The 57,303-nt window shown below is 71.5% G+C and carries 47 protein-coding genes and 5 pseudogenes (1 of these 52 only partly in view); 25 read left to right on the top strand and 27 right to left on the bottom strand.

From position 1 onward, the window contains the following. The 3 genes in view from BMG523DRAFT_RS12505 to BMG523DRAFT_RS12495 are tightly spaced (at most 58 nt apart) and all read left to right on the top strand, a layout consistent with a single transcriptional unit that may run on beyond the window. Window positions 1-1,403, top strand: partial view of a carotenoid oxygenase family protein gene (locus BMG523DRAFT_RS12505; RefSeq protein WP_011436709.1) — the 3' portion only. The gene continues 295 nt to the left of window position 1, outside the view; 1,403 of the gene's 1,698 nt are visible here — the last part of the coding sequence; its start codon lies off the left edge, out of view; its stop codon occupies window positions 1,401-1,403. A gap of 58 nt (window positions 1,404-1,461) precedes the next feature. Beyond that, complete coding sequence (locus BMG523DRAFT_RS12500) at window positions 1,462-2,685, top strand: NAD(P)/FAD-dependent oxidoreductase (RefSeq protein WP_023841339.1); 1,224 nt, start codon at window positions 1,462-1,464, stop codon at window positions 2,683-2,685. Between the two features lie 41 nt (window positions 2,686-2,726). Next, window positions 2,727-3,278 (top strand): hypothetical protein, encoded by a 552-nt coding sequence (locus BMG523DRAFT_RS12495; RefSeq protein ID WP_011436707.1) that lies wholly within the window; start codon window positions 2,727-2,729, stop codon window positions 3,276-3,278. A gap of 157 nt (window positions 3,279-3,435) precedes the next feature. Here BMG523DRAFT_RS12495 and BMG523DRAFT_RS12490 read toward each other — a convergent pair whose 3' ends face one another. Continuing rightward, window positions 3,436-3,708, bottom strand: a complete 273-nt coding sequence (locus BMG523DRAFT_RS12490; RefSeq protein ID WP_035941703.1) for a helix-turn-helix domain-containing protein — start codon at window positions 3,706-3,708, stop codon at window positions 3,436-3,438. 208 nt (window positions 3,709-3,916) lie between these two features. Between BMG523DRAFT_RS12490 and BMG523DRAFT_RS12485 the strand changes: the two genes are divergently transcribed. The 3 genes and pseudogenes from BMG523DRAFT_RS12485 (at window position 3,917) to BMG523DRAFT_RS12475 (ending at window position 6,242) form a co-directional block, all read left to right on the top strand. After that, window positions 3,917-4,411: a MarR family winged helix-turn-helix transcriptional regulator gene (locus BMG523DRAFT_RS12485; RefSeq protein WP_023841338.1), complete on the top strand. Its 495-nt coding sequence runs from the start codon at window positions 3,917-3,919 to the stop codon at window positions 4,409-4,411. A 30-nt stretch (window positions 4,412-4,441) separates the two neighbouring features. Continuing rightward, a pseudogene (locus BMG523DRAFT_RS26485) lies at window positions 4,442-4,635 on the top strand (prolipoprotein diacylglyceryl transferase); the annotation flags it as partial. Between the two features lie 149 nt (window positions 4,636-4,784). Continuing rightward, a complete protein-coding gene (locus BMG523DRAFT_RS12475; protein ID WP_152987851.1) occupies window positions 4,785-6,242 on the top strand; it encodes an MFS transporter in 1,458 nt (485 codons plus the stop codon). 82 nt (window positions 6,243-6,324) lie between these two features. On the opposite strand, the gene BMG523DRAFT_RS12470 is transcribed toward BMG523DRAFT_RS12475, so the two are convergent. Then, on the bottom strand, window positions 6,325-7,842 hold the full coding sequence (locus BMG523DRAFT_RS12470) for a helix-turn-helix domain-containing protein (protein ID WP_235463114.1): 1,518 nt from the start codon (window positions 7,840-7,842) through the stop codon (window positions 6,325-6,327). A 196-nt stretch (window positions 7,843-8,038) separates the two neighbouring features. Between BMG523DRAFT_RS12470 and BMG523DRAFT_RS12465 the strand changes: the two genes are divergently transcribed. Further along, entirely contained in the window at window positions 8,039-9,025 is a 987-nt protein-coding gene (locus BMG523DRAFT_RS12465; RefSeq protein WP_023841335.1) for an amidohydrolase family protein, read from the top strand. A gap of 141 nt (window positions 9,026-9,166) precedes the next feature. On the opposite strand, the pseudogene BMG523DRAFT_RS26480 reads toward BMG523DRAFT_RS12465, so the two are convergent. Next, window positions 9,167-9,328: pseudogene (locus BMG523DRAFT_RS26480) on the bottom strand (oxidoreductase); the annotation flags it as partial. A gap of 586 nt (window positions 9,329-9,914) precedes the next feature. Here BMG523DRAFT_RS26480 and BMG523DRAFT_RS12460 point away from each other — a divergent pair. Then, the gene (locus BMG523DRAFT_RS12460; protein ID WP_011436700.1) at window positions 9,915-10,865 is read left to right on the top strand and encodes a hypothetical protein; all 951 of its coding nucleotides are present in this window, start codon (window positions 9,915-9,917) and stop codon (window positions 10,863-10,865) included. Between the two features lie 20 nt (window positions 10,866-10,885). Here BMG523DRAFT_RS12460 and BMG523DRAFT_RS12455 read toward each other — a convergent pair whose 3' ends face one another. Continuing rightward, entirely contained in the window at window positions 10,886-11,167 is a 282-nt protein-coding gene (locus BMG523DRAFT_RS12455) for a hypothetical protein (protein WP_051623857.1), read from the bottom strand. A 263-nt stretch (window positions 11,168-11,430) separates the two neighbouring features. Here BMG523DRAFT_RS12455 and BMG523DRAFT_RS12450 point away from each other — a divergent pair, with 263 nt between their 5' ends. After that, on the top strand, window positions 11,431-11,877 hold the full coding sequence (locus BMG523DRAFT_RS12450; RefSeq protein ID WP_011436698.1) for a TM2 domain-containing protein: 447 nt from the start codon (window positions 11,431-11,433) through the stop codon (window positions 11,875-11,877). Here the strand turns inward: BMG523DRAFT_RS12450 and BMG523DRAFT_RS12445 are convergent. Then, window positions 11,862-12,440 carry a TetR/AcrR family transcriptional regulator gene (locus tag BMG523DRAFT_RS12445; protein WP_023841334.1) on the bottom strand — a complete coding sequence of 193 codons (579 nt, stop codon included), beginning with the start codon at window positions 12,438-12,440 and terminating at the stop codon, window positions 11,862-11,864. The two genes, BMG523DRAFT_RS12450 and BMG523DRAFT_RS12445, sit on opposite strands and share 16 nt — an antisense overlap. A 103-nt stretch (window positions 12,441-12,543) precedes the next feature. Between BMG523DRAFT_RS12445 and BMG523DRAFT_RS12440 the strand changes: the two genes are divergently transcribed. Then, window positions 12,544-13,893, top strand: coding sequence for an MFS transporter (locus BMG523DRAFT_RS12440; RefSeq protein ID WP_011436696.1), 1,350 nt, complete (start codon window positions 12,544-12,546; stop codon window positions 13,891-13,893). A 256-nt stretch (window positions 13,894-14,149) separates the two neighbouring features. Here BMG523DRAFT_RS12440 and BMG523DRAFT_RS12435 read toward each other — a convergent pair whose 3' ends face one another. The 7 genes from BMG523DRAFT_RS12435 to BMG523DRAFT_RS12405 all read right to left on the bottom strand — a co-directional run bounded on the left by BMG523DRAFT_RS12435 (window position 14,150) and on the right by BMG523DRAFT_RS12405 (window position 22,832). Further along, on the bottom strand, window positions 14,150-14,374 hold the full coding sequence (locus BMG523DRAFT_RS12435) for a helix-turn-helix transcriptional regulator (protein ID WP_011436695.1): 225 nt from the start codon (window positions 14,372-14,374) through the stop codon (window positions 14,150-14,152). Further along, the gene (locus tag BMG523DRAFT_RS12430; protein WP_235463112.1) at window positions 14,371-14,778 is read right to left on the bottom strand and encodes a hypothetical protein; all 408 of its coding nucleotides are present in this window, start codon (window positions 14,776-14,778) and stop codon (window positions 14,371-14,373) included. The genes BMG523DRAFT_RS12435 and BMG523DRAFT_RS12430 overlap by 4 nt, the downstream gene beginning before the upstream one ends. Window positions 14,779-14,978: 200 nt before the next feature. Beyond that, the gene (locus tag BMG523DRAFT_RS12425; RefSeq protein ID WP_023841333.1) at window positions 14,979-16,169 is read right to left on the bottom strand and encodes a lysophospholipid acyltransferase family protein; all 1,191 of its coding nucleotides are present in this window, start codon (window positions 16,167-16,169) and stop codon (window positions 14,979-14,981) included. A gap of 115 nt (window positions 16,170-16,284) precedes the next feature. Next, window positions 16,285-17,889: a lactate racemase domain-containing protein gene (locus BMG523DRAFT_RS12420; protein WP_043591225.1), complete on the bottom strand. Its 1,605-nt coding sequence runs from the start codon at window positions 17,887-17,889 to the stop codon at window positions 16,285-16,287. Window positions 17,890-18,007: 118 nt separating this feature from the next. After that, complete coding sequence (locus BMG523DRAFT_RS12415) at window positions 18,008-19,201, bottom strand: zinc-binding dehydrogenase (RefSeq protein WP_043591240.1); 1,194 nt, start codon at window positions 19,199-19,201, stop codon at window positions 18,008-18,010. Continuing rightward, a complete protein-coding gene (locus tag BMG523DRAFT_RS12410) occupies window positions 19,198-21,558 on the bottom strand; it encodes an HAD-IB family phosphatase (RefSeq protein WP_023841330.1) in 2,361 nt (786 codons plus the stop codon). The genes BMG523DRAFT_RS12415 and BMG523DRAFT_RS12410 overlap by 4 nt, the downstream gene beginning before the upstream one ends. A gap of 350 nt (window positions 21,559-21,908) precedes the next feature. Then, a complete protein-coding gene (locus tag BMG523DRAFT_RS12405; RefSeq protein WP_082456744.1) occupies window positions 21,909-22,832 on the bottom strand; it encodes a 5'-3' exonuclease in 924 nt (307 codons plus the stop codon). 157 nt (window positions 22,833-22,989) lie between these two features. Between BMG523DRAFT_RS12405 and BMG523DRAFT_RS12400 the strand changes: the two genes are divergently transcribed. From BMG523DRAFT_RS12400 to BMG523DRAFT_RS12385, 4 genes are all read left to right on the top strand, one after another. Then, window positions 22,990-23,430 carry an Lrp/AsnC family transcriptional regulator gene (locus BMG523DRAFT_RS12400; protein WP_193359376.1) on the top strand — a complete coding sequence of 147 codons (441 nt, stop codon included), beginning with the start codon at window positions 22,990-22,992 and terminating at the stop codon, window positions 23,428-23,430. Between the two features lie 91 nt (window positions 23,431-23,521). Then, a complete protein-coding gene (locus BMG523DRAFT_RS12395) occupies window positions 23,522-25,168 on the top strand; it encodes an amidohydrolase (protein ID WP_083494818.1) in 1,647 nt (548 codons plus the stop codon). 316 nt (window positions 25,169-25,484) lie between these two features. Beyond that, complete coding sequence (gene lnt / locus BMG523DRAFT_RS12390; RefSeq protein ID WP_235463110.1) at window positions 25,485-27,077, top strand: apolipoprotein N-acyltransferase; 1,593 nt, start codon at window positions 25,485-25,487, stop codon at window positions 27,075-27,077. A 52-nt stretch (window positions 27,078-27,129) separates the two neighbouring features. Next, a complete protein-coding gene (locus BMG523DRAFT_RS12385) occupies window positions 27,130-28,065 on the top strand; it encodes a polyprenol monophosphomannose synthase (RefSeq protein ID WP_023841325.1) in 936 nt (311 codons plus the stop codon). 287 nt (window positions 28,066-28,352) lie between these two features. Here the strand turns inward: BMG523DRAFT_RS12385 and BMG523DRAFT_RS12380 are convergent, their stop codons facing one another. Next, window positions 28,353-28,703: an RNA polymerase-binding protein RbpA gene (locus BMG523DRAFT_RS12380; RefSeq protein WP_011436684.1), complete on the bottom strand. Its 351-nt coding sequence runs from the start codon at window positions 28,701-28,703 to the stop codon at window positions 28,353-28,355. Window positions 28,704-28,799: 96 nt separating this feature from the next. Here BMG523DRAFT_RS12380 and BMG523DRAFT_RS12375 point away from each other — a divergent pair, with 96 nt between their 5' ends. The 5 genes and pseudogenes from BMG523DRAFT_RS12375 (at window position 28,800) to BMG523DRAFT_RS12350 (ending at window position 31,784) form a co-directional block, all read left to right on the top strand. Continuing rightward, entirely contained in the window at window positions 28,800-29,318 is a 519-nt protein-coding gene (locus BMG523DRAFT_RS12375; protein ID WP_011436683.1) for a hypothetical protein, read from the top strand. Beyond that, window positions 29,315-29,734, top strand: coding sequence for a peptide-methionine (R)-S-oxide reductase MsrB (gene msrB / locus BMG523DRAFT_RS12370; protein WP_011436682.1), 420 nt, complete (start codon window positions 29,315-29,317; stop codon window positions 29,732-29,734). The genes BMG523DRAFT_RS12375 and msrB overlap by 4 nt, the downstream gene beginning before the upstream one ends. Before the next feature lie 581 nt (window positions 29,735-30,315). Next, window positions 30,316-30,738: pseudogene (locus BMG523DRAFT_RS12365) on the top strand (DUF5753 domain-containing protein); the annotation flags it as partial. A gap of 12 nt (window positions 30,739-30,750) precedes the next feature. Then, window positions 30,751-30,969, top strand: a pseudogene (locus BMG523DRAFT_RS24515) (DUF397 domain-containing protein); the annotation flags it as partial. 563 nt (window positions 30,970-31,532) lie between these two features. Beyond that, window positions 31,533-31,784: a hypothetical protein gene (locus BMG523DRAFT_RS12350; protein ID WP_023841324.1), complete on the top strand. Its 252-nt coding sequence runs from the start codon at window positions 31,533-31,535 to the stop codon at window positions 31,782-31,784. A 39-nt stretch (window positions 31,785-31,823) separates the two neighbouring features. Here the strand turns inward: BMG523DRAFT_RS12350 and BMG523DRAFT_RS12345 are convergent. After that, a pseudogene (locus BMG523DRAFT_RS12345) lies at window positions 31,824-32,315 on the bottom strand (recombinase family protein); the annotation flags it as partial. Window positions 32,316-32,406: 91 nt separating this feature from the next. Beyond that, window positions 32,407-32,805 (bottom strand): hypothetical protein, encoded by a 399-nt coding sequence (locus BMG523DRAFT_RS12340; RefSeq protein ID WP_011436677.1) that lies wholly within the window; start codon window positions 32,803-32,805, stop codon window positions 32,407-32,409. A gap of 237 nt (window positions 32,806-33,042) precedes the next feature. Here BMG523DRAFT_RS12340 and BMG523DRAFT_RS12335 point away from each other — a divergent pair, with 237 nt between their 5' ends. Beyond that, the gene (locus tag BMG523DRAFT_RS12335) at window positions 33,043-33,390 is read left to right on the top strand and encodes a hypothetical protein (protein WP_011436676.1); all 348 of its coding nucleotides are present in this window, start codon (window positions 33,043-33,045) and stop codon (window positions 33,388-33,390) included. A 190-nt stretch (window positions 33,391-33,580) separates the two neighbouring features. Here BMG523DRAFT_RS12335 and BMG523DRAFT_RS12330 read toward each other — a convergent pair whose 3' ends face one another. Beyond that, complete coding sequence (locus BMG523DRAFT_RS12330; RefSeq protein ID WP_011436675.1) at window positions 33,581-34,489, bottom strand: acyl-CoA desaturase; 909 nt, start codon at window positions 34,487-34,489, stop codon at window positions 33,581-33,583. 544 nt (window positions 34,490-35,033) lie between these two features. Here BMG523DRAFT_RS12330 and BMG523DRAFT_RS12325 point away from each other — a divergent pair. From BMG523DRAFT_RS12325 to BMG523DRAFT_RS12315, 3 genes are all read left to right on the top strand, one after another. Beyond that, window positions 35,034-37,691 carry an RNA helicase gene (locus BMG523DRAFT_RS12325; RefSeq protein ID WP_011436674.1) on the top strand — a complete coding sequence of 886 codons (2,658 nt, stop codon included), beginning with the start codon at window positions 35,034-35,036 and terminating at the stop codon, window positions 37,689-37,691. Between the two features lie 78 nt (window positions 37,692-37,769). Further along, window positions 37,770-38,636, top strand: coding sequence for an SAM-dependent methyltransferase (locus tag BMG523DRAFT_RS12320; protein ID WP_011436673.1), 867 nt, complete (start codon window positions 37,770-37,772; stop codon window positions 38,634-38,636). 229 nt (window positions 38,637-38,865) lie between these two features. Continuing rightward, window positions 38,866-39,501: a response regulator transcription factor gene (locus BMG523DRAFT_RS12315; protein ID WP_035733062.1), complete on the top strand. Its 636-nt coding sequence runs from the start codon at window positions 38,866-38,868 to the stop codon at window positions 39,499-39,501. A 61-nt stretch (window positions 39,502-39,562) separates the two neighbouring features. Here the strand turns inward: BMG523DRAFT_RS12315 and BMG523DRAFT_RS12310 are convergent, their stop codons facing one another. The 8 genes from BMG523DRAFT_RS12310 to BMG523DRAFT_RS12275 all read right to left on the bottom strand — a co-directional run bounded on the left by BMG523DRAFT_RS12310 (window position 39,563) and on the right by BMG523DRAFT_RS12275 (window position 49,125). Beyond that, entirely contained in the window at window positions 39,563-41,317 is a 1,755-nt protein-coding gene (locus BMG523DRAFT_RS12310; RefSeq protein WP_011436671.1) for an AAA family ATPase, read from the bottom strand. 322 nt (window positions 41,318-41,639) lie between these two features. After that, complete coding sequence (locus BMG523DRAFT_RS12305; protein WP_108913807.1) at window positions 41,640-42,371, bottom strand: HAD-IA family hydrolase; 732 nt, start codon at window positions 42,369-42,371, stop codon at window positions 41,640-41,642. Beyond that, the gene (locus tag BMG523DRAFT_RS12300) at window positions 42,368-43,696 is read right to left on the bottom strand and encodes an ABC transporter ATP-binding protein (RefSeq protein WP_043591223.1); all 1,329 of its coding nucleotides are present in this window, start codon (window positions 43,694-43,696) and stop codon (window positions 42,368-42,370) included. The genes BMG523DRAFT_RS12305 and BMG523DRAFT_RS12300 overlap by 4 nt, the downstream gene beginning before the upstream one ends. Before the next feature lie 7 nt (window positions 43,697-43,703). Further along, the gene (locus BMG523DRAFT_RS12295; protein ID WP_011436668.1) at window positions 43,704-44,531 is read right to left on the bottom strand and encodes a carbohydrate ABC transporter permease; all 828 of its coding nucleotides are present in this window, start codon (window positions 44,529-44,531) and stop codon (window positions 43,704-43,706) included. After that, complete coding sequence (locus BMG523DRAFT_RS12290; protein ID WP_235463109.1) at window positions 44,518-45,534, bottom strand: carbohydrate ABC transporter permease; 1,017 nt, start codon at window positions 45,532-45,534, stop codon at window positions 44,518-44,520. Before BMG523DRAFT_RS12290 ends, BMG523DRAFT_RS12295 begins: the two co-directional genes overlap by 14 nt. Next, entirely contained in the window at window positions 45,534-46,943 is a 1,410-nt protein-coding gene (locus BMG523DRAFT_RS12285; RefSeq protein WP_083494817.1) for an ABC transporter substrate-binding protein, read from the bottom strand. The genes BMG523DRAFT_RS12290 and BMG523DRAFT_RS12285 overlap by 1 nt, the downstream gene beginning before the upstream one ends. 121 nt (window positions 46,944-47,064) lie before the next feature. Continuing rightward, window positions 47,065-47,886, bottom strand: coding sequence for an MBL fold metallo-hydrolase (locus tag BMG523DRAFT_RS12280; protein WP_011436665.1), 822 nt, complete (start codon window positions 47,884-47,886; stop codon window positions 47,065-47,067). A gap of 276 nt (window positions 47,887-48,162) precedes the next feature. Next, window positions 48,163-49,125: a LysR family transcriptional regulator gene (locus tag BMG523DRAFT_RS12275; protein WP_011436664.1), complete on the bottom strand. Its 963-nt coding sequence runs from the start codon at window positions 49,123-49,125 to the stop codon at window positions 48,163-48,165. Between the two features lie 578 nt (window positions 49,126-49,703). Here BMG523DRAFT_RS12275 and BMG523DRAFT_RS12270 point away from each other — a divergent pair. Together BMG523DRAFT_RS12270 and BMG523DRAFT_RS12265 are read left to right on the top strand one after the other, a co-directional pair. Continuing rightward, window positions 49,704-50,882 carry an acyltransferase family protein gene (locus BMG523DRAFT_RS12270; RefSeq protein ID WP_160323716.1) on the top strand — a complete coding sequence of 393 codons (1,179 nt, stop codon included), beginning with the start codon at window positions 49,704-49,706 and terminating at the stop codon, window positions 50,880-50,882. A 58-nt stretch (window positions 50,883-50,940) separates the two neighbouring features. Next, window positions 50,941-51,609, top strand: coding sequence for a TetR/AcrR family transcriptional regulator (locus BMG523DRAFT_RS12265; RefSeq protein ID WP_011436662.1), 669 nt, complete (start codon window positions 50,941-50,943; stop codon window positions 51,607-51,609). Window positions 51,610-51,654: 45 nt separating this feature from the next. Here the strand turns inward: BMG523DRAFT_RS12265 and BMG523DRAFT_RS12260 are convergent, their stop codons facing one another. From BMG523DRAFT_RS12260 to BMG523DRAFT_RS12250, 3 genes are all read right to left on the bottom strand, one after another. Next, entirely contained in the window at window positions 51,655-52,806 is a 1,152-nt protein-coding gene (locus BMG523DRAFT_RS12260) for an acyl-CoA dehydrogenase family protein (protein WP_011436661.1), read from the bottom strand. Window positions 52,807-52,868: 62 nt separating this feature from the next. Next, window positions 52,869-55,613, bottom strand: a complete 2,745-nt coding sequence (locus tag BMG523DRAFT_RS12255) for a LuxR C-terminal-related transcriptional regulator (RefSeq protein ID WP_011436660.1) — start codon at window positions 55,611-55,613, stop codon at window positions 52,869-52,871. A gap of 120 nt (window positions 55,614-55,733) precedes the next feature. Then, window positions 55,734-57,303 (bottom strand): class I adenylate-forming enzyme family protein (locus tag BMG523DRAFT_RS12250; protein ID WP_235463108.1); only part of this gene is annotated, 1,570 nt, incomplete at its 5' end.

Here is a 57,303-nt window from a genome sequence, read left to right as displayed (position 1 = left end):
CGGCGGTGAGCCACACCGCGCCGCATTTCTTCGGCGACCGGCTGCTGTTGACCTCCGATCGGCAGCGGCCGGTGGAGTTCGATCCGGTCACCTTTGATTTCAAGAGTTTTCTCGGTGGCGTGGACGAATACCCGCAGGTCGGCGCGCACCCGCTGTTCCCGGGTGTGCAGACGACGTCCCATCCGGTCGTCGACCTGGACGACGGTTGCCTGTGGTGGTGCAACATCCACCTACGCCCCCGGGGAAATTCGACGGCCGATGTCGAGGGGCCGCTGTGGGTGGTGCGCTGGGACGGCAGCGGCGCGTTGGAAAGCTGGCATGTACCGGGCGCCCGCATCGTGCAGGGCACCCACGAGGTGACGGTGACCAGGGACTACGTCATCTTCACCGAAATCGGTTTCCGGCCCGAGCCGGGCAGCGTCGCCGGCCGGAACCGGACCAGGCCGCACCAGCCGTTCACCGATATCTATCTGGTGGCGAAGAGGGATCTGACCACCAGGCGGGTGGGGGGCGCTGTCCCCGTGGCGCACGCCCGGGTGCCCTACGAGTCGTTCCACGAGTTCGCCGACTACGCCCAGGACGGCGACGACATCACCCTGTACGTCGCCCACTCGAACGGCTGGGACATCAACTACGCGATCACCGACACCGACACCGTCTGGGGGTCCGGGAAGCACTTCCCGGCCAGCCTGCGCGGATTTCTCCCGACGCCGGTCGACGCCTCACCGGTGGGTCGGTACGTCATCGCCGGACGCACCGGCGAGGTACGCGCCACCCGGTACTTCCTCGAGCCCCGGCGGCACTGGGGCACCCTGCTCTACGCCAGGGACCTGCGACGCCCGGCCCTGGAACGCGGCCGGTACCTGTGGCAGGCGTATTGGGGAGCACCGCCGGACAGCCTGGTCAGCCGGGTCGTCGAGATGTACCGCGACCACCCGCACCGGGTCGTGCCGGTGGATCAGCTGCCGGCCGGCGGGACTGCCTCGTCGGTGGTGTGCATCGACCTCGAGACGATGACGGAGAAGTGCTCGTGGTCGTTTCCGACCGGCACCATCGGCGAGTCGCCGGTGTACGTGCCGGTCACCGGCGACGGCGACGTCGCGCCCGGCGGAGAGAACGGCGATGGTAGCGGGGACGGATGGCTGCTGGTCTTCCTCAAGCACGCCGACCGCACCGAGATCCAGGTCTTCGACGCGCTCGCGCTCGATGCCGGCCCCGTCGCCGTCGCCACCGCGCCCGGGCTGAAGATTCCGGTTCTGTTCCATTCCGGGTATGCGGCGAGCATCCGGTCCGTCGACACCGGATATCGCCGGTTCTTCGCGGACGACCTCGGTACCGCCTGGAGAAGTCTCGGGCCGACCGTGCGCAGGGTCGTCGCCGACGTCCTGGACCGGCTCGGCTGACCGGTGGACGGGGCTGACCGGCACGGGTGTGCGACGCTCGTTCAGAAGGGTTGACTGGATGTACGACGCAATTGTGGTGGGTGCCCGGTGCGCCGGTTCCCCGCTGGCCATGCTGCTGGCCCGGCGCGGCCACCGGGTGCTGCTGGTCGACCGCGCGACCTTTCCGGCGGACACGCTGTCCACCCACTATCTGCCCCAGGCCGGGGCACACCAGCTGGCCGGTTGGGGGCTGCTTGACCGACTTGTCCGAACCGGGTGTCCGCCGATCACCGAGATGACGCTGTCCTGGGAGGACAGCGTCATCACCGGCGGCGTCGATCCGGTGGACGGCATCAGCGCGGCCTACGCACCCCGGCGCACCGTGCTGGACGCGATGCTGCTGGACGCCGCGCTCGACGCCGGCGTCGAGGTCCGCCTGGGCTACCCGGTGACCGACGTACTGGTAGCCGACGGCCGCGCGGTGGGTATCCGCGGTGGCACCCGGCGCTCCGGCGGCGCCGCGGCCGAGGATCGGGCCGCCATTGTCATCGGCGCGGACGGCCCCCGCTCCACGATCGCGGCGACGATGAACGCCGCCTTCTACAACGTCGTACCGGCCGCCAGCTTCATCTACTACTCGTACTGGAGCGGCCTCGACCGGCAGCACAGCGCCCGCTTCCGCAACGGGGCCCAGATCGGCTGCTGGCCGACTAACGACGGCCTGACCGTGGTTGCGGTTATGCGGCGGCGGGAGCGCCTGGCCGAGTTCCGGGCCGACGTGCCGGGAAACTTCCTCGGTGTCGTGCGTGCCGTCTTCCCCGAGTTGGCCGACGAGCTGGCCACCCGCGGCCGGCGCGAGGAACGCTTCCACGGCTCCCTCTACCCCGACAACTACTACCGCGCAGGCCACGGGCCGGGCTGGGCGCTGGTCGGCGACGCCGGTTACCACCGCGATCCCGTGACCGCCCAGGGCATGCTCGACGCCTTCACCCAGGCGGACCTGCTGGCGGCCGCGGTGGACCGCGGCCTGTCCGGGCAGCAGCCGATGAACGCCGCCCTGGCGGATTTCCAGCGGCATCGCGACGAGGCGACCGCCGCGTCCTACCGGCTTGCCTGCACGGTAGGCGAACTGGCGTTCCCCCCCGAACTGGCCGCGCTGCTGGTGGCCGCGGCGAACAGTCCAGAAACCCGGAAAAAGTTTCTCGGTATGGTTGCCGGCTTCGTTCCGCTGGCGGAGTTCTTCGCCCCGGCGCACCTGACCGAACCGAAATGCTCTCCAACGAATCCTGACCCTGAACCCTGAACCAACCCCCGCCCCCAGCCGGCAGGAATCGAGATCATCCAGTGCTCGACACCACGCTCGAAGTCAGCCTGCACATTCCACTGTCCGCAGCGGAGATTTACGCCTTCATGGCAACTCCCGACAACTGGGTCGGCACCTTCGCTGCGACGAAGGCGGTCCGCGGGGAGAACACCGACCGCCCGGTGCCGGTGGGGGCACGATTCGTCGACGTCATCGAGGTCGCCCCGGACACAACCGTCGAGGTCGAGTGGACGGTCACCCGCGACGAGCCCGGAGCCATCTGGCAGATGACCACCGACCCCGCCATAAGCGCCGACCCGGCCGACGGCACTGTCCACATCGTCATCACCTACACCTTCGCCGGCGGCACAGAAACGGAGCTCGCCGCCGACACCGTAGCCGCCGCGGCCGGCTCTGCCGGTGCCGGTGCCGGGACGCTGGTCACCCGTGCCCTACGCGCCACCTACCTCGGCAACTCGCCCATTCCCCTGGCCTACCGCGACAGCTGGACAGACCAGGCCGGCCCAGCCCACTTCCTGCAGACAGTCCGGGAAACTCTGCTCAATACCAGGTCCACCGGCCGGCGGCCTTGACGTCTCATCAGCTTTGACCTACCAGCGCCGGGGATCGCGTGTTCTCCGGGTGATACGCCCCGCGCCCACGGTCGTGCCGTGCGGCTCCCCGCCACCGGTAATCTTCAGCGACTCAGCCGAACGGAGGACAAACACGAATCTTTCTTCCCGAGGTTTCTCAGCCCCATGCGACGCCAGACGGGATCGCCGCATCGGCGCAGGCGTCGGCGATCAGGTCCAGGGACAGGCCGAGGACCCGCGCCAGCGCGGCGACGGTGAAGAACGCCGGGGTCGCGATCCGGCCCGTCTCGATCTTGCGCAGCGTCTCCGCCGACAGCCCGGCCGCCGCGGCGACCTCGACCATGCTGCGGTCCCCCCGGGCGGTGCGCAGCAGGGCGCCCAACCGCTCCCCGCGTTCGCGTTCCAGCCGGGTCAACGGCGTCCGCACCATGGCCATGATGGTAGTACCGGCATGCCCCTACCCGACTCCGCACCACAACCGTGATACTAATAACGGTATAAGAATTGGTCACGGGTGCGGGTCCGAGCCCGCCGGCCGAGCAGGGGCGGGTGAGGCCTGCGGTGGGGTCTGGGCCTCGTCGTGGAGAACCTGCTGATCCGACCGGTGAAACCGGCCCTTTTCCAGCTATCCTGTCGGGGTGGTGGTGCAGCTACGGCTGGAGCGGGACGCGCGGGCGTTGACCGAGGTCGTCACTCGACTTCGGCGGGTGCTGCGGACGAGTATCCGCAGCGACTACCCGTGGGAGGCCCTGCCGATGGCCCAGGTGGAGTTGTTGCAATGCCTGCAGGAACGCGATGGCGCGCGGGTGGGCGAGCTCGCCGGCCTGCTCCACCTGGCCCCGAATACGGTGAGCACCCTGGTGCAACAGATGTCGGACGCGGATCTTCTGCGGCGGGTCACCGACCCGGCCGACCGGCGCGCGGCCCGGGTGTCGTTGACCGAGACCGGTACCCGCCATCTGCAGGGGTGGCGCGAGGCCCACGAACGCAGGCTCGGCGACGCACTGGGCCGGCTCGCCGCCGCCGACCAGGCCGTTATTGTCGAAGCCTTGCCGGCCCTGTCACGCCTGGTCGAACAGCTCGATGACCGCCGCCCGGCCGACCCGTCCTCCGTCGCCACCGGCGGACCCTGACCGCAGGTTCCTCGGGAGGCGTGCCGAACCGGTTGCCGCCGCTGCGGGATCACGCCCGCCGGCTTCGCGGACGCCGCCGCGCCCGGGCTGGTGCTGGCGCAGGCGATCGGACGGTGGGTAACTACTTTCAGGACCTCGGCGTGCTGCTGCTCGCCGCCGACCGGCGCTGGGCCTTTCGCCGGGGAAGGCTGTTCGCCCTGTACGTCGCGGCCTACACCGCCGGCTGCCAACGCCGCGTGCCCACCTCCAGCGGCCGGCCTGGCATCCGCCCCCGCACCGGCCTACTCTGTCTGAAACAGAGTTTATCTGTCACAGACAGAGCTGGGGAGCCGCGCCCTGCCGTGAGCGGCTTCCGCTGGAGGAGCAGGTAGCCATGGACCCGGGCGTGCGTACCTCCGCATCCCGCAACACCCTGATGTCGCTGCTGGCCCACGAGCGGGCCCGCCCTCGCGCGGTCCGCGACCTGCCGGGCGGCTGGTGGCTGGCGGTCGCCACCGTGTGCTTCGGCGCGTTCATGGGCCAACTCGACGCCAGCATCGTCACCCTGGCCTACGGGCCGCTGTGCGCACAGTTCCACGCCCCGCTCGCCGCAGTCACCTGGGTCTCCCTGGCCTACCTGCTCACCCTGGTCGCCCTGCTGGTGCCCGTCGGCCGGCTCGCCGACGCCCACGGCCGCAAACAGTTCTACCTCTACGGACTCCTCGTCTTCACCGCCACCTCGGCCGCCTGTGGCCTGGCTCCCAGCCTCGCCGCTTTGATCGGTTCCCGCGTCGCGCAGGCCGTCGGCGCCGCGATGCTGCAGGCCAACAGCGTCGCCCTTGTCGCCACCAGCGCACCCCGCCCGAGGATGCGCGCCGCCCTGGGCGTCCAGGCCGCCGCCCAGGCCCTCGGCCTCGCTCTCGGCCCCACCCTCGGCGGAGCCCTGGTCACCACCCTCGGCTGGCGCTGGGTGTTCGCCATCAACGTCCCCGTCGGGACAATCGCCCTCATCGCCGGCTACTACCTGCTACCCCGCACCCGCCAGCGCACCGACCCTGCCCCCTTCGACTGGCCGGGCCTGGCCCTCCTCGCCACCGCCACCACCACCCTGCTGCTGGCCATCTCGGCCGTCTCCGGCCTGAACCTGCCCTCCGCGGCCACCGCCATCCTCGCCATCCTCGCCCCGCTCGCCGGCTACGGCCTCGTCCAACGGGAACGCCGCGCGCCGGCACCCCTGATCGACCTGCGCCTCCTTCGCATCCCTGCCCTCGCGGGGGGACTCGTCGGCGCGCTGTGCGGCTACCTCGTCCTGTTCGGCCCGCTCGTCCTGGTCCCCGTCGTCCTCACCGACCGCGGCACCTCCCCCCTGCACGCCGGGCTGGTCCTCACCGCCCTGCCCGGAGGCTTCGCGCTCGCCGCCAGCGGCGCCGGGGCGGTCCTACCCGACCGGTGGAGCGACCGCCGCCGCTACGCGCTCGGCGCCGTCACCTGCACGATGGCACTCGCCGCCGCACTCGCCGTGCCACTGTCCGCACCCTGGCTGATCCCCCCGATGGCCATGCTCGGCCTCGGCCTCGGCGTCTACACCCCCACCAACAACACCACGATCATGAGTGCGATCCCGGCCCACGCGTCGGGTACCGGCGGCGGACTGGTCAACATGACCCGCGGCCTGGGCACCGCCCTCGGCGTGGCCATGGTCACCCTCGCCGTCCACCTCGCCGCCGGCGCCACCGGACCCCGCCTGGCAATCGTCGGCCTCACCGCGGCATCCCTCCTCCTGTTCACCCCCCTCCTCACCCCTGGCCGGGGCATGAGGAACATCGGAACGGAAAACAGCGCCAGGTGCTGATCTAGTACTCCCGTGACAGTTCTAGTACTCCCGTGACAGTGATCCTTACGTGGTCGCGGCCCGGTGAGTCCGGGCTGAGCGGCTACCTGACCCGGATGCCGTACTGGGCGATCCGCCGGTAGAGCGTGGACCGGCTCAGGCCGACCCGCTCGGCTGCCTCGGCCATGGTGAGGGACGGGTCGTTCAGAGCCCGCACGATCTCGTCCCGCTCGAACGTCTCCAGTCGCGTCAGCCGGTGGCGGCCGTGCGAGAGCACCTCGGCCGGGAGGTGTCCGACGTCGATCGGGTCGTGGCGGCGAGCCAGTTTCTTGACGACCTGCATCAGCTGCTCGACGTTGCCCGGCCAACGATGGTCGGACAGGGCGCGTTCGGCCGCCGGGGTCAGATCCACCTCGCGGCCCCGTGCCCGCAGGGCCGCCACCCGCGCCAACGGCCCGATGTCCTCGGGCCGTTGGCGCAGCGGTGCGACCGGGACGATCCCGTCAACGATCGCGCGCAGTGCGGCCGGGATATCCTCGAACCGCTCCACCGTGATCACGAAGGGCAGGCAGCCCGCCGGGTCGGCTGCGCCCGATCGCGCCTCGACCCGGGCCCTGAGCACCCGGTCCCGCACCTGTTCGGCCACCCACAGGGGGAGCAGGTCGACGTCGCGCACGATGACCGCCGTGCTCGCCTTCGTCAGCTCCGGGGTCCACAGGGACAGCCACGGCTCGACGTCCGCCGCTGCCGGGTTGCTCGCGGCCAGGATGCGGTAGCGCGGAAAGGCCCGGCGCAGGGCCTGCGCGAGCGCCGTCGTACGGCCACTGCCCGGCTCGCCGACACAGGCCACGACCCGCCCGTCGCGCAGGCCCGCCTCTGCCAGTGACACCGCACGGCGCCAGGAGCCGGAGAGGTCGTGCAGACTGCCGGCCCCGGGCTCCGCGCGCGGGCTTTCCACCCGGAACACCTCGCCGCGTGGGCGCGGGCGGCCACCCGTGACGCCCCCGGACCGCAACCGCATCAGGTCCGTCGTGTGCTGCGCGGCGGACTCAGCCAGCGCGAGCAGCAGGTTGCTCGACGACTCCGACCAGGTCGTCAGGTTGACCGAGCCCTCGAGGCGTCCGGTCCCTGGGTGGAGCACCGGCGCCGCGGCGCAGGTGTAGCAGCACAGCCCGACGGCGTAGTGCTCCTCGGCCCGCACCAGGGACGGGGCGCGGTCCGCCAGCGCGAGCCCGAGTCCCGTCGTACCCACCACCCGCTCGGCGTAGGAGAAGCCCGGCGCGAGGTGGACCCGGTCCAGCGCGCGCAGGAGGCTGGTGTCCCCGCTGAGACGGTTGAGCACCAAGCCGTCCGCGTCGGTCAACATCAGGCTGACGGGCTCCGCGGCCAGCGTCCGGTGGAGGCTGGCCAGCACCTCGCGGCCGCTGTCGTAGAACAGCGAGCTCTGGTCGATCGTGCCGGAGAAGACCGGGTCGACGTCGTCGAGGGAGACGCCGTACTCCTCGCTGCGCTGCCAGGAGGCCATCAGCCGGCAGGAGACGTCCGACCGGGTGTGGTCGCGCCCCGCGCGCGCCTTGGCCGCGAACCCGCGGGCACGTGCCGGGATGACGTCGTCGGGCATGACACTCCCTGAAAGCCCCGCTGTGATCCAGGTCATAAGCGTAGGCGCCAGCCTCGTCCCTGGCACGGCCGCGCGTGTCTCAGTTTGGGACATTCGGTCATCCCACAATGAGACATCGACCCCGGGACCTCTCCCCCCACGCGGGCACTAGCCTCCCGACAGGCCCGCGATGGCCGTGGGCCGGAGGAGGACCAGGATGTACGCCAAGGACGGTGAGAACTACTTCATCGTGGACGCCCACATCGCGTTGTGGGACGGGCGCCCGGAGAACCAGCGCAACGTCCACGGCAAGCAGTTCATCGACTGCTTCTACGCCTACCACACGAGCTTTACCCCGGCGTCGGAGATGTGGGAGTACGACGAGTACCTCTACCAGGGCGGCGAGCGGCTGATGAAGGATGTGTTCGAGACCGGGTACGTCGACCACGCCATCTTCCAACCCGCCTACCTCGGGGAGTTCTACACCAACGGGTTCGGGCAGACCGAAGAGGCGTTCGCGCTCACCCAGGCCCACCCCGACAAGCTGACCTACAACCACAACTGGGATCCGCGCAACGGCGAGGCCGGCCTCGACCAGCTCCGCGCCGACGCCGAGAGGTTCGGTCTCAAGGGGGTCAAGCTCTACACCGCGGAGTGGAAAGGCGGCTCGCGCGGATGGAAGCTGACCGATCCCTGGGCTTATCGGTACCTGGAGGCCTGCCAGGAGTTAGGCATCAAGAACATCCACGTCCACAAGGGACCGACCATCAAGCCGCTGGACCGCGACGCGTTCGACGTCGCCGACATCGACCACGTCGCAAGCGATTTCGAAGACCTGAACTTCATTGTGGAGCACGTGGGGATGCCCCGGCTGGAGGACTTCTGCTGGATCGCGACCCAGGAGACCAACGTATACGGCGGACTCGCGGTGGTCATGCACTTCATGTACTCGAAGCCGCGCTACTTCGCCCAGGTCATGGGCGAACTTCTCTACTGGATCGGCGAGGACAAGATCCAGTTCTCCTCCGACTACGCGATCTGGACGCCCAAGTGGCTCATCGAGAGTTTCGTCGACTGGCAGTTCCCCGAGGACATGGGGTACGCACCCATCACCACGGAGCAGAAGAAGAAGATCCTCGGGCTCAACGCCGCCAAGATGTACGACCTCCCGGTGCCGGCCGAGCTGCGGCTGGCAGGCGCGTGATGACCGTCGCGTCAGCCGTCCTGACCGAGGCCGACGTACGACGGCAGCTGGACCAGGTCGTCGACCCGGAGCTGGGATCCGGATCAGCGCCCGCCGCGGCAGCAGCCGCCCACCCCGGGCCAGCAGCGCGTTGCGCCGGGTGATCTCGGCGGCGTTCGCGCGCAACCGGTCCTCGCCGCGCGCGACGAGCACGAGGTTGACGAGCACGAGGTCGGCGCCCCGGGCGGCGAACTCGCGGGCGAAGACGGCGCCGATGCCCGTCGACGCACCGATGATCAGTGCGGTCTGCCCGCGGAGATCCACTGCCTCTCCCTACCACAGTCTCTCCCTACCACAGTTCTCCCTATCGGCAGGGTGGCCCGGCCACGGGGAGGCGAGGCTTGCCCTGGCAGGTGAGTTGTCCGCCTGTGAGTTATCCGACGGATCGCGGATTGGCGGCGACGGCGGGGCGTCGAGGGAACAGGATCTGGACCGATGGCTCGACGACCGGGAACACCGCACCCCCCGACCTGCCTGACCTGCGCCGCGACCACCTCACCGGCGGGGGCGGGCACGGCGGGGACGGACCCCGAGCTCGATCATCGGGAACGTCCGAGCTGTCCGGGGCAGACCAGGAGCAGACTCTGATCAATCTGTCAAACCGCTGTACACAACCCCCCTCTTGCGCGGTAGCTTGCGACTGGTCACAGTGTTTGCCGGATCAGCTACGCACTGGGGTGAACCGTGCGGGTTCATCAGCATCATCGGCGTACGGCCGGCCGTGCCGACCGGCGGCGGCCCCAGCCACGGGACGACGCAACGAAGCATGGTCCCCGCCCGGTCGGACATCCGTCGCCGGGCTGTGACCGGTGCGCCACGAGGCGCCGGTGCGGAACGTGAGGGGATGGTCATGAACGGCCTGGAACTGTCGCCCACCCGGGCCTCGGACCGGCTCGGTCTGGCGTCCGCCGGACGGGCCGCGGCGGTACTCTCCCGGGAGATCACCTTCGCCGATCCCGATCCGGTGACGCTCACCGAACTCGACGACCGGCTGCACCGGTACGCCACGACCCTGTTCTCCGCCCCACACACGACGCTGGTGGGCCCGGTCATCGCCGACTGGCGGCGGGTCCAGGCCGCCCTGGGACGGCGGCTGTCCCCGACGGTGCACGCCGAACTGACCCGGGTCGCCGGCTACTTGTCGTTCTCCCTCGGGATGCTGGCCGTCGACACCGGCGACGACACCTCGGCGCGGCGGTTCGCGACCCTCACCGAGCAGTTCGCCGCCCAGCTCGACGACCGGCTGCTCACCGGCACCGCGCACAGCCTGGACGCGGCGATCGCCTTCGTCACCGGACGCTACGCCGCCGCCGGCAACGCCGCGGCCAAGGCGGCCGCCGTCGACCATCCCTACCTGCACGGCTGGGCGGCGGCGGTGCAGGTCACCGTCGCCGCGGCCACCGGCGACGAGGCAGCCCTCGACGCCGCCCTGAACCGACTGCGCCACCGGCCGACCGTGCTCGGCCTGCGCCATCCCGGCTGGCCCCCCTTCGACGAGGTCCGGGAGGCCTGCGTCGTCGCCGACGCGATGGCCCGCCTCGGGATGCCCGGGGCGCGGTCCGCCGCCTACACCGCGATCGACCTGACCACCCCGGCGACCCTCGACCGCGGCTGGGCGCTGGCGTCGCTCGCCGCCACCACGCTGCGCCGCGATCCCGCGGTGGCCCAAGCCGCCCTCCTCGAGGTGGAGGACATCCTCGACAAGCACCCGTCGCGGGTGCTCACCCTGAGGATGAACGAGATCCTGATGCTCACCTCGGCGCACGCCGAGCGCGCCTCGCGGCGGGCCGGCGCCGCCTGAGCCGAGCCCGGGGGAGCAGGTCACCGGGCCGGGCGGCCGGCCGCGGCGCGCAGCCGCGCACCGCGGCGCACGAGCAGCCGTTCGGCCAGCGCGTCGGCGCGTTCGATGTCCTCGAGGGTGGCCCGCGTGCGCCGCTCGACCTCCAGGATCGCCGCCAGCAGCTCGGCGGACAGCCGGGTGCGGGCGGCGACCCGGGCGACGCTGGGAGGCAGCGCGGGCGCGCTGCCCGGCACGGCGGGCACGGCGGGCACGGCGGGCCGGGCGGTGGTGGTCGGACGAGAAGTCAGATGCGCCAGAGCCATACTCCAGTGATATCGCGGCCGGTACGCACCGCAACATCTTGACTTCTCGGCGAATCCGGGATCAGCATCGCCCCACAGGACATCCACAGGGTCGCGGCAGGTTACCCACCGGCTTGTCGACAGGTTTATCCACATAACGATCTTTGTGTGGTGAATGTCACATTCCTGAAGGTTGGGGATGCCGATCGCGGTTCCGGTATTCCGGTCCATTCACGTAACCGGATGATCCTGTTACAGTGTGCACCGACAAGATCGGGGGTCACATGACAAGGTGGGACGATCCGCACCGGCAACCGCAGCAGCCCGGGCCGGCCGGATACTACGAGCCGTACGGATACGAGCCGTACGGACAGCCGCCGCCTCACGGCCAGGCCGGCGGGCCGGGTCCGACGCCGTATCCGATCGGCCCGCCGCAACCCTTCCCGGGTCCCGGCCCGGGCCAGGGCTACCCGCCGGTACCGCCGAAGTCGGTCGCGGTCGCGCTGCTGCTGACCTTCCTGTGGCTGGGCGTGGGCCACATCTACGCCGGCAAGACCACCACGGGTGTCGTGCTTCTGATCGCCGACCTGTTCCTGTGGATGTTCTCCTTCTTCATCATCACACTGATCATCACCGTTCCGGTGTGGTTCATCGTGTGGGTGATCGCCATGGTCAGCTCCGCCTCGGCGGTCCAGGAGTACAACACCCGGCTCGGCTACCCGCGCGGCTGACCACCGCCGCGGGCGAGTAGGGCGTCCACCAACCGGCGGGCGTCGGCGAGATCGACCGGGTCGGCGACGAACAGGATGCGGTACATCATCGGCGCCATGACTCCCTCGACGATCTCACCAACCCCGGGGGTGGGTTCACCGCGACGCGCGGCCCGTTCGACGATGACCCCGATCTGCTCGCGGATGTACAGGTCACAGCGGCACGCCGGCCGGTCGTCGCCGCAGGAAGCGACCAGGTCGCGCAGGAACGCCCGGCCCGCGGGGGAGGACATCTCCTCCAGGTACTGCTCGCAGTAGGCGGCGAGATCGCCGCGCAGCGACCCGGTGTCCACCGGCGGGGTCTCCGGGCGCAGCCGCTCGGCGGCGACGTCGGCGAGCAGCTCGGTCAGATCCCCCCAGCGCCGGTAGACGGTGGAGGCGGTCACCCCCGCCCGGGCGGCGACCAGCGGCACCGTGATCTCGTGCCGACCCCGCTCGGCCTGCAGCGCGCGCGCCGCGGCATGCACGGACTGCTGGACCCGCGCGCTACGCCCCCCGGGCCGCGGACCCTCGGACGGACTCACGCATCCAGCCTAACGCACATCCTTTGCGTTAACGTCGGGCCGAGGGTACCGTCGGGCGCTAACGCAAAATCTTAGCTTTAGCTGTCCGGTGAAGGGAAACCCGATGTCCTCCCAACCCATCGCCACCGGCCTTCCCGCCGACCAGACCGGCCAGACCGGCGCCGCCGGTTACGGGACCCCGTCCTCGGCCACCGCCCCGGTACCGGCGGTGGCCCTGCCGCGGCAGGCCGCGGCCCGCGACGCCCCGTCCGACCCGGGCGCGGCGCCCCACCGGGGCAGGCTGTCCCCGCGCGCCGGATTCCTCCTGCAGACGTCGATGATCGGCTCGTTCCTCGCCGCGTCCTCGGCCCCCACCCCCCTCTACCCGGTCTACCAGGCCCGCTGGGGGTTCTCCCCGATCACCGTGACCGTCGTGTTCGCCGTGTACGCCCTGGCCGTCCTCGCTGCGCTGCTCACCGTCGGAGCCCTCTCCGACCACATCGGGCGCCGTCCGGTGCTGCTCGCCTCCTCGCTGCTGCTCGCCGCCGCCCTGGCGGTGTTCGCCACCGCCGGCGGGGTGGGGGAACTGACCGTCGGCCGCGTTCTGCAGGGCCTGGCGACCGGCGCCGCCAGTGGCGCCCTCGGCGCCGGCCTGCTCGACCTCGACCGGGCCCGCGGCACCCTGGCCAACGGAGTCGGCCCGTTCACCGGCCTGGCCCTGGGCGCCCTCGGGTCCAGTCTGCTCGTGGCCTACCTGCCCGCTCCCACCCGTCTGGTCTACCTGGTGCTGTGCGCGATCGTGCTCGCCCAGGCGGTCGGGGTCGCGGCGATGCCCGAGACCGCACCGCGCATCCCCGGAGCGCTCGCGTCGCTGCGCCCGACCATCGGCGTACCCGCCGCCGCCCGCCGCGACCTGCTGATCGCCGCGCCCTGCCTGGTCGCATCCTGGGCCCTGAGCGGGTTCTACCTCTCCCTCGGCCCGAGCCTGGCCCGTCTCGTCGTCGACTCCCGCTGGGTCGTGCTGGGAGGTCTCGCGGTCTTCGCCCTCACCGTGACCGCGGCCCTGACGGTGCTGCTCCTGCGCGACACCGCTGCCCGTACCGTGATGTTCCTCGGTGCCCTGGGCCTGCTCGTCGGCGTCGGTGTCACCCTGCTCGGCGCGGACCTTCCCTCCACCCCGACGTTCTTCGTCGGCACCACGCTGGCCGGTATCGGTCTCGGCGCCGGTTTCCAGGGCGGCCTGCGCGTCCTGATCCCCCTGGTCGCCCCGCACGAACGCGCCGGCCTGCTCTCGACCGTCTACGTGCTGTGCTACCTCGCCTTCGGCGTCCCCGCGGTCGTCGCCGGCTACCTGGTCACCCACCACGGGCTGCTGCCCACCGCCCGCGGGTACGGCCTGGTCGTCATGGCCCTCGCCGCGCTGGCGCTTCTCGGCCTGCTCACCCGCGCCCGGCGCCCGGCGCCCGGCGCCTGACGGTCCGGCGGATCAGCCGCCGGTCTTCGGCCAGCGTCCCGACTACTGGGGATACGCCAGCAGCGTGAAGTGCGGGATGCGGCATGCAGGAGGCATGGGCGCGGCCCGAGGTTGCTGGTCCGGGTGAGCTGTTTGCGGTGGAGGGCAGGACCGCTGTGGTCACCGGTGCTGCCGGTGCGTGCCGGTGATCGGCGATCTGTCGACGGAGCGGGGTGTCGATGTTGGAGTGGCTGGGGCGCGTTGGCCGAGGTCGAGCTCAGGGCCGGTCGGTGGCGGTGGTTGTCCCTGACCGGTCGGGGATGAAGATCTCCTCGATGGCCAGGCTGAAGATGTCGGCGAGGGTGAATGCCAGGAGAAGACTGGGGTCGTACCGTTCGGTCTCGATCGCGTTGATGGTCTGCCGGGACACCCGGCATCGGTCGGCCAGGTAGGCCTGGCTCCACCGGCGTTCCGCCCGCAGCACGCGCAGCCGGTTCTTCATCGGCGTAGACGGGTGCGCAGGTCTGCGATCAGCAGCCACATCGCCACGCCGCCGATGGTGATTATCTGGGTGAGCTGGCGTAGCTGGACGATGCCGGCGGCGTCGAGCAGGGCGGCTAGCTGAAGCCCTACCAGGACTGCCGCGAAGGTAATCGCCATGCTCTCCACTTGGATCTTGCGCTGGTACTCGTCGGCGCGGCGGAAGGCGCGCAGCAGTACCCATGCCACGGCGAGCGTGAACGCGCCGCTGGCCCCCAGCCACCAGGCCTTCTGGGCGGCGGTCTGGTCGGGGCCGCTGCCCAGGGCCAGAGCGATCCCGCCGAGGGTGGCGACGGGGAGACCGTCCAGGAAGATCGCCCTGCGGGCGGCGCGTGTCACGTTGTCCCGCCGCGTCTCATCGGTCATGTCATCGGTCATGGCATGAATGTAAAGTCGACTTTCCATAAAGTCAAGTTTGCTTGTCATAGGCGGCCCTGGGCGTCAACGTAGGAGGAGTGAGAGGAGACCGGCGTGGTGTCCCCGCGCGCCTACCTGGCCCATCTCGCGCAGACCGGCCCCGCGCTCTGGCCATCCTCGACCTCGCCGGGCCAAGCCGCGGCCCGGTTCTAACGCCGCCAGGGGGAACGCGACCCGGGGCGCGGCGCCGGCTCGGTCGCCGCCCAGATCCGCCGCCACCGCGCCGTCGGGGTGTTCGGGGCGCCACGCAGCCGCGCGGAGACCGCCGCCGACCCCGCGGCCCCACCCGTCCCACCCGTCCCACCCGGTCGGGGGACCGCCCGCGGGCTGGTCCGACCGGGGAAGCCCCCACCACCGGCCGCACCGCCGGGGTCCCCGGCGGTGCGGCCCGCCGGCTCGGACCCCGCCGGGGTCGCTGCGACGTCCGGGGCCGAGCGCGCCGCCGGCACCTGCGCCGCATCCCCGACCCGCGCCTCCTCAGCCGTCCCAGCCGTATCGGGCAGACCAGCCGCACCGGGCAGACCCGAGGCGAAGGCCGCCCGCGTCGCCTCCCACCAGGAGGTCGCGTCCTCGGCGCAGAGCCGATCGACCTCGGCGGCCAGCCGCGCGGTGAACGCCCGCACATCCTCACCCGGCGCGGGGCGCATCGGCCGGCCGAACCGCACCGACACCGGCGGACGGCCCGCCACCGGCCAGGACCGTCCCCGCGGCATCGCCGCGTACGCACCCCGCAGCCCCACCGGAACCACCGGCACCCCCGCGTTGATCGCCAGATAGGCGGCCCCCAACCGGAACCGGCCCCGCGCCCCGTCCCGCGACCGCGTCCCCTCCGGGAAGATCACCAGGTTCCAGCCGTCCCCCAGCAGGTTCATCGGCGTCGCCGACGGCGCCCCACCGTGCCGTTCGATCGGCACCGTCGCGAACGCGAACGCACTCGACGCCCCCCGCCAGGCACTGTCGAAGAAATAGTCCGCCGCCGCCGTCACCACCGTACGCGCCCGCACCCACCCGGGCACCGTGCACAACAGCAGCGGGGCGTCCAGATGACTGCTGTGATTCGACACGATGATCACCGGGGTGTCGCGGACCCCGTCGAACGCCTCCGCACCGTGCACCGCCACCGTCAGCGTCGTCCGCAGCAGCGGGCGCATCACCCCACGCAGAAACACCCCCCGGGCGGCCCGCGCCGCCGGGCGACGCGCCCACGCGGTCGGGAACTCCCGCGGCACCTCGGGGACCCGATGCGCCTCGGCGCTGCCCGGGACCGGCCCGCGGCCCCCCGGCCGCCACCCGGCCAGCACCGCCCGCAGCCCCACACCCCGTCGCGGCCTACCCGCCATCCCGTTCACCTCTGCCCCTGCCGATCCGGTCCACCGCTGGCACCTGTGCTCCGCCGCGCATGGCCACCGCGTCCCAGCCGGCGACCGCACGATCCGTGACCCGCATCTCCCGCGGTCACCGTACTTCGGCGATCAGATGGGGTGGGGAGTGCAGATAGGTGATAGACGGATCACGGCCCACCGATCCCGACACCATCTCCAACGCATCCGCCAACGTCGACGCCGCCCGGAACCCCAGCCGCGCGCACGCCGCCCGATCACCGCCCACCCACACCACATCCCCCACATGGGCCATCGCCGGCGCCGCCTCATACCAGCGGTGGAACGGATGCACCCCGTGATGAGCAAGCGACGTCCGATACAGCGACGCATACCAGGGATCGGTGGCGTACTGCCGTTCGAACTTCGCCTCCACCGTCGCAGCCTCGGTCGACTCGGCGAGCACCTCCTCGTAGAAGTCCACGTAGGAGGGGTGATGCAGCTGGGAGAACCGTGGCGTCAGCGGATGGTAGACGATCAACGCCCCGTTCTCGCGGACCACCGGCCGCCCCCGGTACCGGCCGAAAACCTCCCCGAGCGCGCCGTGCGCCGCCAGCACCGGGTTGACCACCGCACCCGCGTCGAACGGCCCGAACGGGCCCAGCCCGACGACAACGACGTCGCTTTGCCCATCGACGGTGACCCGCTGCTGGGCGTCGACCGCCGCCGCCGCGACCGCCGCGACCGCCGTAGGATCCCCCGCGCTCACCGAGGTGACCGCATAGTCGGCGGCGAAGTCACGCAGCAGCCGGCGGCGCGCCCGCGACCCCACCAGCTCCAGGCCACGGCCCAGCCCGACCGCCATCGCCTGATCGGCCAGCGACCACTCCCACTCCCGGCGGGTCAGGAACGGATAGTGCACCGGCGCCGTCGCGGCGTTCACCGTCACCGCGACGGCGAACACCCGCACCGCCTCGCACAGCAGCCGACCCATCCGCGCCGCCGGACCCGGCGGCGCACCAACCCCCCCATCCCCGACGCCGCCAGCGCCGTCCCCGGGCAGGCCGACGCGGCGGACCGCCGCGGCGACGCTGTGCACGTGACGCAGCGTCGCATACGACGACAGGCCGGTCACGAGCCCGCCCGCACCGACCGCCGCCGGGCTCTGCACGACCCCGACGTGCACCAGCAGGTCGGCGGTGGCGACCCGGCGGGAAACCTCCACCTGCTCGTCGGCGTCGGTCACCCCCACGACGGTGAGATTGTCAGGATCCTCCGCGTCATGGCTGCGCAACTGCCCGGGCCAGAACGAGCGGAACACCCGCTCCCCGACGATCCGCTCCACCTCGCCGGCGCTCAACCGCCGGTTCAACCCGTTCGCCACGACCAGCGCCACATCGTCGACACCGGCCGCCGCCGCCGCCGTCAGCACCGCCTCGATGATCCGCCCCCGCACATCCGGGCGACGCATCCGCGGCAACGGCGTCGACAGATCGTCAAAACTGATCGTCAGCCGCATCCCCGGACGCAGCAACGCCGCCAGCGGCTCGCTGCCCACCGGCGCCGCCAACGCCGCGGCGATCGCCGCATCGACGTCACCGACCCCGGGCAGCGACTCGGGCGGATACACCACCCGTGTCCCGAGCGGGAACTGCTCGAGCAGCACGCCCTCACCCTGGTGCACCAGCAGCGGGGGAGTCCGCTCGTCAACCTCGAGCACGAACCCCGGTCTCACCAGCATGATCCCTTCCACGTCCGGCACGAAGGGACAACCCCTCCGTGTTGGCGCCCCGCCCGGCGGCGCAGCCTCGCCATGACCCCACCCGCCCCGGCCCTCGGCCCGATCCCGGCACGCCCGCTCACAGCGCCACCGTCGGATCGAACGCAATCCGCACCGCACCGAGCCGACCCGCGCACAACGCGTGCTCCAACGCCTCCCGCCAGCGGGTCAGCGGATACGTCGCCGCGACCACCCCGTCCAACGGGGCGCCGGCGGCCAACGCGAACGCCCGGGCCAGCACCGAAGGCGCCGCGCCGCGCCGCGCCGCCCCCACCAACTCCAACCCCCGCGCCCACAGCGGCGTCAGATCCACCCGGCCCGTGGGCACACCCGAAAGCACCACCCGCCCCCCCGCCCGGGTCGTGCGCAGCGCCGTGGACAACGACGACGCCCGCCCCGCCGCGTCGAACGCGACATCCACCCCGCCGAGCAGGAACGCCCCACCCGCCCGCGGCGACACCCGCATCGCATGCGTGGCCCGACGCACCCCGGCGACCGCCCCGTCTGGGTCGAACACCACGTCCGCCCCGAACCGGCGCGCCAGCTCCGCCTGGCGGGGATACTTCGCCACCACCGCCACCTGCCCCGCCTCGGTATGGGCCCGCAACGCAAGCACCGTGCACAACCCGGCCGCCCCCGCCCCGACGACGAGGACCCGCTGCCCGGCGCCGACCCGCGCCCGGTCCACGGCATGCACCGCGGCGGCCAGCGGGTCGACGAGCACCGCCCGGGCATCCGGCAACGTCGCGGGCACCGGGCACAGCTGCCCACGGTGGGCGAGCATCACCCGGCTCCACCCACCGCCGCCCACCCCCCGCGCCCACCCGCCGTCACCGGCTCTGCCGTCACCGACTCTGCCGTCACCGACTCTGCCGTCACCGACTCTGCCGTCACCGGTCCCGGGACCGCTGCCCGGCGCCGGATCGACAACGACCCGGTCCCCGGCCGCCAGCACCCGCCCGTCGTCCAACGTCACCGACTCCTGCACCTCGGCGACGACCTCCTGACCCGGCACGAACGGCAGACCCACCATCGCCGTCAGATAGGCCGACACCCGACCCGTCACCAACGCCAGATCCGACCCGCTGATCCCCGCCAGCCGCGGCCGCACCGTCACCCACCCCGGACCCGGCACCACCGGATCACCATGCTCGACATAGCGCAGCGGCGCCGCCACCCCGGCCAGCCCCGACCACCCCGACGGCCCCGCCCCGACCAGCCGCGACGCCGCCTGCCGCGACACCGACGCATACAGCTCCAACCCGCGGGTCACCGCCCACCCCCCGACACCACGACCCCCGCCGGCCCCGTGCCCGGGCCTGGCCTTGAGCTCAAGGCCGCCGCCCCCGCCCGCGCCGCCGCGGCCCGCAGGCCACGCTCCCGACGGTCCCCGACGACCAGACGCGGCTCCCCGGCCGCCGACGCCCACTCCTCGATCGGCCACCCCGCCCCCCGCGCCACCTGATGCAACGCGAGATCCGGGTTCACCGCCACCGGGTTACCGACCGCCCGCAGCAACGGCAGATCCGACTGGCTGTCCGCATACGCCCACGACACCCCCAGATCCGCCCCCAACACCCGCGCATGATGATCAATGAACGCCGCCCGCGCATCCCCGACCAGCGGCGAGGACTCCAACCGGCCGGTCAGCAGACCATCCGCACCCACCTCCAGCCGCGCGGCGACCACATCGTCGAACAACGGCGCGAACGGCCGCGTCAACACCTCCACCGCCCCGGTCAGCAGCACCGTGCGATGCCCCGCCGCCCGATGCTCACGCACCCGACGGATCCCCGCCGGTTTCACCCGCCGCAGCAGAATGTCCCCGGCGACCTCCACCACCAGCCGTTCCAACTCCGCCGGATCCACCCCCGCGTAGCGCGCGTACACCGACCGCATCAGATGCCCCCGGTCACGACGCTCCGCACGCACATACCGCGGCAACGCCACCGCCAGCGACGCAAGCTCCCGCACCCGCCGCGGCGCCGAGGCGTCCGCCAACCGCATCCACAGATACGACTCGATCACCGTCGCCGACGCCACCGCCCCATCCAGGTCGAACACCGCCAGCACCCCGTCACCGGCGGCCAGATGCCCCGACAGCCGCCGCGGCGGCGCGGGATCACGCGGCCGGCGCAGCACCGCCGTCACCGCCGGGCAGTGCACGTCCTGCAGATAGTGCCGCCAGTCGAAACACGCCGGATCAAACCCGAACTCCGCCTGATCGGCCGGATCCATCGCCGCGTGCAACGCACCCGTGGCGTCGTCGACATAGACCAGCTCCGCCTTCGTGTACGCCCGGTACACATCCGAGTAGCGGCGCAGAAACCCCACCCGGCTCTCCGCCCGCTCCAGCTCCCCGGCAAACCGGCGCACCCGATCCGAGGGCGGGGCATGCTCCAACGCCCGGCCCGCCAACCCCACCAGCCGCTCCGAGCGACGCAGCTTCGCCTCCACCGCCGCCGCCCCCGCGAACGGCCACTCCGGCACCGCGAACGTCCCCCGACCGCGCCGCGGCAACGGATCGGCCTGGAAATAGTCCCGCACATAGGCGTACAGATCCCGAAACAGCAACGGATTACGAAAACCCGAACACACCGTGTAATAGGCCGGGGTGTCCGCCGGCGGCACCACCGCCGCCGCCGCCAGGATCGCGTTGACAACCAGATCCACCGGGATGATGTCCACCACCGCGTCCGGGGAGGCGGGGAAGTCCGGCAGCTCACCGCGGCCATAGGCCAGGATCAGCGGCTCGGCCATCTTGAACCCCTCGATCCACCCCGGGAACGGCCGGCGCAGCGCACTCTCGATGATCGAGGGACGGACGACCGTCAACGGCAGATCCCCGTGATGATCCTCCAGATACCGCTCACCCAACGCCTTGGTGAACGTGTACGCATCCGTCCACCCCAGCACCTGCGCCCGCTCACCCCCGGCCGTCACCATCCGCCGCGCCACCCACGCCCGGCGCAGCCGCTCCGCCTCCGCCGACACCGTTTGCGCCCCGGCGGCGGCGAACCGCCGCGACGCCTGCGCCCGAAACCGCGCCGAACACTCCGGCGCCCGCGAGGCGTCCTCGGTCTGCTGGCGCACCCGCGACGCCGCATCCCACTCGACCCGCCAGTCCACGTCATGGGCCAGCGGCCCCTCGGCGATGTGCCCCGAACGCAACCCCGCCACATACGCCGTCGACACATGCACCAGATGAGGCCTGGCCCCCCCGGCCGCAAGCGCCCGCAGCAGCTCCGCCACCCCACCGACGTTCGTGGTGAACGCCTCGTCGACCGGCGGGTCGAACGACACCTCCCCGGCACAGTGGATGACCACGTCGAGGTCGGCGGGCAGATCCGGCATCGACGCCAGATCCCCCTCGATCACCTCCACCCGCTCGGCGAGCAGCGCCGCCACCCCCGCCGCACCCAACCCCTCCCGCAACCCGCGAAACGCCGGCTTCCGCATCATCCGCGCCAGCCGCGCCGCCCCGCTGTGACTGCCCCGCGGCCGCACCAGCGCCACCACCGCCGTGTCGGGGAAGTCCGACAGCAACCGTTCCAGCAGCGCCTCCCCGACGAACCCGGTCACCCCGGTCACCAGGACCCGCCTACCCGCGAGCCGCTCACGCAGCCCCACCCTGACCTCCGCTGCCGTCACCTGCACCGCCACCTGCTCGTCCGGTGAGCATCCGCTGCACCGCTGCGCCGCCTGGGCCCTGCTCGTCCGGGTGGGCACCCGCCCACCCGAAGCTCACCCGGAGGGCAACAGTAGGCGACGATCCGCCCCCGCGACGTCAACCGGCGCACCGCCTGCGTGTGCCCACGCCGAGGTACGCAGGGAAACCTACCGTCACCAGGGCAGCGCCATGACGGGCAGCCCCACCACCCACCCGCCGAGATGACCCTGCGCGTCACTGCGACAGCCGGACGAACACGCCCGCTCAAGCGGCAACCGGACGAACACGCCGGCTGAGGCCGTCCACGGCCTCAGCCACCCGCGGCCTCGGCCAGCGCCCGCACCAGCCGCGTGCACGAACCGGTCAGCCCCCACCGTTCGGCGAGCGCCCCCACCGCCGCCGGATCGACCGGCGCCGCCGGCAGCAGATCAGCGAAGGCACCCACCGGCACGTCCCGCACCACCGCCACCACCCCCACCGCGGCACGCACATAGTCCCGGGCGCCCCGCAACCGACGCCGCGCCCCGGCCGGCAGACCCGCGCCGCCGTCGGCGTCAACCGCGGCGAGCACCGCCGCGAGCGACCCGAACCGGGTCAGCAGCGCCGCGGCGGTCTTCGCCCCGATCCCCGCCACCCCCGGCAACCCGTCACTGGGATCACCGCGCAGCACCGCGAAATCGGCATAGGCCCGCCCCGGAACGCCGTAGCGTGCCGTCACCGCCGCCTCGTCCACCACCGCGAACTTCTCCACCGCGTACCGCACCCGCACCCCGGCCGCGTCGTCGACGAGCTGGAACAGGTCCCGGTCACCGGTCAGAATGTCCACCTCCCCCCGGTGACGGGTCGCCAGCGTCGCGATCACGTCGTCAGCCTCGAACCCGGCGGCCTCCGCCCGGGCGATCCCGAACGCGTCGAGGACCTCGTCGATGATCGGGAGCTGGGCGAGCAGGTCGCCGTCCACCCGCTCGACCTGCCCGCCCCCGCCGGCCTCGCCGGCCCCGACGTCGGCGACCCGGTGCGCCTTGTAGGACGCCAGCAGCGCCACCCGGAACGCCGGCCGCCAGTCGGCGTCGAAACACGCCACGACCCGCTTCGGGCGCACCTCGCCGATCTGCCGGGCCAGCACGTCGAGCAGTCCCCGCACCGCGTTCACCGGCGTGCCGTCGGGAGCCCGCACCGAACGCGGCACCCCGAAAAACGACCGGAAGTACAGCGACGGGGTGTCGACAAGCATCAGCCGACCGTCCGCCCCCGCCCGCTCACCCACAAACACCGTCCCACCCTCCCCGCACACAGCCGGTACCCATCCCAGCGGCTATCCCCACGGGACCAGACCACGGACCAGAAACATCCACATCATCCCCCGTCCTCCTGCATACGCTCCGAACGTGCTGGAAGATCTCGACCGTCAAATCGTGCAGATGCTGTGCCGAGATGGGCGTATGAGCTTCACCGACCTCGGCCGAGCCACCGGCCTGTCGGTCTCCGCCGTCCATCAGCGCGTCCGACGCCTGGAACAGCGTGGAGTGATCACCTCCTACACGGCGCTCGTCGACCCCGCCCAGGTCGGCCTGCCCCTGACCGCCTTCATCTCGATCACACCGATCGACCCGAGCCAACCCGACGACGCCGCCGACCGGCTCGCCCACATCGTCGAGATCGAGGCCTGCCACAGCGTCGCCGGCGACGAGAGCTACCTGCTCAAGGTGCGAGTCGCCACCCCCGGCGACCTCGAGACGCTGCTGCAGCAGATCCGCGCCGCCGCGAACGTCTCCACCCGCACCATGGTCGTGCTCTCCACCCCCTACGAAGGACGCCCCCCCGCCCTGTGAACACCCGCCGGACCAACCCCCGCCCCGGACCGCCCCCGGACCGGAGCGCCGCTCACCGCACCAGGGCACGGCCACCGCCCGGATCGAACAGATGGATCCGCGTCACGTCCAGGGCGGCAGACTCACCACCGTGACCGACGACGCCCCCCGACCCGCCCGCACCATCCTGTACCGGGGCGGGCGCATCCACACCCCGGCCGACCCGTTCGCCACCGCGATGCTCACCGACGGCGACACCATCGCCTGGGTCGGCTGCGACGCCGCCGCCACCCATCTCGACGCCGACACCGTCATCGACCTCGACGACGCCCTGATCACCCCCGCCTTCGTCGACGCCCACGTCCACACCACCGCCACCGGCCTGGCCCTGTCCGGCCTCGACCTCACCGGCACCCCCACCCGCGCCGCCGCCCTGTGCGCCCTCACCGCACACACCCACCGCCACCCCACCACCACCCTGTTCGCCACCGGCTGGGACGAGACCACCTGGACCGACGACCCACGCCCACCCACCGCCACCGACCTCGACCGCGCCGCTGGCGGCGCGGTCGTCTACCTCGCCCGCGTCGACGGCCACAGCGCGGTGATCTCCTCCGCGCTCGCCGCCGCATCCGGCGCCCCCCACCACCCCGGCTGGCACCCCGACGGCACCGTCACCGGCCACGCCCACCACCTCGCCCGCCGGACCGCCGACGCCACCCTGACCCCCACCGGGCGCCGCGACGCCTGGAACACCACCCGCACCCGCGCCGCCGCCCTCGGCATCGTCGCCCTGCACGAGATGGCCGGACCCGACATCTCCTCCGCCGACGACCTCGCCGGCCTGCTCGCCCACGCCCGCGCCGTCCCCGGACCCGACATCGTCGGCTACTGGGCCGGGGACATCGCCACCGCCGTCGAACTCGGCACCGCCTGGGGCGGCGACGCCTTCGTCGACGGCTCCCTCGGCTCCCACACCGCCGCCCTGCACACCCCCTACGCCGACACCCCCCACATCCGCGCCACCACCCACCTCGACGCCGACACCATCCGCGACGCCGTCCTCGACTGCGCCGACGCCGGCCTACAGGCCGGCTTCCACGCCATCGGCGACGCCGCCATCACCACCGTGCTGGACGGCCTCGAAGCCGCCGCCACCACCCTCGGCCACAACCAGATCACCGCCGCCCGCCACCGCCTCGAACACGCCGAAATGACCACCCCCGACCACCTGCCCCGCATCGCCGCCCTCGGCCTCGTCGCCAGCGTCCAACCCGCCTTCGACGCCCGCTGGGGCGGCGAGAACGGCATGTACGCCACCCGCCTGGGCCCCACCCGTGCCGCCGCCATGAACCCCTTCGCCGCCATGAACCGCGCCGGCATCCCCCTGGCGTTCTCCTCCGACGCCCCCGTCACCCCCCTGGACCCCTGGGGCGCCATACGCGCCGCCGTCACCCACCACACCCCCACCGCCCGCCTCTCCGCCCGCGCCGCGTTCACCGCCGCGACCCGAGGCGGCTGGCGCGCCGCCCGCGCCGACACCGACGGCCACGGCACCCTCGCCCCCGGCGCCCCCGCCACCTACGCCGTCTGGGCCGTGCCCGGCGAACTCGTCGCCCAGGTCCCCGACGACCGCATCGCCGCCTGGTCCACCGACCCCCGCGGCGCCGTCGCCGCCCTGCCCGACCTGTCCGCGCCCGCCCCGACCTGCCTACGCACCGTCCTGCGCGGCCGCATCCTGCACGACACCCTCACCTGAACACCGGCCCCGCCCGACCTGCCCACGCACCGTCCTGCGCGGCCGCGTCCCCCTCGGCTTCGAGTCAGCTTCGAGCGTCAGGGCCGCCACACGCCCGCCGACCAGGACCGGCGTGCTCAGCACGACCCGTGTGACCGAAACTGGTCCAGTGACCCCACCGCCCGCCCGCCCGCCCCACCAAGCGGCCGGTGACACGGCCCCCATCCCACCAGCCGTCCCCGAACCGCGCGTGAACGGCGAACCACCCGTGAACGGCGAACCAGGCATGGGCCCGCGGCCAGACCCGGCGGACCCGCAACCCACCCTGAGATCCACCTTGAGATCCACCCTGATCCGCCACACCCGACGCCCACTCGCCGCGCTCCTCGGCGGCGCCCTGCTCTACCTCGCCACCCCACCGGTCGGCTGCTGGCCCCTGGCCCCCGTCGCGGTCACCCTGCTCACCCTCGCCGTCCGCAACCGGCGTCTGCGCGCCTCCTACGGCCTGGGACTGCTGTTCTCCCTCGCCTTCTGCATCCCCCTCCTGCGCTTCGTCTCCTTCGTCGGCGCAGACGGATGGCTCGTGCTCTCCCTCGCCGAAGCCGCCATCCTCGCCCTCGTCGCCCCCGCCACCACCCTCGTCTGGCGGCTACCCGGCGCCTGGCTGTGGACCGCCGCCGTCTGGGTCGCCCAGGAAGCGCTGCGCAGCCGAGCGCCCTTCGGCGGCTTCCCCTGGGGACGACTCGCCTTCACCCAGCCCGACAGCCCCTTCACCGCCCTGGCCGCCCTCGGCGGCGCCCCCGCCGTCACCGCCGCCGTCGCCGCCACCGGCGCCCTGACCGCCCTCACCATCGTCAGGATCACCACCCCCGCCCGCGGCACACCCACCCCCCGCACCCTCCCAACAGCCGCCACGGCCCGCCGCCTCGCCGCCCCCATCCTCGGCACTGCCGCCCTCACCCTCACCGGCCTGCTCGTACCCCTGCCCATCGCCCCCGAGCACGGCACCCTCACCGTCGCCGCCATCCAGGGAAACGTCCCCGCCGACGGCGGCTACCGCGCCCTCGGCCGCGCCTTCCAGGTCACCGCCAACCACGTCACCGTCACCAGGCACCTCGCCACCGACGTCACCACCGGAACACACCCACAACCCGACCTCGTCCTGTGGCCGGAGAACTCCTCCGACCTCGACCCCCTCACCAACCCCGCCGTCGCCACCGCCCTGCGCGCCGCCGCCCGCACCGCCGGCGCCCCCCTCCTCGTCGGCGCCGTCCTGGGCGGCCCCGGACCAGGCCACCTCCGCAACGCCGGCATGATCTGGACCGCTGACGGCTTCACCGGCCAGATGTACGTCAAACGCCACCCCGTCCCCTTCGCCGAATACCTCCCCGGCCGCGCCCTACTCGAAAAACTCATCCACCGCTTCGCCGACGAGATGCCCAGCGACTTCCTCGCCGGCACCACCCCCGGCGCGCTCCACGCCGCCGGCACCACCATCGGAGACATCATCTGCTTCGAAGTCGCCTACGACGGCCTCGTCCGCGACACCGTCAACCACGGCGCCGATATCCTCGTCATCCAGACAAACAACGCATCCTTCGGTCGCAAAGGTGAAAGCCAACAGCAACTCGCCATGTCACGTCTGCGCGCAGTCGAACACGGCCGGGCCACCGTCCAGGTCTCCACCAGCGGTGAAAGCGCCCTCATCACTCCCGACGGCACCCTGCTCGCCAAAACCGGCCTCTACGAAGCAGGCATCCTCACCGCCGCGCTACCCCGACGCACCACCCGCACCCTCGCCGACCAGGCCGGGATCCTCCCGGAGGCGGTTCTCATCGCCCTCGGCCTGACCGCCATGATGGCAGGGGTGATCCACGCCCGGCGAACCCGTCCCACGGCCCGGACCGTGACACCGCCAACACCGACATGACCGCCAACACCGACATGACCGCCACCCCGTAGCCGGCACACCACCAAACCCCATGACCCCGCGAAACGACACCGACAGCGCCACCCACCGTGACGCCACCCGGGCAGACACCACCGCGGACATGGTCCCTGACCAGGAGAGGAAGCGCGTGGATCCCAACCGCGTTGTCGTCTGCGTCCCGACCTACAACGAACGGGACAACCTACCGGACACCGCCCGCCGCCTGCGGACGGCCAACCCGACGGTCGACCTGCTCGTCATCGACGACGCCAGCCCCGACGGCACCGGGAAGATCGCCGACGAACTCGCCGCCTCCGACGACCACATCCACGTCCTGCACCGCGAAGGCAAATCCGGCCTCGGCACCGCCTACGTCGCCGGGTTCTCCTGGGCACTACACCACGGCTACACCGTCATCGTCGAAATGGACGCCGACGGCTCCCACCAACCCGAGCAGCTACCCCGCCTGCTCGCCGCCCTCGACCACGCCGACCTCGTCATCGGATCCCGCTGGATACCCGGGGGAGAGGTCCGCAACTGGCCGCGGCGCCGCTTCCTGCTCTCCCGCGGCGCCAACCTCTACGTCCGCGCCGCCCTCGGCATACCCCTACGCGACGCCACCGCCGGCTTCCGCGCCTACCGCGCCGACGTCCTCCGCGACCGCGACCTGCACCGCGTCACCTCCCAGGGCTACTGCTTCCAGGTCGACCTCGCCTGGCAGGCCTGGCGCCGCGGCTTCCGCGTCCGCGAAGTCCCCATCACCTTCGTCGAACGCGAACGCGGCACCTCCAAGATGAGCAACGCCGTCGTCGCCGAAGCCCTCTGGCGCGTCGCCTGGTGGGCCGCCACCACCCGACGCCACCGCCCCACCCCGAAGACAACCACCGACACCACACCCCACGAGCCCCTCCACACCCCCCAGGACCGCAACGTCACCCAGGACCGCAACGTCACCCAGGACCGCAACGTCACCTCCGGCCACGCCTGAATCCGACGCCCACCGGCCGAACCGGCCCCCCACCACCGCCCAACACCCGACCGCCCAACACCCGACCCGAGGCCGCACGCAACCAGTCGGCACAACACGATGCGACACCCGGCCGGACCCGACGCGGCCACCACGGCCGCCCGGGCACGGCTCAACCCGCCCCGTGCCCGGCAGCCCACCCCACGAACACGACACAACGAACCGACCGCGGACACGGCGAAAGGTCGGACACGGCAACCACCCCGCGCCCGACCCCTACCGCACAACCACCCAAACGATCAGGCCGATCAGGCTGAACGCCTGTCCGTACCGGCACCCCGCAGAACGGCCAACCGCTCCGCCAGGACCTCTTCAAGGTCATCCGTCGTCCGACGCTCCATCAGCATGTCCCAGTGCGTACGCGGCGGCTTCGCCTTCTTCGGCTCAGGCCGCTCACCATCGACGATGACCGACGCCCCACCACAAACCCTGCACTCCCACACCGACGGCACCTCGGCCTCAGCCGCGAAGGGCATGGTGAACTGGTGGCCGTTCGGACAGTCGTAGGACGCGGACTGCCGTGGGGCAAGCTCGGTGCTGCGGTCAGTCTCGTAGGACACAGCACCGAGACGGCTTCCCCGCAGGATGCGCTCGCCCATATAACTCCTCCGAGCGTCGAGACGTGTGCAACTACCCCTCGATAACGTTCCAGCCAGCCCAGGCGTTCCCACCGACGAAGGACCACCAACACAACCATGAACACCCAACGCTCCCACTCCACCACAAAATACCGCACCGCCCACTCCCGAACCCTGCACACCACCACCCTCGGCATCACCCGCGCCACCATCGGCATCCTCGCCCTCAGCCGCCCCGTCGACATCATCCGCCTCACCGGCGTCGACCGCGTCACAGCCGGCAGACTCGCCTGGCTCGCCCGACTCGCCGGCATCCGCGACCTCGCCCTCGGCACCGGCCTCCTCCACGCCCTGATCACCCGCCGCGACACCACCACCTGGCTGTGGACCGGAATGATCGCCGACGCCGCGGACGTTGCCGTCCTTGCAACCGCCACCACCCGCGGCGAACTCCCACCCATGATCGGCACCGCCATGACCACCGCCGCCCTCGGCGGCGTCACCGCCGCCGTCCCCCTCGCCCTGCCCCGACACCACCCGAACACCGACCCACCACCGACCATCGACACCGGGGGAGAGCACCACCACCCCGCCCCACCCACTCCCACCCGCAGAAAGGCAGCCACGACACCATGACCGACCCCCACGACACCACCGGACCCGACAAAATCGTCAAGACCGACGAGCAGTGGCGCGCCGAACTCGACCCCGAGCGCTACGCCATCCTCCGCCGCGCCGCCACCGAACCCCCCTTCACCGGCGCCTACACCTACAGCAAAGAAAACGGCACCTACCGCTGCGGCGGCTGCGGCGCCGCCCTGTTCACCTCCGACACCAAATACGACTCCGGCTCCGGCTGGCCCAGCTTCACCCAACCTGCCGTCGCCGACGCCCTCGAACTCGTCGAAGACCACTCCCACGGCATGATCCGCACCGAAGTCCGCTGCGCCCGCTGCGGCGGACACCTCGGCCATGTCTTCGACGACGGACCCGGCCCCACCGGCCAGCGCTACTGCATGAACAGCCTCGCCCTCGACCTCGACCCCCACTGAAGCCGCCTCCAGGTAAACCGTTTCCCCCGCAGCCCGGGCTGCCAGGCACAGGGAAGCAGGGCCCACACCTCGGCGGGTTCACGCCGGGCCCTCCCCCACCCACCAAAAACGCCGATAATGAGCATTATGTCAAGTAGAGCTGGTCGCAGGGCCTCCCCTCCTCGGCCCCGGGCCGCTCAGCCGCAGTTGATTCACCGGCCCGGCTGAACGTGACACACCTCGACCGGTGGCGTCCCCGGCCAGCGATGTCCCCCATCCGGATGCCGCCGGTCAAACCCGGCCGTCACCGGCCATACGAGGCTTCCATGCCTACCAATGATCAACTTGGCTTGATCTGCCTTTACTCCCCCGGTGCTGGTTGGTGTTTTTGTTTTTGATCATGGCATGTGAGATGTCGTCAACACTGTTGATTATCTTGAAGTGAATGTGGGGGACCTGGGCACGGTCCGCGGTCCCCCAGCGGACCGTCACCGCCCATGCCTTGAACAGCTCGGCAGCCGCGCCCTGGATGACGGCGTTACGGGCGAACCTGCCCCGGGCCGCCTCCGGGACGGCGACGTTCGCCGCCGCGTCGGGATCGTCGGGATCGTCGGGCGGGTCGGCAGCGGATGCTGCGGCGACCTGGCGCTCCGAGCTACGAGCTGCTGATCGACGAGGCCGCGGTCCGGCGACCGTCCGCGCCGCCGCCGGTGATGCGCGAGCAGCTCGCGCATCTGGCGGCTCGGGCCGACGAGGAGAACGTCACGGTGCGGGTGCTGCCGATCGAGGCGGTGGTCCGCGACTACCAGACGTTGCCGGGAGCGCTGTCGCTCTACACCTATCCCGATCCGGGCGACCCGGTGGTGGCGGCGATCGAGTCCATCACCACCGACGTCATCGTGACGGATTCCGCGCAGGTCGCACGGTACGCCGAGCGGTACGACCTGCTGGCCGAGGTGGCGCTGTCCCCCGGCGACAGCGTCGAGTTCATCAGCCAGGCCGCGACGAAGCTGCCTGACCGTTAGGAAGCGACCACCATGAACAGTGCCGTGAGCACCCCCGCCTTCGCCTCCCTCGTCACCGCCTGGCGCAAGTCCAGCCGCAGCGAGCCGACCGCCAACTGTGTTCAGGTGGCCGCGGCCGGGGCTGGCGCGGCCCGCCGGATAGGCGTCCGCGACTCCAAATTCCCGTCAGGCCCTGATTTGTGGTTCACCCCGGCCGTCTGGGCGGCCTTCGTCGACCAGACCAGGCGGCAGCCCGGCGCGCAGATCCGGGACGGCGGCGTCATCACCGGGCACATTCCGGCCGAGCAGGTCCCAGCGGACTTCCACAGGGACGACAAGGTCTTCGAGCCGGGACGGCCGGCGATCACGATGCGCGGTACCGCCGGTTTGGATGGCCCGGTCCTCTACTTCACCGAGGTCGAGTGGGAGGCCTTCGTCGCCGGCGTGACGGCCGGCGAGTTCGACGACCTGCCCGGCGGCCTGGCGGAGGAGCCAGGGCGCCCCAGCCGGTAGCGTCACCGACGTCCCAGCCGTCAGGGGCCGCAGCCATTCAGAGGGCTGCGGCCCCTGACGCGTTCTCGCGTCCTTTCGCCCCGCCGCGCGGCGCCGAAACCCGTTGGGGCTTGTCACATTCGGTCCGAACTCGGATACTGCCCTCACGATGTGCGTTGCTGCACTGTGCAGAGCTGTGCGCAGTGATACGCACTGGCAGTCCGGGGAGGCCTGGCGTAAGCGGGCGTCACCGTCGTGGCAGAGGCCGCGTTCCAGGACCGGCTCTGGACCCCCATCTGGAACCGCTCACCGCCCACGCCGACGTGCGAATCATCCGCTGCACCGTCGACGCCGCCGTCGCCCACCAGCGGATCACCACCCGCGCCGGGCTCGATCCCCACCGCACTGCCCACGGCGACCGCGACCTCCTCGACGACATCGCCGCCGGCCGCCACTCTCTGGATGGCTTCGTCGACATCAGCCTGGACCTCCCGCGGCTCCCCGTCGACACCAGCGACGGCTACCGCCCCGGTCTCGACACCATCGCGGCGTTCCTCACCGAGTCCGTCCCGTGAGCGCTGAGCCGTCGGACGGGTCTGGCAGGCCGTGTCGACTCAGCCCGCGGCAGCTGCCGTCTCGGTGGCGCGCAGGTAGCTGTACACCGTCTCGCGGCTGACGCCGAACTCGCGGGCCAGATCGGACTTCTGCTCGCCGGCGGCGGCGCGCGCGACCAGATCCCGGGCCTGGCCCGGGGTCAGGGCGGGCTTGCGGCCGGTGTAGGCGCCGCGCTGCTTCGCGGCGGCGATGCCCTCGCGCCGGCGTTCGAGGATCAGTGCGCGCTCGAACTCGGCGAACGCGCCCATGACGGACAGCAGCAGGGTCGCCATCGGCGAGTCCTCGCCGATGAAGGTCAGGCCCTCCTTGACGAACTCGACCCGCACGCCCTTGGCCGTGAGGGTCCGCACGATGCGGCGCAGATCGTCAAGGTTGCGGGCGAGGCGGTCCATCGAGTGCACGAGCACGGTGTCGCCCTCGCGGACAAACGCGAGCATCTCGTCGAGCTTCGGCCGATCGGCATCCTTCCCGGACGCCTTGTCCGTGAACAGCGGACAAACGCGAGCATCTCGTCGAGCTTCGGCCGATCGGCATCCTTCCCGGACGCCTTGTCCGTGAACAGCCGCTCGGCCTCGACCCCGTCTAGGCGAGCGGCACGCGCGTCGCGGACCGCGCCGACCACCAGACCCAGCGGGGTGCCAGCAACGCCTCGATCCCGGCGAGCACCCGCGCGGCCTGGCCGGCCCCGGCCAGGGGAACCGCGAGCCGCACCACGCCCGGCGCCACCGCACCGCCCGCCCCACGCGGGCCGTCCCTACCCTTCAGACCCTCCGGGCTGTCCGCACCCTCCCGACCGTCCGTGTCCTCCCGACCGGTGCCACCGCTCACCGTGGGCGCGGACGCGGCCCGGGGCCGGTAGGCCACCCCGAGGCCGGCTCCGCCCAGCGGGACCAGGGCGAGCAGATCCCGGCGGACGAACCCGTCGGCCCGCAGCCGGGCGAGCAGGCCCGACTCCGGGTAGGACGGGGATGCCGACGTCACTGGTCGATTCTCACCGGCGGGTCCGACAGTTCGCGCCCCTCCGGGACGGTGCTCACGGCTGTCGGGCCAGTACTCACGGTCGCGGTGCCAGGGTCCACGGCACCCCCGGCGGCCAGTGGCAGCCCGGTGACGCGACGCGCCCGAAGAGCTAGAAAGCCGAAATGCCCACGTTGGAAACGTTGAGCGGCAAGAATCCGACGACGGGAGATCGGAACCTTCGCGGGAAGAGGCGGTTTCATGGCAGGACGGGACAGCGAGTACGAACGCCCCATCCTGCTCAGCTGCGGCGGCTGCGACGTGCGCTGGACGGCGCTGACCGCGGCGCACTGCCCGTCCTGCCACGAGACCTTCGCCGGCACCACCACCGGCTTCGACGCGCATCGGGTGAAGGGGGCCTGTCTTTCCCCGGAACGGGCCGGGTTACGCCGCGACCGCGGATACTGGCTCAGCGGAGACGAACAGCCGCCCGGCCGCATCCTGCGGGTCTCCGACCGGCAAGGCGGTTCGGCCGGCCCCGCGGGCGCCCGCGGTGGCGCCGGAGGCGGGGCCCGAGGTGGCGCCGGCACGGTACGGATGGCCGGCTGACCGAGCCCTCCCCCTTGTGTTCCCCGGCTGCGGTCCCGCAGCACCCGGACGCCGTCGCAGACCGCTCTCCCCCGTCCAGGGACGCTTCCGTTGGGGTAAAGGGGCCCGGCAGTGAAGATTCGACCGAGATGGCACGCTTAAAGCCCATGCCGGTTTTTTCCGGCCAAGCTATGACGTTCGACGTCGTTTCTCAACGCCCCGCGCCGGCGTCCACTCGGCGGGCGGCGATCCGTTTGGCGGTGGGCCACCGCACGTCGTGCGCCCAGCCGAGCTTCTCGAACAGGCGGATGAGTGCGGCGCTGGGATCGATCTGGCCGGGCAGGACGCCGTGGCGGGCGCTGGTGGGGTCGGCGTGGTGCAGGTTGTGCCACGACTCCCCCAGCGAGGGTATGGCCAGCCACCACACGTTGCTGGAGCGGTCCCGGGCCGCGAACGGTCGGGTGCCGATCGTGTGGCAGATCGAGTTGATGGAGAAGGTGACGTGGTGCAGCAGCGCGATACGGACCAGCGCTCCCCAGAACAACGCGGTCGCGGCCCCGGCCCAGGACATGCTCCACAGGCCGCCGACCAGCGGCGGCAGCAGCACCGAGGCGGCGACGAGCCAGGGGAAGCGGGCCGAGATCGCCGCGATGTCCCGATCGGCGAGCAGATCCGGGCAGAACGTCTCCGGCGCGGTCCGTTCCGGGTGGAAAAGCCATCCGACATGGGCGTGCAGGAACCCTTTCGCCAGGCCCCTGCCATGATGACCGAAACGCCACGGTGAATGCGGATCAGCTGCCTGGTCGGAGTATTTGTGATGCCGCCGGTGGGCCGCGACCCAGTCGGTCACCCCCATTTCGATGGCGAGGCTCCCGGCGACGGCGAGGATTATCCGCAGCGGCCGACCGGTCCGGAAGGAACCATGCGTGAACAGCCGGTGGTAGCCCACGGTGACACCGAATCCGGTGATCAGGTACATGACGGCACCGATGACCAGGTCGTGCCAGCCCAGCCCCCACCCCCAGGCCAGCGGGACCGCGGCGAGCAGGGCAAGCAGGGGCACGACGATGAAGAACGCGAGCAGAACCTGCTCGCCGAGGGTCTTCGACTGGTCCGCCACGTCGGGACGGGTCGACCGCCTCGGCCCGGTGGCCCTGGCCGGGAGCGGCGGCCCCGACGGCAGGGTCGGGTCGGGGCGGGACCGGCCCGGCGGACACCCGTCGTAGTCACCGGGCCGGGATGCTGCGACGCGCGCCGCGGCAGAACCGAGGGTGCCCGATCCGAGGGTGCCCGATCCGAGGGTGGTCGTGGGGATGGATTTGGCCGTACCGGACGTGGTAGCCGTACCGGACGTGGTGACGGTAGATTTTATGATAACGGAATCGGTGCTGCCGGATACAGCGGCAGAGGCGGCGATGGCCGACTGCAGTTCGGATTCACGGGACACGTGTTTCCCTCCGTGTCTGGGGGATTGTCAGTGCTACCTGTGGTCGGTTTTCCGGATCGGGGCGTTGGTGCTACCCGCCAGAACCGGGTTGGGTGTACCCCCGCATCGAGGCGCGGAAAGCGGACTTCACGAACACCGTCCGTCCCGGGTAGCAGAGCGTCACGGGCCGCCCACCCGAGAGCCGTGGGCGGCGTTCGTCAGGCACGATCGAACGACCATGACACTCACCGACCACCTTCCCCCGACTTCCGGCACCGGCCATGACGGCGAACGGGCCGCCCACCCGAAGGACCCCCACCCGAAGGACCCCGACTCGAAGAACCCGGACCTGACCGGCCCCGACGACGGGCCCGGCGGCGGGCCCGATCCCGACGCACTCTATGACGCGTTCACCAGGTGGGTCGCAGAGCAGGGGCTGGAGCTGTACCCGGCGCAGTCCGAGGCGCTGATCGAGATCGTCTCGGGGTCGAACGTGATCCTGGCGACGCCGACCGGGTCGGGCAAGAGCCTGGTCGCGGCGGGGGCGCACTTCGCGGCGCTGGCGGCGCGGCGGCGTACCTTCTACACCGCGCCGATCAAGGCGCTGGTGTCGGAGAAGTTCTTCGCGTTGTGCGCGATGTTCGGCGCGGCGCAGGTCGGGATGATGACCGGGGACGCCAGCGTGAACGACACGGCGCCGATCATCTGCTGCACGGCGGAGGTACTGGCGAACATCGCGCTGCGCGACGGGGTCGCCGCCGACGTCGGTCAGGTCGTCATGGACGAGTTCCACTACTACGCCGACCCCGACCGCGGCTGGGCCTGGCAGGTGCCGCTGCTGGAACTGCCGCACACCCAGTTCATCCTGATGTCGGCGACGCTCGGTGACGTGTCGCTGTTCGAGGCGGACCTGACGCGGCGCACCGGGCGCGAGACCACGGTGGTGCGCTCCGCGCAGCGTCCGGTGCCGCTGTTCTACCGGTTCGTCACCACGCCGATGCACGAGACGATCGGTGAGCTGCTGGAGACCCACCAGGCTCCCGTCTACGTCGTGCACTTCACCCAGGCGCAGGCGTTGGAACGGGCGCAGGCGCTGATGAGCGTGAACGTGTCGACCCGGGCGGAGAAGGACGCGATCGCGAGGACGATCGGGAACTTCCGGTTCACCGCCGGGTTCGGCAAGGTGCTGTCCCGGCTGGTCCGCCACGGCATCGGGGTGCATCACGCCGGAATGCTGCCGAAGTACCGCCGGCTGGTGGAGCAGCTCGCCCAGGCGGGGCTACTGAAAGTCATCTGCGGCACGGACACCCTGGGGGTGGGGATCAATGTGCCGATCCGCACGGTGGTGTTCACCTCCCTGTCGAAGTACGACGGGAGCAGGGTGCGGCTGCTGTCGGCACGGGAGTTCCATCAGATCGCCGGGCGGGCCGGGCGGGCCGGCTACGACCCGGTCGGCAACGTCGTCGTGCAGGCCCCCGAGCATGTGATCGAAAACGAACGCGCGTTGGCGAAGGCCGGGGACGATCCGAAGAAGCGGCGCAAGGTGGTCCGCAAGAAGCCCCCCGAGGGCAGCGTCGGGTACGGCCTGGCGACGTTCGAACGGCTCATCGCGGCCGAACCCGAGCCGTTGACCTCCCAGTTCACCGTGAACCACGCGATGCTGCTCAACGTGATCAACCGGCCGGGGGACGCGTTCGCGTCGATGCGCCACCTGCTCACCGACAACCATTCGGATCGCGCCACTCAGCGCCGGCTGATCCACCGGGCGATCGCGATCTACCGGGCGCTGCTGGCGGCCGGGGTGGTGGAGCGCCTCGACACCCCCGACGAGCTTGGCCGCGGCGTGCGGGTGACGGTGGACCTGCAGCTCGACTTCGCGCTCAATCAGCCGCTGTCCCCGTTCGCGCTGGCCGCGCTGGAGCTGCTCGACCCGGCCTCCCCCTCCTATGCGCTGGATGTGCTTTCGGTGCTGGAGGCGACCCTGGACAATCCCCGGCAGGTGCTGCACGCCCAGCTGTCGAAGGCGAAGGGGGAGGCGGTCGCGGCGATGAAGGCCGAGGGCGTCGACTACGACCGGCGGATGGAGCTGCTGGAGGAGGTCAGCTATCCCCAGCCGCTGGCGGAGCTGCTGGGCGCGGCGTTCGGCCTGTACCGGCGGGGGCATCCCTGGGTCGACGACTACGAGCTGGCGCCGAAGTCGGTGGCGCGGGAGCTCTACGAGCGGGCGATGACGTTCGCCGAGTACGTGGCGTTCTACGGGCTGGCCCGCTCCGAGGGGCTGCTGCTGCGCTACCTGGCCGACGCCTACAAGGCGCTGCGCCAGACGGTGCCCGAGGACGCCCGCACCGAGGAGGTCGTCGACCTGACCGAGTGGCTGGGGGAACTGGTCCGCCAGACCGACTCCAGCCTCCTCGACGAGTGGGAGCGGCTGAGCAACCCGGCCGGGGACGGCGCGGGCGCCACGGCGGGCACCACGGCGAGCGGTGGTGGCGTCGACGAGCGGCCACCGGCGGTCACGGGCAACATCCGGGCATTTCGGGTGTTGGTGCGCAACGCGCTGTTCCGCCGGGTCGAGCTTGCCGCGCTGCGCCGCTACGACACGCTCGGCGAGCTCGACGGCGGGTATGACGGCGGGTTCGACGCCGACGGGTGGCGGGCGGCGTTGGAGCCGTACTTCGCCGAGCATGGCGAGATCGGCACCGGTCCGGACGCGCGGGGGCCGGGTCTGCTCATCCTCGACGAGAAGCCGGGGACGCCGGGGACGTGGACGGCGCGACAGATCTTCGACGACCCGGCCGGGGACCATGACTGGGGCTTCAGCGCGGAGATCGACCTGACCGCCTCGGACGAGGCGGGGGTCGCGGTGGTCCGGGTCACCGCCGTCGACCGATTCTGACGCCCGTAAAGGAACACGAAATCCGCCCCCACTAGGGTATTTGGTAAGGATCGTCCAATTACCAAGGGGCTGATTGCGGTGACGAGCGCGGACCGACACGACCCAGAGGTCGGGCAGTGGTGGAAGAGCCTTGCGGAGGAACGCAGCCCGGTCGACCTCAGGACCGACCAGCCGCACGCGGCCCGGATGTACGACTACTTCCTGGGTGGCAAGGACAACTTCCCCGTTGATCGGGAGGCGGCCGAGCAGGCACGGGCCGCCTTCCCGGGCGCCAGCATCGCCGCGGTGGAGAACCGGGCGTTCCTGCGCCGGGCGACCCGGTTCCTGGCCACCGAGGTCGGGATCCGCCAGTTCCTCGACATCGGCACCGGCATCCCCACGTCCCCGAACCTGCACGAGGTCGCCCAGGGCATCGCCCCCGACGCCCGGATCGTCTACACCGACAACGACCCGATCGTGCTCGCCCACGCCCGGGCCCTGCTCGCCAGCACCCCCGAGGGCCGCACCGCCTACCTCGACGCGGATCTGCGCGACCCGGAGCGCATTCTGGCCGCCCCGGAACTGCGCGACACCCTCGACCTGACTCAGCCGGTCGCCCTGTCCATGATCGCGATCTTCCATTTCATCCCCGACGCGGATGACCCCTACGGCATCCTCGGCCGGCTGCTGGCGGCCCTGCCATCGGGCAGTTATCTGGCGCTCACCCACGCCACCGCCGACGTCAACCCCAGCATGGAGCAGCTCTTCATCACGTACCGCTCCCGGGGCATCCCCGGGCAGCAGCGCACCCGGGCCGAAGTGGAACGGTTCTTCGCCGGCCTGGAGCTCATCGATCCCGGGGTGGAGATGGTCCATCGGTGGCGGCCGGAGGAGCCCGCCGCCGAGGGCGAGGGGCCGACCGATGCCGAGGTCAGTGTCTACGGCGGCGTCGCCCGCCTCGGGTAACCATCTCGGGTAGCCGCCGGCTCTCACCGGTTGTGCGGTCGCCAGCCGCTGCGGGCCCCAGGCCGGGGGCGGTGCGCTCACGCGGGCGGGTTCACCCGGGTGAGCCGGACGGCTCGAACGGGCCCGCAACGGGCCCGCCCGCACCCGCGCACCCTCCCGGCACCATGCCGAACCGGTTCGGGCGACGACCATGGACGGTATCGTCGGCACCGTGAGTATCGTCGGCACCGTGAGCACCGTACGGGTCTTCCTCCTGGACGATCATGAGATCGTCCGGCGTGGCATCCGCGAGATGCTCTCCGAGAACGGTGACATCGAGGTCGTCGGAGAGGCGTCCACCGCGGCGGAGGCACTGCGCCGGATCCCGGCGACGAGGCCGGACGTGGCCGTGCTCGACGCCCGCCTCGAGGACGGCAACGGTATCGACGTCTGCCGGGATCTGCGCTCGGCGCACCCCGAGATCGGCTGCCTGATCCTCACCTCCTACGACGACGATGACGCCCTGTTCGCCGCCATCATGGCCGGGGCCGCCGGCTACCTGCTCAAGCAGATCAGGGGCACGGACCTGGTCGGGGCCATCCGGACGATCGCCGCGGGCCGTTCCCTGCTCGACCCGGCCGTCACCCAGCGGGTCCTCACCCGGTTGCGGGAGGGCCCGGCCGAGGACCGCAAGCTTGCCACCCTCGGCGAGCGGGAACGCCAGATCCTCGTCCTCATCGCGGAGGGGCTGACCAACCGGCAGATCGCCGGGCGGATCCACCTGTCCGAGAAGACGGTGAAGAACTACGTCTCGGCCATCCTGGAGAAGCTGGAGCTGTCCAGCCGCACCCAGGCCGCCGTGTACGCCACCCGCATCGAGAAGTGACGGCGCCCGGAGACGCGACGGCACCGCGCGGGGATGGTCGCGCCGGACCCGCCGAGCGACGTCAGTCGAGGTGGGCGAGGACCGTCTGCAGGGCCTCGGCGACCGGGACGGCGGTGCGTACCACCGTCGCCGACGGCCAGGGGTCGGCACGGGCAGCCATCGCCCGGTGGATGGCCATCGTCGCCTCCGACGGGTCGGTGCCCGCGGCGGCGCGGCGCCCGATCCGGGCGGCCGCCACCTCCGGTGCCGTCACGCAGTGCAGCTCCACCAGGTCGGCGCAGACGCTTGCGGCGAGCTCGGCGGCGGCCCGGCGGTGACGCGCGCTCGACCAGGATGCGTCCAGCACCACCCGTTCCCCGCGGGCGAGAGCCGCCTCGGCGCGGCGCAGCATCTCGGCGTACGTCGCGTCGGTGATCTCGGGGGCGTAGCGCCCGGTGCCGAACCGCGGGTCGGAGGTCGCGGGGTCGCCGTCCGCGGGGTCGGAGGTCGCGGGGTCGGAGGTCGCGGCCGCGCCGGTACCGGCGTCGCGGCGGGCCCCGGTTCTCGTGGCGGTGCCGCTGGCGTTGCGCAGGGCACTGGCATACCCGCCGGCGGTGGTGTCCGCGGCCGGCCCGCCCTCACGCAGGGGCATCCCGGTCAGCTCCTGGCGGATCACGTCGGAGCGCAGCAGCACCCAGCCGTCACCGACCCCGGCCAGCCGGCCGGCCAGGGTCGTCTTGCCCGTCCCGGGCAGCCCGCCGACCACGACGAGCTGGACCCGGCCAGCCCGCAGATGACGGTGGGCGACGGCCAGCAGCCGGCGGGCCTCCTCGGCCGCGTCGGGATCACCCTGCCCGCCCCGGATACAGGTCACCTTCGCCCGGACGAACGCCCGGTAGGCGACGTAGAGATGCTGCAACGACCGCGGGTGCACCTCGCCGCTGAACTCTCGGTAGGCGTCGAGGAACTCGGCGGCCTCCTCCGGCGCGCCGAGGCGTTCCAGATCCATCGCCAGGAACGCGACGTCGCCGAGGACGTCACCGAAGCGCAGCCGCGGGTCGAACTCGATGCAGTCGAGGATACGGGGTCCGTCGCCGAGGCAGTAGATGTCGTCGGCGAGCAGGTCGCCGTGCCCGTCGCGGATCCACCCGGCGCGCACCCGATCGCCGAGCAGGGTCTCCCGGCCGGCCAGGTAGCGCAGCGCCAGTTCGCCGATCTCGTCGACCACCGCCGCGTCCAGCAGGGTGCCGCGGTAGGGGGAGATGCCTTCCAGGCCCTCCCGCCACAGCCCCTCCAGCGTCGCCCGCTGCCCCGCCACCGCGATCTCCGGTGAGGTCTCGCACCGCTGGTGGAACACCGCCAGCGCCCGGGCGACCGTGCGCAGTGCCGGGCCGACCCGGCTGCGCCGGCGGACGAGGGTGGACAGCCGCCGGCTCGCCGGCATCCGCCGCATCACGACCAGGTGGTCGATCACCTCACCGGTGTCGTCGAGGAGATCGGCGACACCCAGGTAGACGTCGGGGGCCAGCCGGCGGTTGAGCGCGACCTCCGACCGGCAGACCGACTCCCGGGTGCGGCGGTCGGTGAAGTCGAGGAAGCCCAGGTTCACCGGCTTCTTGCGCTTGTACACGCGATCGGCGGCCAGGTGCAGCGTGGCGCTGTGCGTCTCGTAGGTCTCGAACGTCTCCAGCTCGGACAGGTACAGGGCGCGCAGCCGGGGCTGGGCCGGGGTTGAGGCGGGGGACGGCGGGTTCGTCGGGGACAACATCCCTCCGGCCGCGTGATGGTCGTCCGCCCCGGTGGAGGGCGTCGCATCCCGCACGTACTGGATGGTCATGGCCCCTCCAGGGGGTCGCGTGGCAGGTCTGGCGGGTCGGGACACGGCGGTCGACGCTCGTCGCACCGCGTCGGACGGTCGGACGGGTGACGCCGGCGGTGTGGACAGATGAACGCCGACGTCCGATGGCTCCGAACATCATCGTCGCCGCCGGCGAGCATCCTCGCGACCGCCAGAGGTTGCCTACCCGGGGGCCCTTCGGACCATTCGTGGTGGACGTCCGACCCGACCCGGGCCGCACCCGCCAGCGGGTCACCGGCCCGGTCTAGCCGGCCAGCTCGGAAACCCCGGTCACCGCACCCCCGCCCGGTACCGGCCCGGTCTAGCCGGCCAGCTCGGGAACCCCGGTCACCGCGGCCAGCTCGGCCAGCGTGTCCGCGACGCTGCGGTGATGGATCGCCGTCCAGCCGCGCCGGCGCGCTGCCTCACAGTTCGCGGCGGCGTCGTCGATGAGGACGCAGCCCGGGCCGGGCTGGCCGAACGTGCGTTCGGCGAGGTCGTAGATGGCCGGGTCGGGCTTGCCGATCCCGATCTCATGGGAGTTGATGATTGACTCGAAGACCGACCAGTCGGGCAGCAGCGCGCGGCGCAGCGGCTCCCACTCGGCCACGCTGTTGGTCAGCAGTCCCACCCGCAGGCCGGCGGCGCGGGCGCGCAGCAGCCCGTCGACCATCACCGACTCCAGGGTACGACCGGCATACCAATGGTCCCCGAACCGGGACAGGTCAATGCGCGGCGGGTGGGCTGGCCCGAGGGCGTCCGTGACGAGGATCCCCCAGTCGTGCTGGCTGACCACGCCCCGTTCGAGGGGGCCCAACGTGCGCAGGCCCCACGTCGCCGCCACCTGGTCGAACGCCCGGCGCAGCTCGTGGGCGGGTACGCCCACGGCGGCGACCAGGTCGCGGAACGCCACAGCGATCGACGACGTCAGCACTCCGCCGAAATCGCACCAGATCGCCCACGGCACCACGCCGGCGGCCCGGGGCGCGGCCTCCCCTGGGGGCGCGGTCTCCCCCACGGGGGCGGGACGTCCCGCGGGCAGCGGTTCGGTCATGTCGGCTCGTCGGCGACGGCGAGGTCGTCGGCGTCGTCATCGATCTCGTCGACGCGCTGCCCACTGACCGGGTCGAACAGGTGCAGTCGGCGCGCGGGGACCCGGACCCGTAGCGGGGTGCCGACGTCCGGGACGCCGGCCTGGGCCGGGACGGTCACCGCCCACCGGGCCGGGCCGACCTCGTCCGGGCCGGCGTCCCACTCGCCGGTCTCCCCCGCCGCGGCGGCCCCGCTCACGCAGTGGACGACGACCACGTCCCCGGTGAACTCGACCACGTCGACCAGCCCCTCCATGACCAGGCCGGCACCGGCCAGGCCGCCCGCTGCCGCGGCCCGATCGGGCCCGGCCTCGATGACGCCGTCCCCCGGCCGCCAGCCGAGCCAGGCCCGGGGCAGCGTCAGCGGTCCGGCCAGGCGCGCGGACAGCCCCGGTGCCGCGAGCGCCCCACCGCCGTTCGTCACCTCGACCAGGTGCAGGTTCATCGCCGGACTGCCGACGAACGCGGCGACGAAGACATCGGCCGGCCGGCGGTAGACCTGCTCGGGCGTGCCGGCCTGCGCCACCCGTCCGCCGTTCATGACCACCAGATGGGTGCCCATGGACAGCGCCTCGAGCTGATCGTGGGTGACGAGAACGACGGTGTTGCCCAGCTCGCGGTGCAGGCGCACGAGTTCGGCCCGGGCCTGCTGGCGTAGCTGGGCGTCGAGCGCGGAGAGGGGCTCGTCGAGCAGGAGCACACTCGGGCGGCGCACGATCGCGCGGGCGAGGCCGACACGCTGGCGCTCACCACCGGAGAGCTGCCCAGGTCGGCGGTGTCGCAGGTCGGCGAGCCCCAGCAGGACGCAGGCCTCGGTGACCCGGCGGGAGATCTCGCCACGGCTCGGGCCCGCCCCGCCCGCCCCCCGGCGCAGAAGTCCGAGGCGGCCGCGGTTGTGCTTCGCCTCGAGCCGCAGGCTGAAGGCGATGTTCTGCTCGACGGTGAGATGTGGGTAGAGCGCGAAGTCCTGGAAGACCATCGAGACCCCGCGCGCGCCCGGTGGCGTCGCCGTGACGTCCACCCCGTTGATCGTCAACCGGCCTTCGTCGGGGGTCTCCAGCCCGGTGATGACCCGCAGCGCGGTCGACTTCCCGCATCCCGACGGCCCGACGATCACCGTGAAGGACCGGTGCGGCAGATGCAGGTCGGCGACGTCGAGCGCGGGCCGCCCGGTGCCGCCGTACCGGCGCATGATCCCACGGAAGTGCACCCCCCCGCTGGGGGCGGGGAGCTCCGGCGGTGGGGCCTCGCCGAGGATCGGCCGGCTGGTCACGGTGGTGTCGGTCATCCGGTGCTCATCTCAGGCCAGCTTGGAGGAAAGCGTCGGTGATGCGGCGGGAGGCGAAGAGATAGACGATGGTCACCGGGATCGAGGCGAGCATGGCCCCGGCGAGCAACGGGCCGTACTCCGGGCCCTCCTGGGTCTCGAACATCTGCAGGCCCGGCTGGATGGTCGTCGTGTCCCGGTGGGGCGCGACGAGGGTGGGCCAGAGATACTCGTTCCACGTCGTGATGAACACGACGACGGCCACCGCCGCGAGCGCGGGGCGCAGCAGCGGCAGGACGATGTGGCGCAGCGTCTCGGCGTGGCTGGCGCCATCGAGGGTCGCGGCGCCGAGCAGGGTCGGCGGGATGCCGCGGATGTGCTCGCGCAGCAGCAGCACCGCCAGCGAGCAGGTGGCCAGCTGCGGCACGATCAGCCCGGCGAAGGTGTTGCGCCAGCCCAGCCGGGAGACCAGCAGGAACTGTGGGATCATCAGGGCCTGCGGCGGGACGACGAGGGCGATGACCACCAGCGCGGAGACGAGCCGCTGCCCGGCGTGGGAGAAACGGACGAACGACCAGGCGGCGAGTACCCCGGCGACGAGGTGCAGGATGGTCACGCCCGTCGCCATGACGAAGGTGTTCAGCAGCAGTCGGCCGATGGGGAACCCGTCGATGGCGTTGCGGTAGTTGCTCAGGCTGGCCGGGATGGGCAGCGGGTTGGCGCCGTAGATGTCCGCGGGCGGCTTGAACGAGGTGGTCAGCGCCCACAGCATCGGGAAGAGCATCGCGACGACCGCCACGGCGAGTACCACGTGCCGGCCGGCGGCGCGGGTGGCCTGGACATCAGAGCGCGGCACGGCGCCTCCTGGTCAGCGCGGTCAGCGGGGCGGCGAGGGCGGCCGCGAGCCGGGTGGTCGGCCGGTCCCGGCCCGGGGCGCCGAACGTGCCGGCGACGCGGCGGGCCAGCGTCGACAGGCCGAACAGGGCGCACAGGACCACCACGATCGTCAGCGCCGCCGCCGCGCCCGTCCCGGCGTCGAAGTAGGTGAACGCGTAGGTGTACAGACGGTAGTAGACGTTGTCGGTGGTGTTGTCGGGGCCGCCCTGGGTGAGCACGGCGATGTTGGTGAACGTCCACTGCCCGGCGAACACCGCGCACAGGAACGACAGCAGGATCGTGGTGCCACGCAGTTGGGGGACCACGAGACGGCGGGTGATCTCCCATTCGGTGGCGCCGTCGACGCGGGCGGCGTCGAGGCAGCGCCGGTCGATCGCGGCCAGTGCCGCGCCGTAGAGCAGCATGTTGAGCGCGACGAACCGGGCCGCGGTGACGAGCGAGATGGCGGCGAGGGCGGTCGAGGGATCACCGAGCCAGTCCCGCTCGCCCAGGCCCAGCCCGCCGGTGACGACGTTGACGATCCCGCCGAGCGGGTCGAGGACGAACCGCCAGGACAGCGCGTTCGCGACAGGGGCGAGCATCACCGGCAGGAACAGCAGGGCCCGGTAGATGTCGCTGGTCCGACCGGGTCGCTTCCACAACATGATCGCCAGCGCCATCGGGACGACCGTCGCGAAGGGCAACATCACCAGGACGTAGAGGCCGGTGCGGCTCAGCGCCCGGGGGAACTCTTCGCCCCCGAACAGGCCGCGGAAGTTGGCAAGCCCCACGAAGTCCTGGTCGGGTTTGATCAGGTCCCAGTTCGTCAGGCTCAGGTACGCCTCGAAGAGCAGCGGCCCGTAGACGAAGACCGCCAGCGACACCAGCACCGGCGTCTGGTAGAGCCACGGCACGGCGCGGCGTGCCACCGTGGCCGGGAGGACCCCGCGCGGGCGTGCCGCGCGGGGCCGGGTGCCGATCATCAGGAGGAGAGTGCGCGGATCTTCTCGGCGGCCTTGCTCAGGGTCGCCTGGGGATCGGCCCCGCGCAGGACGATCGGTTCGACGCCCTCGTCCTGCAGCACGACGACGGCCTGGTTGGCCTTCGCCCCGCGGAACGAGGTGTAGGGGGTGACGGTGTCGAGCTGGTCGAGGGCCGGTTCCAGCAGCTTCACGATCGGGGTGCCGGCGAGCTTCGTCGCCACGCTCTGTCGCAGCGGCAGGTAACCGATCTTCGAGGTGATGATCTCGAAGCCCTCGTCGGAGGTGAGGAACTTGATGAACTCCCAGGCGGCGCGCTGCTTGGCCGGGTCCTTGGCCAGCACCGCGAGCCCGGCGCCGGAGTAGGTCGGGCGGGCGGGTTTGGTGCCGAAGGACGGCAGACCCGCGGTGCGCAGCTCGAACTTGCCCGCCGCCGCCTTCTGGGCGCTGGCGAGCAGCGCCGTGCTGGTGACGAACATGCCGAGGTCACCCTTGGTGAACGCGGCCAGGGCCGCTTCGGCCTTGACTCCGGGCTGGGCACCCGAGGCGGTCAGGTCGGCGATCGTGGCCAGCGCCTCGACGGCAGGCTGCTTGTCGAGGGTGACGCCGCCGTTCTTGTCCACCAGCGAGCCGCCGTTGGAGTTGACGACCGACTGGGTCAGGTAGTCCGACTTCCCGCTGTCGACGACGCTGATGTAGACGCCCTGCTTACCGGTCGCCTTGATCTTCAAAGCGGCGGCCTTGACGTCGGCGAGGGTCGTCGGCGGGTGTTGGGGGTCCAGGCCGGCGGCGCGGAACAGGTCGGCGTTGTAGTACATGACCGGGATCGACATCGTGAACGGCATCGCCGCGACGACGCCGTTGGTGGAGACGGCCGACAGGATGCTCTTCGAGATGCCGGCGGTGGCCGACTCCCACTCGCTGCCGGCGACCTTCTGGACCGGGGTGATCGGCAGGGCGTCGACCGCCTCGGCCATCTTGCTCCAGCCGATCTGGGCGACGTCGGGCGGATCACCGGCGGCGGTGTCGGTGCGCAGCCGGGTGAGGACGTCCTTCACCGCGACGCCCTGCGGCTTGACCGTGATCTTCGGGTGCGCCTTGGCGAAGGCGTCGAGCAGTGCCTGGGTTCCCGTACCACCGAGACCCGGGGTGCCGTAGTTGTAGGACAGGAAGGTGATGGTCGCCGGGGTGTCACCTTGCGGTGTCGCGGCCGGGGTACCGGAGGCGGTGTCGCTGTCCGAGCCGCAGGCCGCCACGGCGAGCAGGCCGACCGCGGCGGACAACGCCGTGACGACCAGCCGGGCCCGGTGCCGCCGCGGACGGCGGCCCGGGCGTTCCTGTCCTGCGTCCCGTTCCTGTCCTGCGTCCCGTTCATGTCCAGCAGCATCGTCGTGCCGGGAAACGGCTGTCACACCAGTCGCCTTTCACGCGTCGGAGCGATTGCGTCACCCGAGGGGTGATCGCGTCCCGGGAACAGGTCGCCACCCGGGAACAGGGTGCCCCCCACGGGGGGCGGGAAGACGTCGGCGGAGGTCATGCGACGTCGAACTTGCGGGCCGGGGCGGCCAGGTGCACCGGCCCGTCGAACACCCGCTCGGCCTCGGCGCGCCGCGCGGCCAGCCACTCGGGGTCGTCGGTGACGAAGTGGGTGAGCACGAGCTGACCCACCCCGGCGAGCCGGGCCGCCTCGGCCGCGTCGAGGGCGCTGAGGTGGCCGTGGTCGCTGTCGTCGGTCAGCTCGAGGGTGGCCTCGGCGAGAAAGAGATCGACGCCGCGGGCGAGGTCGACGAGGGCGTCGGTCACTCCGGTGTCGCCGGTGTAGGCGAGGCTGGCGTCCGCCGTCTCGATGCGGATCCCGCAGTTCGGTACCGCGTGGCGCAGCCCGTGCAGGCTGACCAGGCAGTCGCCGATCTTGAAGGTCTCCCCCGGGTCGTACTCGCGGACGTCGAAGGCGACCTCGAACGCCTTGTCCAGCAACGGGATCGTCGCGACCGGAAATAGTCCGGCCAATGTCCGGAAGGTGTCCAGGCCGCCCCGTGGAAGGTAAAGCGGAATCGGTTCGCTGCGCGTCGGAATGTCGCGTGCCGGCAGCGTCGGGAATCGCATGGGATACCGGGTCCGGCTGGCCAGCAATGCCTTCCCCACCGGCAGGAGATCATAGCAGTGATCGGAATGCAGATGACTGATCACAATACCGTCGAGCACCGCGGGATGCCCCAGCGCGCTCAGCGCCGTCGCGGCGCCGGGGCCGCAGTCCAGCAGCATCTTCGTCTCCGCGGTGCAGACGAGGTAGCTGGAGCTGCACTGACCGCCGGTCGGCATTCCCGACCGGCAGCCCAGGACGGTCAACCGCATACGTTCATCCGTTCATCTTGATGTTCCGCTCTTGGTGTTCCGTTGGGAACATTCCGTTGGGAACATGTGGAACATTCGGCGCCGGGGTGCGCGAGGATTTCCGCTGTCATCCGCGATGCTGCTGGGTGGCGCCGTCGCCGGCAATACGGAACTTTCGAACGGACGATTGCCCCAGCCAATCGTCATCTACACGCGCCGCCGTCGCCGAACGGCCCGTGACGAAGAACATCGGGTCGGTCCGGCGGCGGGGGCCCGAAGGTGCCGGGGGGTGCGGGCTCAACCACCGGAAGCCGGCTGCCCGTCGTGGGCGAGGACCGGCACCTGCGGCGCGGCAGGCGCGGGGACGGCGTCCTCCCCGAAGGGACCCGCGTTGTCCAAGCTGCGCAGGAACGCCTCGACGACGGGCGGCGGGTCGGGGTGCCAGACCACCTGCACCCCGACGGTGGGCACCGGCTCGACGAGCCGCACGGCCGCCAGGCCCTTGCCGGGCACGAAACCACTGCGGACGGACGAGGCGAATCCCACGACCGACTTCGTCGTGACGATGATCCCCGTGGCACCCGAGTCGTCGACCTCGTCGGCGACCGTCAGGCTGATGCCCGCCCGGCCGGCCGCGGCGAGGATCGCGTCGTGCATGGCGGGGCTCTGTTCCCGCCGGAACAACACACACCGTTGACGCGCGAGCTCCCGGAACGACGCCTGCTGGCGGTCGGCCCACGGATGGTGGTGGCCGACGATGGCGACCAGCGGCAGGGTGAGAATCCGTCGCGACTGCAGCCCGACGGCCGGCGCCCCGCCGAACACGAGCGCCACGTCCACCTTGCGGTCGTGCAGGGCGGCGAGCGTCGGTCCGCTGCGGGCCTCCCAGAGAACCGTGGAGATGCCAGGGTAGTCGGCGCCCAACCGGACGAGGGTCGGCTGGAGCACCCGCTGCCCGGCGGGGAAGTTGAAGCCGATGGTCAGCACGCCCACGCGGCCCGAGGCCGCCTCCCGGGCCGCCGACACGGCCCGGCGCGCGGTGTCGAGGACCCGCCGGGCCTCGACCTCGAACGCGCGGCCGGCCGCGGTGAGCCGCACCTCGTGGGAGGTCCGGCTAACCAGTTCGACACCGACCTCCCGTTCGAGGCGCTGGAGCTGCTGACTCAGCGACGGCTGGGCCAGGTGCAGCCGGGCCGCCGCCCGCCCGAAGTGCAGTTCCTCGGCGATTGCGAGGAACGAGACGAGATAGCGGAACTCCATGCGGGTCTCCACGGCACCTCCCCGCAGAAAAATATCGTTCCGGAATACCGGCGGCGAAATATAAAAAAAACGGACGGTGAAATTCCCGTGTTGATTGGCCGCCCAGCCGATCATGGATGATGGCCGCGGATCATCGCCAGCGGGCTGGGGCCATGGGTTACCGGCCCACCGGGCCCGCCGGACCCACCGATCTTTTGTTGATCATGATAGCCGAGTGGGCGTCAACACCGTTGATTATCTTGCTCGGGGTGAGGGAGGACCGGCCGGGCACCAGACGGCTGGCTCGGAATCGAACCGCCCGCGGCGGACTCTCCCCCGCCCGCCGCGGACCGCGTCACCGCCGGGGACGGGGACGCCGGCACCCCCGCGGGCGACCTCCTAGACCGCTGGTCCGGCTGCCCGAGAAGGTCTGCTGCCATGGGATGAGCGTGCGGCCCGCCGGGTTCATCGCGGTTTCACGGCAGTTTCAGGTGCCGGGTCCGTCCCGGCAATCGCCGGGGCGCCGCGTCTGGCAGCCTGGCGGTGTGTGGTCACCGTGGGGCGGGCTGCGCTCCATGGGCCGCTCCATGGGCCGGTCCGTGGAGCGGTCCGTGGGCCGGCTCGTCGACTCCACCCCGCCGTCCCGGGCGCGCGACGTCGACTTCCTGCGCCTGGCGAGCGTCTGTGTCGTGGTGCTGTGGCACTGGGCCCTGTCCATCGACCACTTTCGCGGGGGCGTCCTCGTGATGCCCAATCCGATCGCGCGGATACCGTTCGCCTGGCTCGCGACCTGGCTGCTCCAGGTGATGCCGGTGTTCTTCGTCATCGGTGGCTTCGCCCACCTGGCGGCCTGGGACGCGGCCGGTCGCGCCACGGGGTCCCCGCGCGATGATCCCGCGCGTCCCTGGGGCCCGCGGGCACGGCGCTTCCTGCGGGGGCGGCTGCGCCGCCTGTTGCCCCCGATGGCGGTGTTCGCCGTCGTCTGGGCGGCGGTCGACGCCGTCCTGCTGCTCGCGGTCCCCGACTACCCGGGTCTGCTGCGCTATGGACGGGCCGTGCTGGTGCCGCTGTGGTTTCTCGCGGCGTACCTGGGGGTCATCCTGGTCGTGCCGGTGACCGCGGCGGTCCATCGGCGGTTCGGCCGCCGGTTCATCCTGCTGTTGGGCGCGGTCGTGGCGCTCGTCGACCTGGCGCGGTTCGGCACCGGCAGCACGGTGTTCGGCTATGTCAACACCGGTCTCGTCTGGATTTTCGCCCACCAGCTCGGGTATTTCTGGCGGGACGGCGTCCTGCGCGGGCCGCGGCGGGCGCTGCTGACGGCGCTCTGCGGGCTGGCGGGGCTGGCCCTGGTGACGACGCTCGACGAGTATCCGCGATCGATGGTCGCCACCGAGGGAGCCAGGCGCGGCAACATGTTCCCGACGACCGCTGCGATCGCCGTGCTCGCCGTCTTCCAGCTCGGTCTGATCCTGCTCGCCGCACCCGCCCTGAACCGGATGCTGGCCCGGCGCCGGCCGTGGACGGCGGTCGTCACGGGCAACGCCGTGATCATGACCGTGTTCCTGTGGCACATGACGGCCCTGCTGCTCGCGATGGTCACGATGCGGGCGGTCGGGCTGCCGATGCCCGACGAACCGACCGCGACCTGGTGGGCCGGGCGACCGCTGTGGGTGATCCTGCCCGCGCTCTTCCTGGCGCCGTTGATCGTCCTGTTCGCGCCGGTGGAGCGCGGGGCCGCGGCCCCGCGTGGACCGGCGCGCACCGGGCCGGACGACTGAAAACCTGGGTTAGCCAGTATTAACCAGGCGGGCACCGGCTGTCCCGGAAGGCGGTAATGTGCCGACCGTGTCCTTCAGCCTCGAAAAACCGCCGCCAGCAGGATCGCGCCGGGAGCGTATCCTCGCCGCCGCGGCCCGGTTGATGGCCGAGCGCGGGTACCACGGGGTGAGCATCAACGACATTGGCCGGGCCGCGGGCGTCTCCGGGCCGGCGTTGTACAAGCATTTCCCGAGTAAGCAGGCGATCCTCGGCGAACTGCTGATCGGCATCAGTGAACGCCTGCTCGCCGAGGGCACCCGTCGCGCGGCCGCGGCGCCCAGTCCGGACGGCACGCCCAGTCCGGACGGCACGCCCAGTCCGGACGGCACGCTGGACGCGCTCGTGCGCTGGCACGTCTCCTTCGCTCTCGACTCACCCGAACTGATCCGTATTCATGATCGCGACCTGACCAGTATGAACCCGGCCGACGCGCGCACCGTGCGCCGGCTGCAACGCGGCTACGTCGAGCTCTGGGTCGCCCAGCTGCGCGCCCGCAGCCCCGAACTCGCCGAGGGCACCGCCCGCGCCGCCGTCCACGCCACCTTCGGCCTGCTGAACTCCACCCCCTACAGCGCGGTGACGATGAGTCGGCCGCAGCTGGCGGACCTGCTGCACCGGCTCGGCCTGGCCGCCCTGCTCGCCGCGGGAGCGCGGCGCCCGGCACCCGGGCCGGCCGCCACCCGCTGATGATCTTTCGCGGGGTGCCGGCGGTGTTCTCGCGAGCCTCGTGACCTACAGACCCAGTTCGCGCGCGATCAGCATCTTCTGGACCTCGCTGGTGCCCTCGCCGATCTCCAGGATCTTGGCGTCCCGCCAGTGCCGGGCGACCGGGTATTCGTTCATGAACCCGTAGCCGCCGTGGATCTGCGTGGCCTCGCGGGCATTCGTCACCGCCGCCTCCGAGGAGAACAGCTTCGCCATCGCCGCCTCCTTCTTGACGGGCAGGCCGGCGAGCATCCGGGAGGCCGCGTCGTAGTAGGCGGCACGGGCCACGTACGTCCGCGCCTCCATCTCGGCAATCTTGAAGGCGATTGCCTGGTTGCGGCCGATCGGCGCGCCGAATGCCTCCCGCTGCTTCGCGTATTTCACGCTCTCGTCCACGCAGGCCTGCGCCAGCCCGACGGCCAGCGCGGAAATCGCGATCCGGCCCTCGTCCAGGATCTGCAGGAAGTTCGCAAAGCCGCGGCCGCGCGCACCGAGCAGATTCTCCGCGGGCACCCGCACGTCGTCGAAGGTCAGCGGATGGGTGTCGGAGGCATGCCAGCCGACCTTCGAATAGGCCGGACCGGCGGTGAAGCCGGGGGTGGGCACCGGCACCAGGACGGACGAGATCTCCTTGTGTCCGGCCGGGGTCCGCCCCGTGACAGCGGTGACGGTGACGAGCCGGGTGATGTCGGTACCCGAGTTGGTGATGAAGGCCTTCGAGCCGTTGATAATCCAGTCGCCGCCGTCGAGCCGGGCGGTGGTGCGGGTGCCGCCAGCGTCGCTGCCCGCGTCTGGTTCGGTCAGCCCGAACGCGGCCAACGCCCGCCCGCTGGCGAGCGACGGCAGCCACTCCTCCCGCTGCGCCGGCGTGCCGAACCGGTAGATCGGCATCGCGCCGAGGCCAACCCCGGCCTCCAGCGTGATCGCCACCGCTGAGTCGACCCGGGCCAGCTCCTCGATGGCCAGGCAGAGGGCGAAGAAGTCGGCGCCCTGCCCGCCGTACTCCGCCGGGAACGGCAGACCGAACAGGCCCATGTCGGCCATCTGCGCGACGACCTCGTACGGGAACGTCTTCTCCTCGTCGTGCCGCGCCGCCCCGGGGGCGACCACCTCGCGGGCGAACGCCTCCACGGCCTTGCGCAGGGCTTCCTGCTCCTCGCTGAGCCGGGTGTCAGGCATCGCTGTCCTCCCCGTCGTGGAAGCGGCACCCGCTACCAGGGCGTTCAGGGCCACCAGGGCATTCAGGCCAGGATCCGGCGCCGGCGGGCCTCCGAGACCGATTCCCCGCGCCGAGCGACCCCGAGCTTGGTGTAGATGCTCTTGAGATACCACTTGACGGTGTTGATGGTCAGACCGAGGTTACGCGCGATTTCCTTGTTCGACAGTCCGCGGTCCAGCAGACGGAGGATGTCGATCTCGCGGGCGTTGAGCGGCTCTTCGGGAGCGGGGTTCCGCTCGGCCGGGCGATCGATGATGGGGATCGCCGCCCGTTCCGCGTCCGCGTGGGCCGTGGCGAGCAGCTTGGACAGGTAGTCGGAGGGCACGGTGGGCAACTCCACCGGCCACCGGCGGCACCGGCTCGCGTCCCGCAGCTCGCCAATGATCTTCAGGAGTTCCGGGCCGGCGTCGGTAACGGTGCGCACCAGACCGCAGCGGGCCCCGGCGACGACGGCGGGCACGAGGGTGCGCAGCGCGGTGTCGGTGTCGCCGGTCAGCGAGTGCACCACCGCGAGGTCGATACGCGTGGCCGTTTCGGCGTACCGCCAGGCCACGGAGCTGCTCTCCTGGTGCATCTGGGACAGCAGCCGCAGGGCACCGTCGTAGTCGGCCTGGGCGGCCATGACCCGCGCGCGCATCGCGAGCTGGTAGTGGCGGGTGGCCATGGCGATGCCGTCGCCGCCGCGGGCGACGTCGTCGCTTTGGCGGGCGAGCACGTTCTGGGCGCGCCCGAGGTCCCCACGGGCCAGGTGCAGCCGCAGGCGTTCGTGATCGACGGCGGCCGACAACCGAGGCAGGACGAGCTGGCTCGCCGCCTCGCTGCCCTCGTCGAGCAGGTGCCAGACGTCCTCGATCTCACCGCGCAGGGTCTTGATGCGGGCCAGCGTGGAGTAGGTGGCGATCATGAGATCGGCGACGCCGCTTTCGGCACCGAGCTCGTGGCACTCCTCCAGCAGCCGCTCGGCGGCGTCGATGTCGCCCCGCTCGTAGTACAGCCGGCCCAGCAGCGCGCCGGCCAGCCGGGCGGCGTGCGAGCGCGGCCCGGCGGCTTCGCGGGCGAGGGCCACGGCTTCCCGGTACAGGCGTTCGGCGGTCACCAGGTCAAGCTGGGCGAACGCCGCGAGTCCGGCGAAGCAGCGCCCGTACACGCCGGCGAAAGGCCCGCGGGTGGTGTCGTGGAAGGCATTGGCCCACCGCTGCCGCGCCTGCGCGGTGTCGTAGGCGAAGGTGTGGATGTCGACGAAGGTCCGGATGTTGGACGACACTGCGACCAGCCACGGCCGGTAGCCGGAGTTCTTCGCAATGTAGGGGGCGATCAGGTCAGCGGCGCGGTAGATCCGGTCACCATAGACGTCGATGCAGGCCTGGACGACATCGGCCTCGCCGAGGATGTCCTTACCGGTGTCGCTGGTGTCGTCGGGTGTCAGGGCGGCACGCACGTGGTCGAGCGCGACCTGCGCGGGCTGCGCCCGTTGCAGCAGACAGTTGGCCCAGGCGATCGCGATCTGCAGCCGCGACCGGCCGGGCAGCAGCGCCGACGGCAACTTGTTGACCAGGCTGAGCAGGACGGCCATCCGGCTGTGCTCCACCAGGTGCATGGCCTGCCGCTCCACCAGGTCCACCGCCCCGGCGTCGTTACCGGCGGCCAGGGCATGGGTGACCGCCTCACCGAGCAGACCGTGATCAGCGAACCAGGCCGACGCGGTCCGGTGCAGGGTCACCACCCGATCCGCATGATCACGCTCCAGGCGGCGGCGCAGGTAACCCACGAACAGATGGTGGTAGCGAAACCACTCCCGATTGTCGTCGAGCGGCCGCAGGAACAAGTCCCGCCGTTCCAGCTCCTCCAACAGCGCCTGCCCCCGCCGCTGCCCACTCACCGCCGCCGCCAGATCACCGCAGAGCCGATCACAGACGGAAGTCGTGAGCAGGAAGTCGAGCAGATCCGCGGGCAGCGCATCGAACACGTTCTCGGCGAGATAGTCACCCAGGGAGTGATGCCGCCCGGAGAAACCGCGGATCAACGCCGACGGGTCGGCGCTGTCACGCAGCGACAGGGTCGCCAGCTGCAACGCGGCGACCCAGCCATCGGTACTCGACCACAGCCGATGCACGTCCGTGCTGTCGAGATCCAACTCGTTGAGCTCAAGCAGGAAGGCCGCGGATTCCCGATGGTCGAACCGCAGCTGCGTGGCGTCGATCTCCGTCACCTGGTTACGCACCTTCAACCGGCCCACGGCCGGCGACCGGGTCCGGCTGGTGACGATCAGATGCAGGTTGGCCGGACCCGCTTCCAGCAGGAACTCCAACGCGGCAACAGCCTGCGGGGCGTCGATGAGATGCCAGTCGTCGAGCACGATCGCCAATGGCCGCCGATGCTCGGCAAGCTGGTTGACCAGCTCGGTGAGCACATACCGCTGCGCGTCGTCGGAATGCCCCTCCAGCACCTCGACCAGGTCACCGCCCAGGGTCGGTTCGACCCGGCGCACCGCTTCGATGAGATGGCTGAGGAACCACACCGCGTCGTTGTCGTCCCGGTCGAGGCTCAGCCACGCCACCGGCACCCCCTCGGCGCGCAGCACCCGCTGCCACTGCACCGCCAGCGTGGTCTTCCCGAACCCGGCCGGCGCGTGGATCAAAGCCAGCCGCCGGGCCCGGCCATCTCGCAACACGTCGAGAAGCCGGTCCCGGCCGACCAGCTGGGTGTCATAGGTGGGTGCCTGAAACTTCGTGGACACGGCCAGCGTGGGACGTGCCTTGGTGTCCATCCAGCTCGCCTCGCTTCCGAGGGCTCCCCGCCCGGCTCCCCTGCCACGCGTTCGTGACGATACTCACACACCCTCGGGCTGATTTTCGCACTGGCCGCCCAGGCCGCAACACTTTGGGCGTCACCAACCGGGCCAGCCGGCCCGCAGCGCCTTCTTGTCCAGCTTGCCGTACACGGTGGTCGGCAGGGCCTCGACGACCCGCACGGCCTTGGGCTGCTTGTACCGGGCAAGCTCGACCCGACAGTGCGCCAGCAGCTTGGCCTCGTCGAACGCACCGGTATCATCGGGCACGACGAACGCCACGACCGCCTCACCCCAGTCCGGATGCGGCACCCCGACGACCGCGACCTGCCCAACCCCAGGACAGGCCGCCGCCGCGTTCTCCACCTCCGTGCTGTACACGTTCATCCCACCGGTGATGATCATATCGTTCTTGCGGTCCAGCAGATAGACGTACCCCTCGGCATCCATCCGCCCGATATCCCCAGTATGCAACCACCCGTCCCGCAGCGCCTTGGCGGTCTGCTCGGGCCGGCCCCGATACCCCACCATCGTGTACGGCGTGGCGGCGACGATCTCCCCGACCTGACCGCGGGGCAGCTCCCGGCCAGCCTCGTCGACCACCCTGACCGTGGCCATGACGACCGGCTGACCACAGCTGGCCAGCCGATGCTCCCCGTCAGGATCAAGACGATGATCCTCACGGCGAAGACGGGTGATGAAGTTCGGCGCCTCCGACTGCCCGTACAGCTGCATGAACACCGGGCCGAGCACCTCCAGGCCCTGCTCCAGCCGCTCCCGGGTGATCGGCGCGGCACCGTACAGGATGGTCCGCAGCGAGCTGAGGTCCAACGCGCGGCCCGCCGCCCGGTCAAGCACCCGGTAGATCATGGTAGGCACCATGAACGTGAAGGTCACCCGGTCGGCGGTGATCCGCTCAAGCACCAGCTCCGGGTCGAACCTGGTCTCCAGGAAGTGCCGGGCCCCCTTGAGCATCCCGGCCTGCAGCAGGAAACCCGCGCTGTGCGGCAGCGGCGACATCAACAGCAGCACCTCGTCGTCGAGCAGCCCCATCTCCATCACGTGCGAGAACAGATTGAGCGCGAGATTCCGCTGGGTGTGCATCACCCCTTTGGGCAGACCGGTCGTACCCCCGGTATAGACGATCAACCCCGGGTCGGTGGGTGTCGGGTCGACCTCCGGCACGGTGGTCGGCTGCCCGGCCAGCGCGTCGTGCCACGCCACCACCCCGCCCGGGCAGTCGTCCGGGTCGGCGACGGCGATGACCGTCTCCAACAGGGGCGGCGCGGAGTGCAGCGCAGCCGGGAGCATCCCCGCATCGGCGAGGACGACCCGGGCCTCGCTGTCCCGCAGAATGTAGTCGATCTCGCTGGCCGACAGCATGTCGTTGAGCGCCACCTTGACCGCGCCACACCGCAGGATCGCCTGATCCGCGACGATGTACTCGGGCCGGTTGGACATCATCAACGCCACCGACACCCCCGGCCCCACCCCCGCCGCACGCAGCCGGTGCGCGAGCTGGTTCGCCGCGGCCACGATCTCGCCGTACCCGTAGGTCCGCCCCTGATAGTGCAGGGCGGGACGCGCACCGAACCGGTCCAACGCGTCGACGAACACCGCCTTCAGGGTCAGGTCACTTTTCCCGGTGAGATCACTCATCGCACACGCT

Source organism: Frankia sp. BMG5.23 (assembly GCF_000685765.2).
GTDB lineage: Bacteria > Actinomycetota > Actinomycetes > Frankiales > Frankiaceae > Frankia > Frankia casuarinae.
This window is presented reverse-complemented; position numbering and strand designations above follow the sequence as displayed.

Excerpts from the sequence above, each read along its gene's own strand:
- msrB (WP_011436682.1), top strand. The coding sequence starts at position 29,315 with ATGACCGACCCCCACGACACCACCGGACCCGACAAAATCGTCAAGACC.
- BMG523DRAFT_RS12385 (WP_023841325.1), top strand. The coding sequence starts at position 27,130 with ATGACCCCGCGAAACGACACCGACAGCGCCACCCACCGTGACGCCACC.
- BMG523DRAFT_RS12310 (WP_011436671.1), bottom strand. The coding sequence starts at position 41,317 with ATGACCATCCAGTACGTGCGGGATGCGACGCCCTCCACCGGGGCGGAC.
- BMG523DRAFT_RS12380 (WP_011436684.1), bottom strand. The coding sequence starts at position 28,703 with ATGGGCGAGCGCATCCTGCGGGGAAGCCGTCTCGGTGCTGTGTCCTAC.
- BMG523DRAFT_RS12430 (WP_235463112.1), bottom strand. The coding sequence starts at position 14,778 with ATGACCGATGAGACGCGGCGGGACAACGTGACACGCGCCGCCCGCAGG.
- BMG523DRAFT_RS12435 (WP_011436695.1), bottom strand. The coding sequence starts at position 14,374 with ATGAAGAACCGGCTGCGCGTGCTGCGGGCGGAACGCCGGTGGAGCCAG.
- BMG523DRAFT_RS12290 (WP_235463109.1), bottom strand. The coding sequence starts at position 45,534 with ATGATCGGCACCCGGCCCCGCGCGGCACGCCCGCGCGGGGTCCTCCCG.
- BMG523DRAFT_RS12465 (WP_023841335.1), top strand. The coding sequence starts at position 8,039 with ATGTACGCCAAGGACGGTGAGAACTACTTCATCGTGGACGCCCACATC.
- BMG523DRAFT_RS12375 (WP_011436683.1), top strand. The coding sequence starts at position 28,800 with ATGAACACCCAACGCTCCCACTCCACCACAAAATACCGCACCGCCCAC.
- BMG523DRAFT_RS12405 (WP_082456744.1), bottom strand. The coding sequence starts at position 22,832 with ATGCTTGTCGACACCCCGTCGCTGTACTTCCGGTCGTTTTTCGGGGTG.
- BMG523DRAFT_RS12460 (WP_011436700.1), top strand. The coding sequence starts at position 9,915 with ATGAACGGCCTGGAACTGTCGCCCACCCGGGCCTCGGACCGGCTCGGT.
- BMG523DRAFT_RS12475 (WP_152987851.1), top strand. The coding sequence starts at position 4,785 with ATGGACCCGGGCGTGCGTACCTCCGCATCCCGCAACACCCTGATGTCG.
- BMG523DRAFT_RS12420 (WP_043591225.1), bottom strand. The coding sequence starts at position 17,889 with ATGCTGGTGAGACCGGGGTTCGTGCTCGAGGTTGACGAGCGGACTCCC.
- BMG523DRAFT_RS12305 (WP_108913807.1), bottom strand. The coding sequence starts at position 42,371 with ATGACCGAACCGCTGCCCGCGGGACGTCCCGCCCCCGTGGGGGAGACC.
- BMG523DRAFT_RS12425 (WP_023841333.1), bottom strand. The coding sequence starts at position 16,169 with ATGGCGGGTAGGCCGCGACGGGGTGTGGGGCTGCGGGCGGTGCTGGCC.
- BMG523DRAFT_RS12275 (WP_011436664.1), bottom strand. The coding sequence starts at position 49,125 with ATGGAGTTCCGCTATCTCGTCTCGTTCCTCGCAATCGCCGAGGAACTG.
- BMG523DRAFT_RS12455 (WP_051623857.1), bottom strand. The coding sequence starts at position 11,167 with ATGGCTCTGGCGCATCTGACTTCTCGTCCGACCACCACCGCCCGGCCC.
- BMG523DRAFT_RS12260 (WP_011436661.1), bottom strand. The coding sequence starts at position 52,806 with ATGCCTGACACCCGGCTCAGCGAGGAGCAGGAAGCCCTGCGCAAGGCC.
- BMG523DRAFT_RS12280 (WP_011436665.1), bottom strand. The coding sequence starts at position 47,886 with ATGCGGTTGACCGTCCTGGGCTGCCGGTCGGGAATGCCGACCGGCGGT.
- BMG523DRAFT_RS12490 (WP_035941703.1), bottom strand. The coding sequence starts at position 3,708 with ATGGTGCGGACGCCGTTGACCCGGCTGGAACGCGAACGCGGGGAGCGG.
- BMG523DRAFT_RS12300 (WP_043591223.1), bottom strand. The coding sequence starts at position 43,696 with ATGACCGACACCACCGTGACCAGCCGGCCGATCCTCGGCGAGGCCCCA.
- BMG523DRAFT_RS12325 (WP_011436674.1), top strand. The coding sequence starts at position 35,034 with ATGACACTCACCGACCACCTTCCCCCGACTTCCGGCACCGGCCATGAC.
- BMG523DRAFT_RS12440 (WP_011436696.1), top strand. The coding sequence starts at position 12,544 with ATGTCCTCCCAACCCATCGCCACCGGCCTTCCCGCCGACCAGACCGGC.
- BMG523DRAFT_RS12500 (WP_023841339.1), top strand. The coding sequence starts at position 1,462 with ATGTACGACGCAATTGTGGTGGGTGCCCGGTGCGCCGGTTCCCCGCTG.
- BMG523DRAFT_RS12255 (WP_011436660.1), bottom strand. The coding sequence starts at position 55,613 with ATGGACACCAAGGCACGTCCCACGCTGGCCGTGTCCACGAAGTTTCAG.
- BMG523DRAFT_RS12395 (WP_083494818.1), top strand. The coding sequence starts at position 23,522 with ATGGATCCGCGTCACGTCCAGGGCGGCAGACTCACCACCGTGACCGAC.
- BMG523DRAFT_RS12470 (WP_235463114.1), bottom strand. The coding sequence starts at position 7,842 with ATGCCCGACGACGTCATCCCGGCACGTGCCCGCGGGTTCGCGGCCAAG.
- BMG523DRAFT_RS12335 (WP_011436676.1), top strand. The coding sequence starts at position 33,043 with ATGGCAGGACGGGACAGCGAGTACGAACGCCCCATCCTGCTCAGCTGC.
- BMG523DRAFT_RS12450 (WP_011436698.1), top strand. The coding sequence starts at position 11,431 with ATGACAAGGTGGGACGATCCGCACCGGCAACCGCAGCAGCCCGGGCCG.